General features: G+C 46.9%; 50 protein-coding genes and 3 pseudogenes (1 of these 53 cut by a window edge). 46 read left to right on the forward strand and 7 right to left on the reverse strand.

Annotated features, from left to right (window positions below):
* From TX85_RS27450 to TX85_RS08045, 25 genes and pseudogenes are all read left to right on the forward strand, one after another.
* Nucleotides 1–103 (forward strand): malonate decarboxylase subunit alpha (locus TX85_RS27450; RefSeq protein ID WP_044478565.1); only part of this gene is annotated, 103 nt, incomplete at its 5' end.
* A gap of 3 nt (nt 104–106) precedes the next feature.
* Nucleotides 107–967, forward strand: a complete 861-nt coding sequence (mdcB, locus tag TX85_RS07930) for a triphosphoribosyl-dephospho-CoA synthase MdcB (protein WP_233500648.1) — start codon at nt 107–109, stop codon at nt 965–967.
* A gap of 2 nt (nt 968–969) precedes the next feature.
* Nucleotides 970–1269, forward strand: a complete 300-nt coding sequence (locus tag TX85_RS07935) for a malonate decarboxylase subunit delta (RefSeq protein WP_044478566.1) — start codon at nt 970–972, stop codon at nt 1267–1269.
* Nucleotides 1259–2935, forward strand: coding sequence for a biotin-independent malonate decarboxylase subunit beta (gene mdcD, locus TX85_RS07940; RefSeq protein ID WP_044478567.1), 1677 nt, complete (start codon nt 1259–1261; stop codon nt 2933–2935). The genes TX85_RS07935 and mdcD overlap by 11 nt, the downstream gene beginning before the upstream one ends.
* A complete protein-coding gene (locus TX85_RS07945; RefSeq protein ID WP_044478568.1) occupies nt 2929–3585 on the forward strand; it encodes a malonate decarboxylase holo-ACP synthase in 657 nt (218 codons plus the stop codon). Before mdcD ends, TX85_RS07945 begins: the two co-directional genes overlap by 7 nt.
* 212 nt (nt 3586–3797) lie before the next feature.
* Nucleotides 3798–5039, forward strand: coding sequence for a sensor histidine kinase (locus TX85_RS25315; protein WP_148444347.1), 1242 nt, complete (start codon nt 3798–3800; stop codon nt 5037–5039).
* Nucleotides 5029–5682 carry a response regulator gene (locus tag TX85_RS07955; RefSeq protein WP_044478569.1) on the forward strand — a complete coding sequence of 218 codons (654 nt, stop codon included), beginning with the start codon at nt 5029–5031 and terminating at the stop codon, nt 5680–5682. Before TX85_RS25315 ends, TX85_RS07955 begins: the two co-directional genes overlap by 11 nt.
* Nucleotides 5675–6571, forward strand: a complete 897-nt coding sequence (locus TX85_RS07960; RefSeq protein ID WP_044478570.1) for a GAF domain-containing protein — start codon at nt 5675–5677, stop codon at nt 6569–6571. The genes TX85_RS07955 and TX85_RS07960 overlap by 8 nt, the downstream gene beginning before the upstream one ends.
* 179 nt (nt 6572–6750) lie before the next feature.
* Entirely contained in the window at nt 6751–8268 is a 1518-nt protein-coding gene (locus TX85_RS07965) for an MFS transporter (RefSeq protein WP_044478571.1), read from the forward strand.
* Between the two features lie 443 nt (nt 8269–8711).
* Entirely contained in the window at nt 8712–9299 is a 588-nt protein-coding gene (gene mobB / locus TX85_RS07970; protein WP_049894860.1) for a molybdopterin-guanine dinucleotide biosynthesis protein B, read from the forward strand.
* A 98-nt stretch (nt 9300–9397) separates the two neighbouring features.
* Nucleotides 9398–13078, forward strand: coding sequence for a nitrate reductase subunit alpha (locus TX85_RS07975; protein WP_044478572.1), 3681 nt, complete (start codon nt 9398–9400; stop codon nt 13076–13078).
* Nucleotides 13068–14537, forward strand: coding sequence for a nitrate reductase subunit beta (gene narH / locus TX85_RS07980; protein WP_044478573.1), 1470 nt, complete (start codon nt 13068–13070; stop codon nt 14535–14537). Before TX85_RS07975 ends, narH begins: the two co-directional genes overlap by 11 nt.
* A 40-nt stretch (nt 14538–14577) precedes the next feature.
* Nucleotides 14578–15240 (forward strand): nitrate reductase molybdenum cofactor assembly chaperone, encoded by a 663-nt coding sequence (narJ, locus tag TX85_RS07985; protein ID WP_044478574.1) that lies wholly within the window; start codon nt 14578–14580, stop codon nt 15238–15240.
* Nucleotides 15237–15917 (forward strand): respiratory nitrate reductase subunit gamma, encoded by a 681-nt coding sequence (gene narI, locus TX85_RS07990; RefSeq protein ID WP_044478575.1) that lies wholly within the window; start codon nt 15237–15239, stop codon nt 15915–15917. Before narJ ends, narI begins: the two co-directional genes overlap by 4 nt.
* A gap of 26 nt (nt 15918–15943) precedes the next feature.
* The gene (mobA, locus tag TX85_RS07995; protein ID WP_044478576.1) at nt 15944–16576 is read left to right on the forward strand and encodes a molybdenum cofactor guanylyltransferase; all 633 of its coding nucleotides are present in this window, start codon (nt 15944–15946) and stop codon (nt 16574–16576) included.
* Nucleotides 16557–17588 carry a ThiF family adenylyltransferase gene (locus TX85_RS08000; protein ID WP_044478577.1) on the forward strand — a complete coding sequence of 344 codons (1032 nt, stop codon included), beginning with the start codon at nt 16557–16559 and terminating at the stop codon, nt 17586–17588. The genes mobA and TX85_RS08000 overlap by 20 nt, the downstream gene beginning before the upstream one ends.
* 31 nt (nt 17589–17619) lie before the next feature.
* The gene (gene moaD / locus TX85_RS08005) at nt 17620–17850 is read left to right on the forward strand and encodes a molybdopterin converting factor subunit 1 (RefSeq protein ID WP_044478578.1); all 231 of its coding nucleotides are present in this window, start codon (nt 17620–17622) and stop codon (nt 17848–17850) included.
* Between the two features lie 40 nt (nt 17851–17890).
* Entirely contained in the window at nt 17891–18376 is a 486-nt protein-coding gene (moaC, locus tag TX85_RS08010; protein WP_044479898.1) for a cyclic pyranopterin monophosphate synthase MoaC, read from the forward strand.
* Between the two features lie 41 nt (nt 18377–18417).
* The gene (locus TX85_RS08015) at nt 18418–18915 is read left to right on the forward strand and encodes a molybdenum cofactor biosynthesis protein MoaE (RefSeq protein WP_044478579.1); all 498 of its coding nucleotides are present in this window, start codon (nt 18418–18420) and stop codon (nt 18913–18915) included.
* Nucleotides 18916–18957: 42 nt separating this feature from the next.
* Complete coding sequence (gene moaA, locus TX85_RS08020) at nt 18958–19968, forward strand: GTP 3',8-cyclase MoaA (RefSeq protein WP_044478580.1); 1011 nt, start codon at nt 18958–18960, stop codon at nt 19966–19968.
* 12 nt (nt 19969–19980) lie between these two features.
* Complete coding sequence (locus TX85_RS08025; RefSeq protein ID WP_044478581.1) at nt 19981–20187, forward strand: hypothetical protein; 207 nt, start codon at nt 19981–19983, stop codon at nt 20185–20187.
* A pseudogene (locus tag TX85_RS08030) lies at nt 20172–20549 on the forward strand (molybdate ABC transporter permease subunit); the annotation flags it as partial. The gene TX85_RS08025 and the pseudogene TX85_RS08030, both read left to right, overlap by 16 nt.
* Before the next feature lie 38 nt (nt 20550–20587).
* Nucleotides 20588–21331, forward strand: coding sequence for a YwiC-like family protein (locus TX85_RS08035; RefSeq protein ID WP_044478582.1), 744 nt, complete (start codon nt 20588–20590; stop codon nt 21329–21331).
* 141 nt (nt 21332–21472) lie between these two features.
* Nucleotides 21473–22255, forward strand: coding sequence for a ZIP family metal transporter (locus TX85_RS08040; RefSeq protein WP_262362648.1), 783 nt, complete (start codon nt 21473–21475; stop codon nt 22253–22255).
* 211 nt (nt 22256–22466) lie between these two features.
* Entirely contained in the window at nt 22467–23567 is a 1101-nt protein-coding gene (locus TX85_RS08045) for a metallophosphoesterase (protein ID WP_044478584.1), read from the forward strand.
* Between the two features lie 1211 nt (nt 23568–24778).
* Here TX85_RS08045 and TX85_RS08050 read toward each other — a convergent pair.
* Nucleotides 24779–24994: a hypothetical protein gene (locus TX85_RS08050; protein WP_044478585.1), complete on the reverse strand. Its 216-nt coding sequence runs from the start codon at nt 24992–24994 to the stop codon at nt 24779–24781.
* A gap of 392 nt (nt 24995–25386) precedes the next feature.
* On the opposite strand from TX85_RS08050, the gene TX85_RS08055 reads away from it, so the two are divergent.
* The 5 genes from TX85_RS08055 to TX85_RS08080 all read left to right on the forward strand — a co-directional run bounded on the left by TX85_RS08055 (nt 25387) and on the right by TX85_RS08080 (nt 31918).
* Nucleotides 25387–26235 carry an rRNA adenine N(6)-methyltransferase family protein gene (locus TX85_RS08055; RefSeq protein WP_044478586.1) on the forward strand — a complete coding sequence of 283 codons (849 nt, stop codon included), beginning with the start codon at nt 25387–25389 and terminating at the stop codon, nt 26233–26235.
* Between the two features lie 194 nt (nt 26236–26429).
* The gene (locus TX85_RS08060; RefSeq protein ID WP_233500650.1) at nt 26430–27506 is read left to right on the forward strand and encodes an AI-2E family transporter; all 1077 of its coding nucleotides are present in this window, start codon (nt 26430–26432) and stop codon (nt 27504–27506) included.
* Between the two features lie 285 nt (nt 27507–27791).
* Nucleotides 27792–28208 carry an NAD(+)--rifampin ADP-ribosyltransferase gene (gene arr, locus TX85_RS08065; protein ID WP_044478588.1) on the forward strand — a complete coding sequence of 139 codons (417 nt, stop codon included), beginning with the start codon at nt 27792–27794 and terminating at the stop codon, nt 28206–28208.
* Between the two features lie 909 nt (nt 28209–29117).
* Entirely contained in the window at nt 29118–30296 is a 1179-nt protein-coding gene (locus TX85_RS08075; RefSeq protein WP_044478590.1) for an MFS transporter, read from the forward strand.
* 386 nt (nt 30297–30682) lie between these two features.
* On the forward strand, nt 30683–31918 hold the full coding sequence (locus TX85_RS08080) for an MFS transporter (protein WP_044478591.1): 1236 nt from the start codon (nt 30683–30685) through the stop codon (nt 31916–31918).
* A gap of 532 nt (nt 31919–32450) precedes the next feature.
* Here the strand turns inward: TX85_RS08080 and TX85_RS28165 are convergent.
* A pseudogene (locus tag TX85_RS28165) lies at nt 32451–32573 on the reverse strand (carbohydrate ABC transporter permease); the annotation flags it as partial.
* A gap of 153 nt (nt 32574–32726) precedes the next feature.
* On the opposite strand from TX85_RS28165, the gene TX85_RS08090 reads away from it, so the two are divergent.
* Nucleotides 32727–33077, forward strand: coding sequence for an ABC transporter permease family protein (locus tag TX85_RS08090; RefSeq protein ID WP_233500651.1), 351 nt, complete (start codon nt 32727–32729; stop codon nt 33075–33077).
* Between the two features lie 807 nt (nt 33078–33884).
* On the opposite strand, the gene TX85_RS08095 is transcribed toward TX85_RS08090, so the two are convergent.
* Entirely contained in the window at nt 33885–34247 is a 363-nt protein-coding gene (locus tag TX85_RS08095; RefSeq protein WP_044478593.1) for a winged helix-turn-helix transcriptional regulator, read from the reverse strand.
* 126 nt (nt 34248–34373) lie between these two features.
* Here TX85_RS08095 and TX85_RS08100 point away from each other — a divergent pair, with 126 nt between their 5' ends.
* The 6 genes from TX85_RS08100 to TX85_RS08120 all read left to right on the forward strand — a co-directional run bounded on the left by TX85_RS08100 (nt 34374) and on the right by TX85_RS08120 (nt 41299).
* Entirely contained in the window at nt 34374–35489 is a 1116-nt protein-coding gene (locus tag TX85_RS08100) for an S-(hydroxymethyl)glutathione dehydrogenase/class III alcohol dehydrogenase (RefSeq protein ID WP_044478594.1), read from the forward strand.
* A gap of 4 nt (nt 35490–35493) precedes the next feature.
* A complete protein-coding gene (fghA, locus tag TX85_RS08105; RefSeq protein ID WP_044479900.1) occupies nt 35494–36327 on the forward strand; it encodes an S-formylglutathione hydrolase in 834 nt (277 codons plus the stop codon).
* A gap of 109 nt (nt 36328–36436) precedes the next feature.
* Nucleotides 36437–38716 carry a bifunctional glutamate--cysteine ligase GshA/glutathione synthetase GshB gene (gshAB, locus tag TX85_RS08110; protein WP_044478595.1) on the forward strand — a complete coding sequence of 760 codons (2280 nt, stop codon included), beginning with the start codon at nt 36437–36439 and terminating at the stop codon, nt 38714–38716.
* 258 nt (nt 38717–38974) lie between these two features.
* The gene (locus TX85_RS28170; RefSeq protein ID WP_392391834.1) at nt 38975–39136 is read left to right on the forward strand and encodes a PTS transporter subunit EIIB; all 162 of its coding nucleotides are present in this window, start codon (nt 38975–38977) and stop codon (nt 39134–39136) included.
* A gap of 207 nt (nt 39137–39343) precedes the next feature.
* Entirely contained in the window at nt 39344–40522 is a 1179-nt protein-coding gene (locus TX85_RS08115; RefSeq protein WP_044478597.1) for an MFS transporter, read from the forward strand.
* Between the two features lie 171 nt (nt 40523–40693).
* Nucleotides 40694–41299 carry a DUF1349 domain-containing protein gene (locus tag TX85_RS08120; protein WP_044478598.1) on the forward strand — a complete coding sequence of 202 codons (606 nt, stop codon included), beginning with the start codon at nt 40694–40696 and terminating at the stop codon, nt 41297–41299.
* A gap of 316 nt (nt 41300–41615) precedes the next feature.
* Here TX85_RS08120 and TX85_RS08125 read toward each other — a convergent pair whose 3' ends face one another.
* Nucleotides 41616–42578 (reverse strand): AraC family transcriptional regulator, encoded by a 963-nt coding sequence (locus tag TX85_RS08125; protein WP_044478599.1) that lies wholly within the window; start codon nt 42576–42578, stop codon nt 41616–41618.
* A gap of 142 nt (nt 42579–42720) precedes the next feature.
* Here TX85_RS08125 and TX85_RS08130 point away from each other — a divergent pair, with 142 nt between their 5' ends.
* From TX85_RS08130 to TX85_RS08170, 9 genes are all read left to right on the forward strand, one after another.
* Nucleotides 42721–43326 carry a DUF1349 domain-containing protein gene (locus tag TX85_RS08130; RefSeq protein WP_044478601.1) on the forward strand — a complete coding sequence of 202 codons (606 nt, stop codon included), beginning with the start codon at nt 42721–42723 and terminating at the stop codon, nt 43324–43326.
* Between the two features lie 25 nt (nt 43327–43351).
* Nucleotides 43352–44086, forward strand: a complete 735-nt coding sequence (locus tag TX85_RS08135) for a sugar O-acetyltransferase (protein WP_233500652.1) — start codon at nt 43352–43354, stop codon at nt 44084–44086.
* A gap of 281 nt (nt 44087–44367) precedes the next feature.
* Complete coding sequence (locus tag TX85_RS08140; protein ID WP_081671675.1) at nt 44368–45282, forward strand: tyrosine-type recombinase/integrase; 915 nt, start codon at nt 44368–44370, stop codon at nt 45280–45282.
* 45 nt (nt 45283–45327) lie between these two features.
* Nucleotides 45328–46029: a response regulator transcription factor gene (locus tag TX85_RS08145; protein ID WP_044478602.1), complete on the forward strand. Its 702-nt coding sequence runs from the start codon at nt 45328–45330 to the stop codon at nt 46027–46029.
* The gene (locus tag TX85_RS08150; RefSeq protein ID WP_044478603.1) at nt 46026–47012 is read left to right on the forward strand and encodes a sensor histidine kinase; all 987 of its coding nucleotides are present in this window, start codon (nt 46026–46028) and stop codon (nt 47010–47012) included. The genes TX85_RS08145 and TX85_RS08150 overlap by 4 nt, the downstream gene beginning before the upstream one ends.
* 226 nt (nt 47013–47238) lie before the next feature.
* Nucleotides 47239–48009, forward strand: coding sequence for an ABC transporter ATP-binding protein (locus tag TX85_RS08155; protein WP_044478604.1), 771 nt, complete (start codon nt 47239–47241; stop codon nt 48007–48009).
* Nucleotides 47984–49933: an FtsX-like permease family protein gene (locus tag TX85_RS08160; protein WP_044478605.1), complete on the forward strand. Its 1950-nt coding sequence runs from the start codon at nt 47984–47986 to the stop codon at nt 49931–49933. Before TX85_RS08155 ends, TX85_RS08160 begins: the two co-directional genes overlap by 26 nt.
* An 80-nt stretch (nt 49934–50013) precedes the next feature.
* Nucleotides 50014–51465 carry an ABC transporter substrate-binding protein gene (locus TX85_RS08165; protein WP_148444349.1) on the forward strand — a complete coding sequence of 484 codons (1452 nt, stop codon included), beginning with the start codon at nt 50014–50016 and terminating at the stop codon, nt 51463–51465.
* 35 nt (nt 51466–51500) lie between these two features.
* A complete protein-coding gene (locus tag TX85_RS08170) occupies nt 51501–52931 on the forward strand; it encodes an ABC transporter substrate-binding protein (RefSeq protein ID WP_049894863.1) in 1431 nt (476 codons plus the stop codon).
* Nucleotides 52932–53066: 135 nt separating this feature from the next.
* On the opposite strand, the gene TX85_RS08175 is transcribed toward TX85_RS08170, so the two are convergent.
* The 3 genes and pseudogenes from TX85_RS08175 to TX85_RS08185 form a co-directional block, all read right to left on the reverse strand.
* Nucleotides 53067–54836 carry an ABC transporter ATP-binding protein gene (locus TX85_RS08175; protein ID WP_044478606.1) on the reverse strand — a complete coding sequence of 590 codons (1770 nt, stop codon included), beginning with the start codon at nt 54834–54836 and terminating at the stop codon, nt 53067–53069.
* A pseudogene (locus TX85_RS08180) lies at nt 54836–56586 on the reverse strand (ABC transporter ATP-binding protein). The gene TX85_RS08175 and the pseudogene TX85_RS08180 overlap by 1 nt, the downstream one beginning before the upstream one ends.
* A gap of 123 nt (nt 56587–56709) precedes the next feature.
* Nucleotides 56710–57671, reverse strand: partial view of a sensor histidine kinase gene (locus TX85_RS08185; protein ID WP_049894864.1) — the 3' portion only. The gene runs 94 nt beyond the window's last position; only the last 962 of its 1056 coding nucleotides appear in the window; the start codon falls outside the window, past its right edge — the gene reads right to left on this strand; the stop codon is at nt 56710–56712.

Genomic DNA, 57671 nt, shown 5'->3' on the forward strand with positions numbered 1-57671 from the left:
GCAGGCCAAGCGTTCTCTGCTGGCCGCGCAATCGATCAGCGATCTGGTGACCTGGTCGGATGGCTTATATGATCCGCCGGCGAAATTCAGGAGCTGGTCGTAGGCTATGGCGATGCTGCGACACGATATCGAAGGCTTTGCGAAGTCACTTGCTTCCAGAGCGGTGTGGGCATTGACTGAAGAAGCAAGGCTTACCCCAAAGCCAGGCCTGGTGGATGCGAGAAGCAGCGGGGCACATAGCGATATGTCTCTGAAGCTGATGATGAATTCGGCAGAGGCTTTGCGAGGAACGTTTGAGGAAATCGCCAGCGTCTCTTACCTCCATTCCCCCAATCAAGAGCTGCGCGAGAAGATTGCCCGCATCGGCAGAGAAGGGGAAAGGCGGATGTACACAGTCACAAAAGGGGTCAACACGCACAAAGGCGCGATCTGGGCGCTCGGCCTTCTGACCAGCGCCCGTGCCGTCTGCGCCGATGAAACTGACAGTGAGCGGGTGCTGCGGCTTGCCGGTGTGATTGCTTCCTTTGAGGACCGTTATTGTCCTGCGGAAGAGAAAGAGACTAATGGACAAATTGTAAAGCGCAAATTTAACATTAGCGGCGCTTACGAGGAGGCGCAGCAGGGATTTCCGCATATTCGCAATGAAGCTTTGCCTGCGCTGCTGAGCGCAAGGAGAGCGGGTAAGAATGAGCAGGAGGCGCGTTTGGAAGCTCTGCTAGCCTTGATGGCTGCGGTGGATGATACCTGTATTTTGCATCGCGGGGGGAATGCCGCTTTAACAACAGTTAAGGAGCTAGCGGCTTCCTGTCTCCGAGCAGCTAGAGGAAATATGGAGGAATTCACAGAGAAATTCACCAGGCTGAGCGATTATTGCAGCTCAAGACGTCTGTCACCGGGCGGAAGCGCTGATTTGCTGGCTGCTGCTTTGTTTCTTGGTGTGGAAGATGAAAGGGGAAGGGAGCTATAACGATGGAGCAATTACATTTTCAATATGCCGCTTCAAGACCGATTACTCAATCGGCCCATATCGGTGTGGTTGGGTCGGGCGATCTGGAGATCCTTGTGGAGCCGGGAGAGGGCGGCACGGCACAGGTAAAGGTGCTGACCGGGAGCGAGGGATTCGGACAGACCTGGGACCATGTGCTGACTCGATTTTTCACCCGTTATCCGATTATGGCTCAAATGACCATCCATGATTACGGGGCTACGCCCGGGGTCGTGATGCTTCGATTAACGCAAGTGCTGGAGGTGCTGGGCTATGCAGAATAGCTATGTGGAGCTGAACGGGCGTGAACGCGCACAGGCACTGCTTGACCGGGATACCTTCCGCGAGCTGGTCGGGCCCTTTGACAGGCTCTATTCTCCACACCTGGAGCCGCAAGGAATTGTACCGCAAAGCGATGATGGTGTGATCGTGGCGAGAGGCATGCTTCAAGGAGAACAGGTGCTGGTTATTTCCATTGAAGGCGCATTTCAGGGAGGCGGGATTGGAGAGGTTGGCGGGGCCAAGATATCCGGTGCGCTGGAGCTTGCTTTGGAGGCAAATATCCAGGGAGATCGCATCGTTCCCATTCTGCTTTTAGATACCGGCGGAGTTCGGCTCCAGGAAGCGAATTATGGCCTGCTGTCCATCTCCGAAATTAGCTCGCAGGTAATTGCCCTGCGGGAGCATGTGCCCGTCATCGGGGTCATCCCCGGGCGCATCGGTGCATTTGGCGGCATGTCTATCGTCGCGGAGCTGGCAAGCACCTTGATCGCTACCCGAATGGCCCGGCTCGGCTTGAATGGCCCTGAAGTAATTGAACAGGAGGCAGGGGTCATGGAGTTTGATTCCCGGGACAAGGAGCTGATCTGGAATACAATCGGAGCCCGTCAGCGTCAGGCTACCGGATTAATCGACGAGCTTGTGGAGGATGACGCCACGGCCTTGACTGCTGCGATCTATCAGGCGATGAAGCGTCCTGCCAAAGCGCCGAAAACGTTGCAGACTGATTTCTACCTTAGCTTGCTCAGTCAATTCGACCCGGCACAGAAGTGGACTCCTGAAAACTATGTTGAGTTGTATGAGAAGGTTAATCCTATTAATCAATTTTCATCGTTTGCAAAAGAAGGTCCTAGCGATCAAGCAAATAGCCGAGGTTATCGGTGGTTTGCTGCATTAACTGGCATGGCCCATCCGGTGAGCGATACTCCGTCTGTGCTGGCGGCAGATATCGTTAAGGATGGACAAATATGCCGGTATATCTCCGTTGTCCCTGATGCTGCAAGCCGCTATCCACGTGCAAAAGACGGAGAGGTCGGACTGTTGGAGGGATGGACGGTCGCCCAGCTGGTTCGCGATGCCATTCGGCTGGATCAGGACTCGGCGAATAAACGCCCGATCATTGCTATCGTTGATGTGCCGAGTCAAGCCTACGGCTACAGCGAGGAGCTGATCGGGATCAGCCTGGCGTTGGCGGCAAGCACGGATGCGTATGCTTGTGCCAGAATGCAGGGGCATCCGGTGGTCGCTCTCATCGTTGGCAACGCAATTTCCGGCGCCTTCCTGGCCCATGGCCTTCAGGCCAACCGCCTTATCGCTTTGGATGATCCCGGAGTTCATATTCAGGCCATGTCCAAGACTTCGGCGGCGCGGATTACACGCAGAAGCATCTCAGAGCTGGAGGAGGCGACAAGCAAAGTACCGGCGATGGCTTATGATATAACCAGCTATAGCACGCTGGGCTCGTTATTCCGCTTATTGCAGGACATTCAAGCAGATGCTCCTCGAACCGAGGATCTGCGGGCAGTTGAATTCGCCATTGCCGAAGCCATTGCCTCGATTGAGACTGCTCCTCTTGACCTCATCAGCTCCCGCCTGCAAAGCGAGGCAGCGCAGAATGGAGGACGGGCAGCGACGCTGCGGGTGCGTGAGGCGTTAAGACAGCAATGGTAATCCGGCCGCATGATTTGATTGAGCTATCGGATATTGCTGCCTTATCTTTCACGGAAGTTGAGGATGAGGGGCTTGGGTGGGTGAAGGATTCCTTGCGGCATGCTCCGTTCGTCGTCGTTCGGCGCGCTCCATTTTCCGGATCCGGCCATATCCCTGTCGGTATTCGCGGTGACCAACGAAGTCAGCGAATGGGTGCTTATTTATCCCCAGCCGGAGCCGCCAGAATCATTACACCTTATGATATCGCCCGGCAGCAGCTGTGGAACAATGTCTCTGAGCATCGCCGTCCGTTGCCGGTCATTCGGGTGATGCAAGAGATTGCCAAGGTTCTGTCCGGCTGCAGATGGGGACCTGCCGGAAGCGGAGGATTCGAGATGGCGACGGGGGCGCCTGTCTTGAAGGAATCCAGCGACCTGGACCTCGTCATCGACATGTCGTCCGTACAAGAGGGAAGGGCGCAAGCTGAATGGGCATCGCGATTGCTGAGACTGCTTGATCGTTTACCGGTCAGAACCGATATCCAACTAGAGACCCCGGAAGGAGCCTACTTGCTGCATGAGCTGGTGAAGAGCAGAACCGGCAAGGTGCTGCTTCGTACAGCTAGAGGTCCTGAGCTTGTTCCTCACCCATGGAAGCTTGAAGAGGCTTGAGGGTATCCATTAGTCAATGACTTTTGGGTGCCCTCTTTTTTTGCCGTAAAGTGCTTAAGAATCGTCACAGTTCAAGTGGAAAACCTGCTTTTCATAGTTCGTGATATATGTCACAATTGTATTATTAGCTGAAAGATCATGTGATCGAAAGACGAGAGGAGTGAAAAGCATTGATATCAACAGCCCAGAGAACAAGAACTTTCGTCAAATTCATGGTACATAACGGTATCCTCACCATCACGACTACTTTGATCATCGTGTTGGCGATTCGCGCCATATTACAAGAGGAAAATCGTAGCTGGCAGGACGATACGCCCATTTTTCTGTTCGTATTGATGATTACCACGTTATTTTTCTTTATTATCTATTGGCAGAGCCGCAAGCTCCGCTCAGAGCAGGAGCTGTTCTCGAATGTGTTCATTCACAGCCCCGATGGCGTTCTGGTAACGGACAATACCTTGAATATCATCCGCATGAATCCCACTGCCAAGCATCTGCTGCATTGGGCGGAGGAGCCGGCGAGCGTCAGCTTTTGCAATCATTGCTCCAACTATCCCGGGTTGAACAAGCGCTGCAGTTATCAAAATTGCTTTATTACCGAGCCAGCTTCGCAGCATACTGAAGTGTTGATTACAACCTCAGACGGGATAACCAAGTCTATGAATGCAAGTGTGTCGCATTATACAGATCCGGTGCTTGGTCCGTTGAACATCATTCGGCTGCAGGCGGTCGAGAAGAACCGGCAGGAAGAGCAGCACCGGATTGCGCAAATGATTACGCACTCGATTCTGTCCGCCCAGGAAAATGAACGCAAACGCATCTCGCGCGAGCTGCATGACGGGATTGGCCAGTCGCTATACAGCATTTTGATTCAGACCGAAGTGCTGAAGGGCCAATTGGAGGAGCCCGTAAACACACCAGCCGATGAATCCATTGATTCCTTACAGGAGTCCATTCGTCACACCATTGAAGACATCCGGGATTTATCTGTGGAGCTGCGGCCATCCGCACTTGACGATATCGGGCTTGTGGCAGCACTCCGGAATTACGTAAAATTATATGGACAGAAGTTCGGTATTCAAGTGCTGTTCTCGATTGACGGCGACAGCGGCCGACTGCCGGCAGGACATGAGATCGCCCTGTACCGGATTGTGCAGGAAGCCTTGACGAATGCAGCCATGTATTCGCATACTGAAGTGGTGAACGTCGGGCTGAAGCTGCTCCCGGAGGCGGCTGAGCTCCTGATCCGCGACCATGGCGTCGGATTTGAACTGACGACGGAGCTGCGGCAGGGGGTCGGCCTATACAGCATGGAAGAGCGAGTTAAGATATTAGGCGGAGAATTTGAGATTGAATCGGTTCCCGGACAAGGAACAACCATTCAGGTCAGAGTGCCGATTGAAGCGGATGAGATCTCTGGCCGTAAGGAGGATTTGCGCAGCGATGGATATTAAAGTGCTAATCGTCGACGATCATGCCGTCGTTCGCAGCGGACTTCGCGCCGTACTGGATACGAAGCCGGGAATCAAGGTTATCGGAGAGGCCGCGGACGGTATTTCTTGCATCAAGAAGTCGCTGGAGCTTCATCCCGATCTGGTCTTGATGGATTTGAGCATGCCGAACGGCCGTGACGGCCTATATACAACCAGTGAATTGCTGCAATCCATGCCAGAGGTCAAGGTTATTATTTTGACGATGCATGATGATGAGCAATATTTGTTCCGGGCCCTTAAAGCCGGGGCTTCCGGTTACATTCTGAAATCAGCACCGATTACGGAGCTGGTGACAGCGATCAAGCAGGTTCATCAAGGATTGGTCTACCTGCATCCTACGGCGACGAAAAAGGTCATAGAGGGGTATTTGCACGGACACTCCAAAGAGCCGCAGGACACCTTCGAAACCTTATCGGAGCGTGAAAAAGAGGTGTTAACCTTAGTCGCCAAAGGCTATACGAACAAGGAAGCGGCCGAGCTGCTCTCGATCAGCGTAAAAACAGTAGAGAATCACAAAGCGAATATCATGGATAAGCTGCAGCTCAATAATCGGCGGGAATTAATGAAGTTCGCCTTCAGAAGGGGGCTGCTTGATTTTGACTAGGGAGGACGATCAATCGCTGACCATCCAGCAGCAGATTCAGCAAGAACTCCAGCAGTTGAAGTCGGACCTGGCCTTGGATTTTGTTGCCGTTGCTCTTGCGGATGCCAATTATCGGGATATTTATTGGAAAATAGCGCTTGGTGCTAAATCGGAGCGATATCGTAAAATAACGGTTCGCATGGGCAGAGGGATGGCCGGCAAAGTCATGCAAACCAAACGTCCGCATATCGTTACCTCTTATCCCGAGGAGGTGCGAGACGAGATGCTGGAGTATCCAATCTTCCTTGTGGAAGCGATCCGGTCCGCCGTTGGCGTCTCGGTGGATTCGAAGCGGCCTGAGCAGAAGCAATCTTACGGCGTGCTTCTTGTAGGACAGCGGCAGGAGCGGGTATTTCACGAGCAGGAGATTGCGCGGGTGGAGCAAAGCGCGGCTGTGCTGGCCGTGTTATATGACAGCACCGTGGTCCTTGAGCCTGCGAAAGAGCAGGAGCAGACGGAGCATACCGACGTGAAGAGTCCGCTTTTGCAGCGGCTGCGAGAGTTCCGGGCGGAAGGAATAACCTGTGAATTGCTCGATCAACGAATTACGAGATTGTCTCACACTCGGCAGCAGCAGATTGGGGAGATTATCGACCTGCTGGTTCATCACAGCATGCGTTCCATCCATCAGGCAGGCGTTACGATGGAGCAGGATGAGTTGGGTCATACACGGATTGAATTTCAGTGCGTTGGAGGCGAACCGCTGTCCCAGGATCTATTTAATCCCGTTAATGATCTTTTGATTTCCTTGAAATGCGACCTTGAAATCGCAGTGGAAGCCGAACGGCAGTCCGTGCGGTTTACGCTTCCTACTCGTCTATTACTGGATGAGCAGATCTGGAATCCATAAGAGATAGTTCAAAAAGTCGGTCTTCAGTGGTGAAAAGCTGACTTTTTGAACACGCATCATAAGCAAATATGAGATGGGGAATTTCCTAGAAAGCAAATGAGGGAATTCCCCAATTTTTTTCAGACCTGCCTCCCTGGATAATAGAGTCATTAGCTGTTGACTTTACAAGGAGGAAGCGCATGAAATCATCAACCAAAGCCATACTTCCCTTGCAGACGTTGAGTTTAATTCTCGGATTTGCAGTGTGGGGCATTCTATCATCGCTCATTGTATTTATTAAAGAAGGAATTCCGCTTACACCGGGCCAGTTGTCGCTAGTCACAGCCGTGCCTGTTGTACTGGGCTCCGTCTTGCGGATTCCCTTCGGGTATTGGACCAATAAATACGGGGCGCGCTTCATGTTTCTCATCAGCCTTCTGATTCTCCTGATTCCCGTATTCTACATCAGCCAGGCCAAGAGCTTCGTGGACCTGTTGATCGGCGGGCTGTTTCTGGGGATCTCGGGAGCAACCTTCTCGGTCGGGGTGACATCCTTGCCGAAGTATTATCCAAAGGAAAAGCATGGTCTGGTAAACGGAATTTATGGCCTGGGCAATCTGGGCTCGGCACTAAGCACCTTTTTCGCACCCGTCCTGGCGTCTCAGTTCGGCTGGCGCACCACGGTGCAGTGTTATCTGGTGTTGCTTGGAGTATTTATTCTGGCAAATTTCTTCATCGGCGACCGGAAGGAAGCCAAGCTCGAGACTTCCCTTTCCGAGCAAATCAAGGGTATTTACAAAAACGAAAAATTGTGGCTGGTCTGTTTCTTTTATTTTATTACCTTCGGAGCCTTCGTAGCTTTTACCGTGTTCCTTCCGAATCACCTCGTTAATAACTTTGGTATCGAGAAGGTGGATGCGGGGCTTCGGACAGCAGGCTTCGTCACCCTGGCGACCTTTATGCGTCCGGTAGGCGGATGGCTCGGCGACAAGTTTAATCCTTTCAAAATTCTGCTGTTTGTATTTACGGGACTTACAATCGGCGCCATTATTCTGGCATTTTCACCAACGATTCCGCTCTTTACTTTCGGCTGTCTGATGATCGGGCTGTGCGCAGGTCTTGGCAACGGTACGATCTTCAAGCTGGTCCCGCTTTATTTCTCGAAGCAGTCAGGGATTGCAAACGGGCTTATCTCCGCGGTAGGCGGATTGGGGGGCTTCTTCCCGCCATTGATGCTGACCCTGTTGCTCTCGATGACAGGTCATTATGCGATCGGGTTTATGTCATTGGCTATGGTTGCCCTCTGCAGTATCCTGCTGGTACTGTACATGTACTGGAATGACCGAATGAAGCTGGCAGTGCAAATTGTACATGGAACCTCGCAAGCGGTTCTGGTAACGAATCCGAAAGGGATCATTCAGACCGTCAACCCTGCGTTCACGGCAATTACGGGGTATACAGCGGAGGAGGCCATCGGTCAGAGGCCGGGGTTCCTGAAATCCGGCAAGCATGACAAAGCGTTTTATGATGCCATGTGGAAAGAGCTTAGAGAGAAGAAGGCCTTGTCCGGGAACATCTGGAACAGGAAGCAGACCGGGGAAATGTATTTGCAGCGTTTGACGATCAACGGCATCCAGAATGACATGGGGGAAATCAGCTATTATGTCGGCGTGTTCAACGAAATTGATCCGTCGGAGCTTTCCAAGAAGTTTGCATGAAGCGGGAGCTATCTAAGTTGAGCTAAGGATTGTGCGCGTAGCCCTATTTGAATGCGAGTTAAGTGGGGCAACGTGTGAAGAGTTGCTACGATCGCTGTTGTTCGCGGATTTCTTCAATTGGACTAAGTTCTAATAAGGGAGAAATCCGCTCACAAAGGCGAACGCTCCGCTTCTTCACAACCCTTCACACTTATGCCCATGCCACTTCGCCTGCTAGTTCGACAACTATACAAGATTGCACATAGCTACGCCATATAGGTGCCTCAATAAACATAAGCGTTCGCCTTTGTGAACGGATATCTACCTTGCTATGGTTTACTCAATCAAAGAAATCCGTGAACAACAGCGATCGTAAGCACACTTCACACGTTGCCTCTGATACGCAGAATCATTATCTGGGGGTATGGCTGGGGGAGTCTCTATGAGTAAAGGAGTAAAACACTATGCATTCAAAGCTTGCCTGGAGAGATAGAGGTGCAATGAATAACGTGGTTCCTGTACTGCAGATCATCGGCTATAAGAACAGCGGCAAAACAACCCTTGCCTGCAAGCTGATATCCGAGCTCACAGCCTGCGGTCTCCGGGTTGGCTCGGCCAAGCATGATGCGCATGAATTCCAGTTGGACGACGATGGGACAGACAGCCAAAGGCATCTGTCCCATGGTGCTTTAGAGACCGTACTCACGTCGAAGTCGGCAACAAGAGTGATGAGTCAGGCACCGATGACACTGGATGAAATCGCAAGCAGCATGTACGGCAGAGTAGATATTTTGATTGCGGAGGGCTTCAAGTCGGCCCGCTATCCGAAAATTGCTCTGCTTCGCGAATTGGATGAACAGCAGGAACTTCTCCGTGAAGCGTCCAACATCCAGCTATGGATTAGCTGGACAGAGACAGGGGGAGAGCGGGGGCCCGTTTCTCTTAGTAAATTCCCCTCAGTTTCCACAGCGCCCATTCTTATACTAAAAGAGGAAACAACCGTGATTAAATCAGCACTTCACCTCGCATTGTCACTCCTATCCTCAATATAACGGGGATTCCCTACCTCGGAATGAGGGAGTTCCCCCCTCTTCATGATCGATCCCAGCGCCTACAATTAAAGTATCAATAAGCGCAAGGAGCTGGAACGATGAACAAGACCAACCCGCTACTGCAGAAGTTAAAGTTTTTCCGAAAGCGCGAGAAGAACGCGGAAGGCTGGAGTGAAGTATCTCACGAGGATCGCTCTTGGGAACATATGTACCGCGACCGCTGGCAGCATGACAAAGTAGTGCGTTCAACACACGGTGTGAACTGTACAGGTTCATGCAGTTGGAAAATATTTGTGAAGGACGGCATTGTCACCTGGGAAACGCAACAGACGGATTATCCGACAACCGGACCCGACATGCCTGAATTTGAACCGCGCGGCTGTCCTCGTGGCGCAAGCTTCTCCTGGTATCTCTATAGCCCGCTCAGAGTGAAATATCCTTATATTCGCGGCAAGCTGCTCCAATTATGGCGTGAAGCCAAACGGACTCATCAGGACCCGGTCGCTGCCTGGAGCTCGATTGTTGAAAATGACGAACAAAAGCTGATCTACAAATCGGCTCGGGGCAAGGGCGGCATGGTACGTGCTTCCTGGGATGAGGTTACAGAGATTATCTCCGCATCCATGCTGCATACGATTAAGAAAAATGGTCCTGACCGAGTGATCGGTTTCTCTCCGATTCCGGCGATGTCCATGGTCAGCTATGCTGCGGGCTCACGTTTCCTGTCGCTCGTAGGCTCACCGTTACTTAGCTTCTATGATTGGTACGCGGATCTCCCGCCTGCATCACCACAGATTTGGGGCGATCAGACCGACGTACCGGAGAGCAGTGACTGGTATAATTCAAGCTATTTGCTTGTATGGGGTTCGAATCTGCCCATGACCCGGACACCGGATGCCCACTTCATGACTGAGGCAAGATACCGCGGCACCAAGGTTGTATCGATTAGCCCGGATTATGCGGAATTTGTAAGATTTGCGGATAAATGGCTCGCTGCCAAGCAAGGAACTGACGGAGCGCTTGCGATGGCAATGGGGCATGTCATTCTGAATGAATTCTATGTGAAAAACAGCACGCCATACTTTAATGAATATTCGAAGAAATATACGGACTTCCCATTCCTGGTGCTGCTTCAGGAGCAGGGGGATGCTTATACGGCAGACCGCTTCCTGACAGCCAAGGATCTTGGCATCGATACGAACAATGCCGAATGGAAAACCGTCCTGATCGATGAGCATACCGGCGAGCTTCGCATCCCTAACGGAACAATCGGATCCCGGTGGGGCGAGGAGGGCAAATGGAACCTTGAAATGGTGGACACCTTCACAGGTGAAGAAATCTCTCCGCAGCTCGGGCTCCGCGGAACCGCCGAAGGACAGGTTGAGCTCAAGCTGCCTTACTTCGCTGATGAAGGCAAATCGGCTATCTCAAGTTCGATCCCTTATCGTACGATTACGGGGGCAGACGGACAATCTTATCGCGTGACGAGTGTCTTCGATCTGATGCTTGCCCAATATGGAGTCGATTCCGTCAACGGCAGTAACTACGATGATGCGAGCACGGTCTACTCACCGGCATGGCAAGAGCAGATCACAGGCGTGGATCGTGAATCCGTCATTCAGATCGCCCGCGAATTTGCGCAAAATGCGGTAGACAGCCAGGGACGCTCGATGATTATCGTCGGCGCGGGCATCAACCACTGGTACAACTCGGATACGATTTATCGCAGTGTGCTTAACCTGGTATTGATGACGGGCTGCCAAGGTGTGAACGGCGGAGGCTGGGCGCATTATGTCGGTCAAGAGAAGCTTCGTCCGGCAGAAGGCTGGGCGAATGTCGCCTTTGCACGGGACTGGACGATGCCGCCGCGCCAACAGAACGGCACCTCCTTCTTCTATTTTGCAACGAACCAATGGCGCTTTGAATCCAACCCGGTTGATGGACACACATCAGCACTTGTAGATAAGGCGCGTTATGCACACTATGCGGATTATAACGTCATGGCTGCGCGTCTGGGCTGGCTGCCTTCCTACCCGCAATTCAACGAAAATTCGATTGATCTGGCGAATGAAGCGGCAGCCAAAGGACATGACACACCGGAAGCAATCGCTAATTATGTAGCAGGACGGCTGAAAGACCGTGATCTGGAGTTTGCAATTGAGGACCCGGATGCGGAGGGCAATCATCCGAAGGTGATGTTTGTCTGGCGCGCCAACTTGATCTCAAGCTCCGGCAAAGGGCATGAATACTTCCTGAAGTATTTGCTCGGCGCGCATAACGGTCTGCTCAACGACGACTCCGAGACGATGCGTCCGGAAGAGATCAGATGGCATGACCAAGCGGCAGAAGGCAAGCTCGATTTGATGGTGGATATCGACTTCCGGATGTCCGGGACCGCGGTCTATTCCGATATCGTGCTTCCGGCGGCAACCTGGTATGAGAAGAGCGATCTGTCCTCGACCGATATGCATCCATTCATCCATCCGTTCAACCCTGCGGTGCCGCCGCTCTGGGAGTCCAAGTCGGACTGGGAGACGTTCAAGGCGATTGCGAAGACCTTCTCTCAAATGGCAGAAAGCCAATTCGACGGACCGCAGCGCGATATCGTAGCGATGCCGCTACAGCATGATACACCGGATGAGCTGTCTCAGCCGTTCGGCCGGGTTCTGGATTGGAGCAAGGGTGAAATTGAGGCGATTCCGGGCAAGACCATGCCGAAATTTGTGGTGGTAGAGCGGGACTATGCTTCCGTCTACAAGAAGATGACCGCGCTTGGCCCGAACATCAAAGATAAGCCCTATGGCATTAAAGGAATCAACTGGTCTGCAGCCAATGAGTATGAGCTTATGAAGAAAGTGAACGGCGTCGTCGAGGAGCCGGGAATCAGCGAGGGCTGTCCGAAGCTGGTGACGGATCGTCATATGGCCGAAGCCATTCTCACATTGTCCACGACCAGTAACGGGAAAATGGCTGTAAAGGCCTGGGAGTCCCTGGAGCAGAAGACGGCGCTCAAGCTGAAGGATCTGGCGGAGGATCGGATCGAAGAACGCTTTACCTTCGACGAAATTACAACTCAGCCGAAGACGGTAATTACCTCCCCGGCGTTCAGCGGATCGGAGCAGCATGGAAGACGCTACTCGCCGTTCACTACAAATGTGGAGCGCTTGATCCCTTACCGTACCTTGACCGGACGCCAGCATTATTATCTGGATCACGAAATGCTGACGGAATTCGGTGAGAACCTGGCGATTTACAAGCCGACGATGAAGCATGCGCCTTTCCATACGAACAAGAATCGTCCGGCCAAGAAAGGCAAAGAAATTGTCTTGAACTTCATGACGCCGCACAGCAAATGGTCCATTCACAGTATGTATTTCGATTCGTTGCCGATGCTGACGCTGTTCCGCGGCGGCCCGACCATCTGGATCAACAAGGATGATGCAGCCGCGGCCGATGTGGTCGATAACGATTGGATTGAATGCTTCAATCAGAATGGCGCTGTAGTTGCCCGGGCAGTCGTTACCCACCGGATGCCTAGAGGAATGGCCTATATGCACCATGCCCAGGATCGGACGATCAACGTTCCGGCAACCGACGTCACCACAACGCGCGGCGGTACGCACAACAGTCCGACACGTATCCATGTGAAGCCAACTCATATGATTGGCGGGTATGCACAGCTTAGCTACGGATTCAATTACTACGGACCAACAGGCAATCAACGGGATCTGTACGTCGTGATCCGCAAACTTGAGGAGGTGAACTGGCTTGAAGATTAAAGCGCAAATCGGGATGGTCATGAACTTGGATAAATGTATCGGTTGTCACACTTGCTCGGTAACCTGCAAGAACACCTGGACGAACCGCAAGGGCGCAGAATATATGTGGTTCAACAACGTCGAGACGAAGCCAGGCATAGGGTATCCGAAGCAGTGGGAGAACCAGGACAAATATAAAGGCGGTTGGGTATTGAAGAACGGCAAGCTGGAGCTTCGCTCCGGCAGCCGTGCCAACCGGCTGATGAATATCTTCCACAATCCGGACCAACCGACGATTGACGATTACTATGAGCCATGGGATTACGATTACGAGAAGTTGCAGCAAAGCCCGGAACTGAAGCACCAGCCGGTAGCGCGTCCGAAATCGAAAATTACCGGCGAATATATGAATCTCGAATGGGGTCCGAACTGGGAAGACGATCTGGCGGGTGTGCATGAGTCGGGATATGAAGACCCGAACATGGCTGGCATCGAAGAAGCCGTTCGCATGGAATTCGAACAGGTATTCATGATGTATCTGCCGAGAATTTGCGAGCACTGCATTAATCCGTCCTGTGTATCGAGCTGCCCATCGGGTGCGATGTACAAGCGCGAGGAAGACGGAATTGTGCTTGTAGACCAGAATGCTTGCCGCTCGTGGCGGTTCTGCGTATCAAGCTGTCCTTACAAGAAGGTCTACTTCAACTGGCAGACGAACAAAGCGGAGAAATGCACGCTCTGCTTCCCGCGGATCGAGCAAGGCTTGCCAACGATCTGCTCGGAGACCTGCGTAGGCAGAATCCGTTATCTGGGGGTTATGTTCTATGACGCCGATCGTGTCGAGGAGGCAGCTTCGGTGGAGAATGAACAAGATCTGTACGAATCGCAATTGAGCATTTTCCTTGATCCGAACGATCCTGAAGTGATTGCTGCAGCCCGCGAAGCTAACATTCCGGAGGATTGGATTGAATATGCCCAGCGTTCGCCGATCTACAAAATGGCGGTCGATTGGAAAATCGCGCTTCCGCTGCACCCGGAATACCGGACCTTGCCGATGGTATGGTACGTACCGCCGCTTAGCCCGATTACAAACATGGTGGAAGGCAAAGGGGCGACTGCATCGCCGGATGATATTTTTCCTGCTATTGACGATATGAGAATTCCAGTCCAGTATTTGGCGAATCTGCTGTCGGCAGGCGATACCGACGTAATCAAGACAGTGTTGAAGAAAATGGCTGTCATGCGTTCTCATATGCGTGCGCGGAATTTGAACAAGGAGACCGACGCCGAATTGCTGGCGCAGTTCGGAATGACAGAGAAAGAGACCGAAGAGATGTACCGTTTATTGGCGATTGCCAAGTATGACGATCGCTTTGTGATCCCGGCAGCCCACCGCGAAGAATTCTCTGACCTCTATTCCGAGCAAGGAGCCTGCGGGTTTACGAACATGATGGGCGGACCAGGGCCTTGCGGCGGTTGACCTGGGAGCAGTGCGGCAAACTGGACAAGGAGTGAGGCAAATGAACGAGATGACATTACGCTCCAGCTGGATGCTATTCTCCCAGCTGCTGCAATACCCCGATGCCGAATGGCAGGATGAATCAGATGACATGTACGTGAATTGGTGCCAATGGATTGAAGGCGAACAAGCGGAGGAGGCCAAGGACCTCCAGACGCTTGCCGGAGACTGCTTGGCAGCCTTCGCCGGGATGGATGCTGAGACAATTACAGCGAACTATGTGAAGACTTTTGATTTTAGCAAGAAGAGCAATTTGTACCTAACCTACAGTCAGCTAGGGGAAGACCGGGAACGGGGCCCTGCATTGCTTCGGCTAAAGCAGCTGTATGAGGAAGAGGATATGGTCCTCTATACGGATGAGCTTCCGGACTATTTACCGCTTGTCCTGGAATATGTGGCTGTAGCCAAGGAGAATCGCGGCATTGAGCTGCTGGTGTCCTTCCGCAAGGCGCTGGAGCATACCAGAGTTGTGCTTCACCAGACAGATAGTCCTTATCGGCATGTCCTGGATGCGATTCTGTTGATCCTAGACCGATCCGGTGTGGCAGAAGGCAGCTTTGATGTTTCCGAGCTTGCCGGAAGCGGCAGTACGCCGCAGACTATGGGCTGCGGTCCGATGTGGGCTGCTGCCGGATATGGACAGGAAAGGAGAAATCCGCTATGACTTGGGGAAGTCAATTTTTGTGGGTCATTTACCCCTATCTGATTCTGGTCATCTTCCTTGTTGGGCTTTATTACCGCTACCAAACGGATCAGTTCGGTTGGACAGCCAAATCAAGCGAGATTCTGGAGAAGAAACAGCTAAGGGTCGGCAGCATTCTGTTTCATATCGGCATTATGCTTGTTCTTGTCGGACATATCGGCGGTATTTTGATTCCGAAGGCATGGGTATCGGCACTTGGAGTAGATGATCATATGTATCACTTAATGGCGATGTCCATCGGCAGCGTAGCTGGACTAATGACCCTTGTCGGCTGCATTATTCTCGTGTTCCGCAGATTAACGAATGCACGCGTGCGGAGAACCAGCAGCTTTGGCGATATGCTGTCGATCATTTTATTGACACTGATTGTCGTCGCGGGGATGTCAGCAACGCTGTTCAATATGCGCGGGAGTGTAGAATTCGATTACCGTGAGACAATCGGACCGTGGATGCGAGGGGTGCTTGCATTTCGGCCCGATCATACTTTGATGAAGGAAGTTCCCGTAATCTTTAAAATTCATGTTATTCTAGGATTATCTCTATTTGCGGTATTTCCATTTACGAGATTGGTTCATATGCTCAGCATGCCGATCACCTACTTGAAGCGCAGCTATGTGCTTTATCGCAAACGCCGGTAATCTGGATTGAAGCGGAGGGCTGTCCGATGTTAACCGGAGTGATTCTGGCGGGAGGGCAGAACTCCCGAATGCATGGGCTGAACAAGGCACTGCTTACCTATAAAGGAGAACATTTTATCGAACGGCAGATTCATGAAATGAGCTCGATTTGTGGTGAGATGATCGTGGTAACTAACGACGCCTCTGTCTATACAAGCTGGGCAAAGCCCGATATGATATATACTCCGGACATTTTTCAAGGTTCCGGTCCGCTCGGCGGATTTCATGCTGCCTTCTCAACATTAACGAATGACTATGCCTGGGTAGTTGGGTGTGATATTCCTAAGCTATCCGCCAAGGCTGCAACGAAAATGTTAACCATATTAACTAATAGTGATTATGACGCAGTTCTTCCTGTTGTTGGTGGCAAGCATCAAATGCTGCATGGCATGTACCGGCCCAAACGGCTGCTGCCGCTAATTACTGAAAGGCTTGAAGCCAAACGATATCGGCTATCCGGATTACTGGACTCGATTCATTGGCTGGGAATAAAGGAATTGGACTGGATGGAAGCAGGAATAAGCATGGATTTTACCGAAGATGTGGATACACCTTTGCAGTATCTAGGATTACTTCAGGAAGAGAGGAGGACAGACGGCGATGTCACAAGACCGGTATAGCAGACAACAGAATTTTGCGCCCATCGGCGTCTCCGGACAGCAGAAGCTAAAGGATTCACATGTCCTGATCGTCGGCGCAGGCGCGCTGGGCTCAGGGACAGCGGAGACCTTGGCACGTGCAGGGGTTGGAGCTATAACGATCATTGACCGTGATTATGTTGAGTGGAGCAATCTCCAGCGGCAGTCGCTGTACGCCGAACAGGACGCCTTCGAGCAATTGCCGAAGGCAGTGGCAGCCGCAAGCCGCCTGAAGCAGATTAACTCCGAAATGACCATAAATGCACATGTGATGGATTGCAATGCTGCTGACTTGGTCTCACTTCTGGAGCGTCATTCCATCGATCTGATTCTGGATGGGACGGACCATTTCGCGATTCGCTATCTGATCAATGATGCTGCATACCGCTTCCGGATTCCATGGATCTATGGGGCTTGCTCAGGCAGCTATGGAGCTGTATGCAGCTTCATTCCCGGACAGACCACTTGCCTGCACTGTCTGTTGAAAAAGATGCCTGCCGTATCTGCCTCATGTGATCTTGAAGGCATCATTGCCCCGGCCGTACAGATGGTTGCGGCTATGCAGTCGGCGGAGGCACTTAAGTGGTTATCCGGGAACCGGACGCAAATGAATGTGAATTATACGGTGTTTGATCTGTGGTCGAATATGCATCAATCGATTGGTCTGAATCGAAGGGCGCGGCAGGAGGCCTGTCCTACCTGTGGCGGGCAGCCGAGCTATCCTTACCTGAACAGCGAAAGTGCGGTCAAGGCCGAGACGCTCTGCGGCCGGACATCAGTCTGGCTGCGGTATCCGCGCCAAGAGGCGTTGAATCTGGAGGCGGTGGCAGATCATGCCAGGGAATTACAGGCAGAGGTGAAGTCCAACCCATACCTGGTCCAGATTCAGGAAGGGGATTTCCGCCTGGTTCTTTTCCAGGATGGCCGCGCACTTGTGCATGGAACCTCAGATCCTCTGGAGGCCAAGAAGTTCTATCAGCGCTATGTCTCCTAAAGTAAGAACAATATGCCAGGAAGGTGATTCTGTGAAAATACTATGCTTTGCTCATCTGAGTGAGCAGATCGGCTCGCCGAGTCTTGAGCTGGAGCTTGGCCCGATGACGGTAGCGTCCTTCGTCGAGGAATTCAAGTCCCGCTATCCCAACGCCAGGCTTGATCAGGTTATGATTGCAGTGAACGAGCAGTTCGTTGAAGAAGATCACTTGATCGGTGCGAATGATACAGTGGCCTTGCTGCCTCCGGTCAGCGGCGGGTAAGAAGGCGGCTGAGAAAGCGGCTGAGAAAGGAATGAATGCAATGAGCCAGGAGAACTTGACCCATTTCAATGAACAAGGAAGAGCTCATATGGTGGATGTGTCGGACAAAGCCGAAACAAAACGGATGGCTGTAGTCAAAAGCGAAATCCGGATGAAGCCCGAGACGCTCCGCCGAATTCAGGAGGGCTCGATTGGCAAGGGCGATGTGCTCGCCGTGGCACAGGTTGCAGGGATTATGGCTGCGAAGAAAACAGCGGATCTGATCCCGATGTGCCATCCGCTTCCGCTGACCGGCATCGATATTACCTTCGAAGCTCCTGATGAAGGAATATTGTCCTTCCGGGTAAAGGTGAAGACCACCGGCGTGACAGGGGTGGAGATGGAGGCGTTGACGGCTGCCCAGGTGGTTGGACTGACCATCTATGATATGTGCAAGGCCATCGATAAGGATATGGTACTGGGTCCAACGTATTTGGAGCAAAAACAGGGCGGCAAGAGCGGTGACTATGAGCGAAAGACGCTGTGACTGTGATTTCTTGATTTCAGAGGGAAGAGAGGGAAGGTCTTATGAGCAGCAACTTGTTTGTCATCACCGATCAACCGATCAAGCCCGAAGAAGTATCGGATAAGGTCAAGCGGCGCGAAGCCGGAGCAATTACCTTGTTTCTGGGCACCGTACGTGAGCTTACATATGGGAAGCGTACTCTATATCTTGAGTATGAGGCCTATCCATCCATGGCGGTAAAGCAGCTCGAAATGATCGGACAAGAGGTAAGAGAGCGCTGGCCGGACACGCTAGTGGCGGTGACCCATCGGATAGGCAGGCTTGAGATTTCCGATATTGCCGTTGTCATTGCCGTCTCATCGCCGCATCGCAAAGCAGCTTATGAAGCGAACGAGTATGTGATTGAACGGATCAAGCAAATTGTGCCGATCTGGAAGAAGGAATATGGGGAAGACGGCTCCGAGTGGATTGGAGATCAATTGAACCAGAAGACTTACCCGGAGGGCCGTCCTCTCTTGGAGGACATTCCGAAGGATGATTTGAACCATGAAGAAGAGTGACGGGTATCAAGGTATTCGGCCCTCTGAAAGGAGCGTAACACCATGACCATTCCCAGCTTAATCGATCCTTTTGGCCGTGAGCATCATTATCTGCGGATATCTGTAACGGATCGCTGTAATCTGCGCTGTGTTTATTGCATGCCTGAGGAAGGCATGGAATTCGAACCTGCGGATCACATTCTGACCTATGAAGAAATTGCCGATGTAGTGCGTGTTATAGCAGAAATGGGGATCCGAAAGGTCCGTCTGACAGGCGGGGAGCCGCTTGTTCGCAAGGAGCTCGAGAAGCTAGTCGCCATGATTGCTGCGATCCCGGGGATCGAAGACATTGCATTGACGACAAACGGCATCTTTCTGGCGCCTCGTGCCGCGCTTTTAAAGGAAGCCGGACTTACCCGCGTTAATATTAGTCTGGATTCCCTTAAGCCGGAACGCTTCAAAATGATTACCCGCGGCGGGGACGTGCAAAAGGTGCTGAGCAGCATCGATGCCTGCGCCAAAGCAGGCTTAAGTCCGATCAAGCTGAATGTGGTGCTGATGAATGGTCTGAATGATGATGAGATCGCGGATTTTATCGAGATGACGAGGGAGCGGGACATTCATGTGCGGTTCATCGAATACATGCCGATCGGCCACAATGATGCCCAGTGGAAGAAGCTGTATTTGCCGCTCACGCGGGTTAAAGAAGTATGCGAAGAGCAGCAGTGGAAATTCAGCGCAGTTAGCTCCGTACAAGGAAGCGGGCCGTCGGAAAATTACCGGCTTGAGGGGGCGGCAGGCAGCTTTGGCCTGATCCATCCGGTCAGCGAGCACTTCTGCCAAACCTGCAACCGGCTTCGTCTTACGGCAGACGGCTATATCAAGCCTTGTCTTGCCTGGACAGAGCAATTTCAGGTCCGCAGTGTCATTGGTGATGATGAAGCTATTCGCCAGATGTTTCTGGAAGCCCTGGGCACAAAGCCTGAGAATCATGAAATGTCCAAGTTTTTGAAAGGTGACCCAGGCATCTCGCACACTCCAACGTCTCGGAGGATGTCGCAAATTGGCGGTTAGGAGAGGATTGAAGTGACAAGGTTATTCGATAGAAAAGCTATGCGCTTCCTTGCTCCATTTTTCACAATAGCCTTGGTATTGTCGCTAACAGCTTGCGGTGGATCAAAAGAGGCTGAGAACACGGAGCTTCCTGCGGTTGAATTGACCGTGTCCGCGGCAGCGAGCCTTACTGATGCCTTGCAGGAAATTCAAGAGTTGTATGCCTGCAGGTTGCCTTGATATCGAGCATCTTAAGTACGATTATGGGAATTACTTTAGCCTGGTTTATGTACAGCAGAAGAACGAAGGGAAGAGTATTCTTCGAGACAGCGTTTATGCTGCCGCTCGTGTTACCGCCAACAGTGGTAGGCTTCCTGCTGCTTATGCTGCTTGGGCGGAGAAGCTGGATCGGGCAGTTTGCAGAATGGCTGTTCTCGGCGCCCATCATTTTCTCTTGGGGAGCTGCAGTCATCGCGTCCGTGGTCGTCGCTTTTCCGCTCGTCTATCAGACAATGAAGACCGGCATCAATGCGATTGATAACCAGTTAAAGGAAGCGGCAAGATCGAGCGGGGCGAAGGAGTGGCAGGTATTCGTATATATAGAAGAACTAAAATTGATGAGTTCAGGGGGAGCTAGGCGATGAGCAGGAAAAAGAAGAAAAGTATCGTTATACCGCATGAGCACGGTGGGTGGGCGATGATTAGCGTACCGTTTCTCTTCGGGGTGATGGCAGGTACGGCGCAGTGGAGTCATATTCTCCTGTTCATCGCCTGGCTGTGCTTGTACCTTGCATCTTATCCTTTCTTGCAGGCCTTGAAACGGAGAAATCAGCGTCAGCATTTATTGAAATGGTCTGGCATTTACGGAGTGGTTGCTCTTGCTGCACTCGTTTATCCATTGATCAGGACACCCGAGCTGTTTTATTTCGGAATCCCGTTCCTGCTGCTGCTTATCGTCAACATTTGGCATGTGAAGCAGAAGGATGAACGAGCTATTGTAAATGATTTATGTGCAATTATCATCTTCTCCCTGGGTGGTGCCGCTTCATTCTTATACGGAGGAGGAAGCTTTGGGCAGGAGATGCTTGCTATTGTAGTATTGAACTTCGCTTACTTTATGGGCACCGCCTTTTTCGTCAAAACGATCTTCCGTGAGCGGGGCAATCGTCGCTGGGAGTCCACGGCCCGTATTTATCATGTGCTGATCCTGTTCATTCCTTGGCTGCTTGGCATGCCCTGGATGACGATTCCTTATGTCTTCCCTTTGATCCGCACATTCCTCTTTACCGGAAAAGCCATGAAGCCGATGAAAGCCGGAATTTTGGAGATTGTTGGCTCGGTGCAGTTTCTCGTAATCTCGTGGATCATCTATAATTTCATATAATTAATTAGTAGCAGTCAAAAGCAATTGACGATTCACAGGAATGGGATAAAATATGTACAGAGAAATCACCATTCAGACTTGTCATCATCCTGAGAAGGAGTTGTTGTTTTGATTGCTTTTTTTCAAAGTTTAAATCCGATCATGCAGGCTTTGCTGGCCACTTTGTTTACTTGGGGCATGACCGCATTGGGCGCAGCGCTTGTCTTCGCTACCAAAACCCTTAACCAGAGGCTGCTCGACAGTATGCTGGGGTTCGCAGGCGGTGTTATGATCGCAGCCAGCTACTGGTCGCTTCTTGCGCCGGCAATTGAAATGTCGGAAGGCAATCCCGTCGGCAACTGGTTCCCGGCCGCTTTCGGTTTTTTGCTTGGCGGCGTCTTCTTATGGGGAATCGATAAGATTCTTCCCCATCTTCATCCGAACACTGCGATCGGAGAGGCGGAGGGAGTTTCTCCGAATAAAAGAAAAAGAAGCACGCTCCTTGTGCTTGCCATCACGCTTCACAATATCCCGGAGGGCTTGGCCGTCGGGATTGCCTTCGGCGCGCTGGCTAACGGCGGAACCGAGGCGGCTTTGGTTGGCGCGCTGACACTTGCTCTAGGTATCGGGATTCAGAACTTCCCTGAGGGGGTTGCGGTGTCGATGCCATTGCGCGGTGAAGGGATGTCCCGCCGCAAGAGCTTTTTCTACGGGCAATTTTCCGGGATGGTTGAGCCGATTGCTGCAGTGCTGGGGGCGTTCGCCGTTGCCTTCGTTGAGCCGCTTCTCCCGTATGCGCTAAGCTTTGCAGCAGGTGCTATGATCTTCGTTGTTGTCGAGGAGGTCATTCCCAGCTCTCAGGAGAAGGGAAATAAGGATCTGGCTTCGATGAGCTTGATGTTCGGTTTTGTTTTAATGATGATACTTGATGTGGCATTGGGATAAGTTCATTTGGAATAGAATAGGCCGGCATAACCGTATGGAATATATTCCGTGCGGTTTTTACTTTTATAAGGAGCAATTTGTGAAGAGGAGGGGAGTTAGCTTACAATGAAAGTATATCGGTTCGCTGACCAAAGCCTTTACCGAGATTTTCCGCATAAGAACGTAACGATCTATCATTAGCATTTTTTAAGTCAGACGAGGTGTAGTAATTATGTTTGTCATTATTGGAGTCATTAGCTTGCTGCTTTATGGCGGGTTGGTCTATTATATTGGCTGGCGTGGATACCGCTGGCTCCGTCCGCAGACTTCCTCGCGCAGATTCAAGATATTGTATACGGTTGTCCTTATTATAGTAGCAACTTCATTCATTACCGGGCGATTTGTGAACATTAAGCTTCTCGGTATCATCGGTGCTTATTGGATGGCCGTGTTGTATTTATCCATATTGCTGGTGCCGTTGGCGCATTTGACTGTTATACTGCTGCGGAAATCCAGGTTCAGGAGAGAGAGAACCTCTTTCTGGGCAGGGGCAATTACACTGGGATTGATGGTCGTTTTGCTTGGATATGGAAGCTACAATGCCTACATGCCTGTTGTTCGTACTTATACCATTCAGATGGATAAAGGCTCGTCATCCATTGATTCTCTGCGTATTGCCATGGCAGCGGATATGCATTTTGGGCTGCTGTCCGGGAAGGATCATGCGAAACGGCTGGTTCAGGAAATGAACAAGCTTGAGCCGGATATTATTTTGCTGCCGGGAGATTTGTTCGATGATGATATCCAGCCATTTGTGGATCAGAAGCTAGATTCGATTCTGTCGGAGCTTAAGGCGCCCCTCGGCGTATATGCCACCCTTGGCAATCATGATAAGCATAGGGGGACGATGCAGGAGCTGATCGATACGTTCGAACGGAGCGGAATTAATATTCTATATGATGAGACGACAACGGTAAATGATCTGTTCACACTGGTGGGGCGTAAGGACCTCAGTGATCCTGAGCGAATGAACCTTGACACAATCATGACAGGGGTGGATCTGGACAAGCCGGTTATCCTGCTGGAGCACCAGCCGGAAGAGCTGGACCTTGCAGAGCAGGCGGGCATTGATCTGATGTTATCTGGTCATACTCACCATGGGCAAGTATTCCCTGGGAGCCTGATTACTAACGCACTATTTGAAAATGATTGGGGCTATCTCCATAAAGGAAACCTGCATTCGATTGTTACCTCGGGCTATGGCTTCTGGGGGCCGCCGATCCGGATCGGGACGAGATCCGAAATCGTAGAGCTTCATATCGAGTTTGAATAAAGGGGATGCCTCAATAGAAATGCCAAGATGGGTTTGCCGCAGTTTCGTGTAAGAGCGCAGCAAATATTAAACAGGCTAACGTTTCTGCGTGCAGGGGGCAACGTGTGAAGTGTGCATACGATCGCTGTTGTTCGCGGATTTCTTTGATTGAATAAACATAGCAAGGAAGAAATCCGCTCACAAAGGCGAACGCTTACGCTTCTTCAGCACACTTCACACTTATGCCCTTATTACGCAGGCTCTTCAATCCGGCTTTATAGCTGCCGGATGCATGGATAGTAGCTCTCACACGGCTCTTTCATGCAGTGGCAAAGTACTTTGTAGTATCATTTCATAGGGCTGCCCTCCCTGCGTGCTAACTGCTATTGCACAGTAAACAGTAAATGTGCAACACCGCATCATCATTGGAGATGCCCCAATATCAATAATCTCGCAGAGCAAGGGGTATTCCTGTAGATTCTGAATATCCCTCCCAAGTAAGCATGCGTACACCTCGCACAGAGCGCACGGCTCCCAGGGCGTGGAATTTCACAGCATGAACGTGGTCGGTCGACCGTATGAAAATAGGGTCTTACGCACGCAGTGAAAAAAGTTACCTTAAATACAGTGGAAATGATAGAAATGTGGATGCAGTGAAATTTTTGTACTTAAAGTTGACTAAAACGTGGGTTTGGCTAGTTACTGGCGATCTAAGGTAAGTTTTTTCACTAAAAGTGGGTTCGTGCGTCGAATGAAGATTTTAAGGGAAGTAATTTCATTAAATCGCGACCGGAAGAGCATGAGTAGAATAAGGTTGGTCAAGAAGAGCGGATAAGGTTTGGAGCAAGGTGGAATGCTGGTGGGTTAAGTTAAGTTCGGAGAAAAATCTTCGGTACTGGCAGGACAGGCGGAGTTTCAGCGCAAGGCTTGGAGCATCATTAGGGCGGGGGCGCAACTCTAGCGCGCGAGTGGTACCCTGCTTGCATGATGCCGCAGGCCGCAAGCTCATTGCAGTTCTGCTTATGGCTCAGCCATGTGCAAACTGCATTGCAGTCAAACTGCAAAGGCGAAGTTGTTAGGCATAAGTGTAAAGGGTTGTGAAGAAGCGTTAGCGTTCGCCTTTGTGAGCGGATTTCTCCCTAGTTAGAACTTAGTCCAATCATAGAAATCCGCGAACAACAGCGATCGTAGCAACCCTTCGCACGTTGCCCCTCTAACTCGCCCTCCGGTTTTTAACGGGTTCTTGTGAAGATGAACACGATGAATGCTATCATTCCCAGAACTACAGGGATCGCATAATAGAGGGTTAAGCCGGTAACATTTCTTTTTGTTCTTTTATCATAGCTCGGATTGCCTTCTCTATTCTTCTCGGAAAAACCGATCAGCATCGTTGCAATCCCGCCGCCAACCAGCAGCAATACAGCAAATATAGCCACAAGCGTATACATCCATCATCCGCTCCTTAGGTTTTATTTAGCTTTTGTTTTAACCATAACCTGACATCGTCAGTTAGTCTACGCTTTAGCAGGATTTTGGAGAGAAAAGTTATGAGTGCAGGTTCTTATCGACAATCGAGCAATACCATGGGTCAGGGCAGGGCCGCGCATTTGTTTCTTTGACTGTACTAACCCGGGTGTGCTAGAATCGGTTAAGTTAGGCCGATTTTTTATTAAAGGAGAGAAGCCTCTCATGTGTTGCATCGCATTCATACGTATTCGTTAATGACAGGTACAGAACAAATTTAACCCAACATCCTGCGATTTTTAATCAGGCAAGCCCGGGTTTATTTGTGATGTGCCTTTTTCATTTTCTAATACGAATGAATGAGGTGCTTTTTGCTATGTCTAAAAATAAACGTCGATGTGCTTCCAATTTTTCTGGAAGGCATTTATTAATCAATAAATCCTTGATCAAAGAATTAGTTTCGCTTGCCAAGCTTCAAGAGGGTGATACTGTTCTCGATCTCGGCGCGGGAACGGGCGCGCTTGCGATTCCGTTGGCGGAGAAGGCCGGGAAGGTTATTGCCATCGAGAACGATCCTGTCAGTGTTGAAAAATTGAAATTCAGAGCAGGGGAGAAAGCTAATGTCATTGTGAAGCAACTGGATCTTCTTCAATACCAGCTTCTAAGCAGCCCATTTTGCATTGTCGCCAATATCCCATTCTCTATTACAACGCCTATCTTCGAAAAATTTCTAGGGCATTCATCCTTCCTGGAACGGGCTGTCTTGATATTGGAAAAAGGAGCCGCAAAACGCTTTACTTCGTTCCCCGTGACCAATCCGCAAATTTTGGCATGGAGGATGTGGTATGACATCCGGATTACGCGAACGGTCATGCCGGAGTGCTTCTCGCCGCCTCCCAGTGTGGAAGCAGCCGTTGTGACCGTTAATAGAAGAAACAATTCGGCGATTCCCAATGGGCATCGAGGAAAATTTAAGGTCTTTGTCTCACATGTCCTTCACGATCCCCAGCAACCTTTTTTCGAAGCGGTCGGTGCTATATTCACCTCCCCGCAAATTGCCAAGCTGGCAAAGGCTTTGCGCATGGATCGTGTCCAGCCGATTTGTTCTTTGAACGTACAGCAATGGGAGGAGCTGTATCTTGCCATGCTTCAACATGCGGCTCCTTATCGATGGCCCAAAGCCCGCAAGGAGGCAAGCAAGTCGTATCCGAGGCGTAAAAGATAATTCCGTTGCGGAAGTTAATGTTGAGTTAATTCTCTTCTATTATTATAGAAACGGTAGAATAACTTGCGGCAGGCGAGGCCAAATGCAATTCCCGGCTTGCATTCGCTTGCCAATATAAGTAACATCACTTTATGGGGTATCTAGAGAGAAGATTTTTGAGGCCCGAAATATGCGGATTCGGAGGAAACCAGTTGTTGATTAAAAACAAATCCATTCTATTTAGTTTATTTGTCGCTCTGCTGCTGCTCATCATTTATTTAGGCTCCAAAGTAAGCTTCATTTTTCAACCCTTCCTGTTATTATTTCAAGCCGTTGCCATTCCATTACTATTGTCGATGTTCTTGTATTATCTGTTAAGACCGGTCGTCAAGTATATGGAGCAGCACAAAATCAGACGAACACCTGCGATTCTGATCATTTATGTCGTGTTTACTATCATATTACTTTGGTTCATCTTGAGTCAGTGGCCAAAGCTAACAGATCAAATGGTCAGCTTGGTGAACGGGTTCCCTGATATTCTGGCAGATGTTAAATTCCAGCTTAGCCAGCTGGAGAATAACGAATGGGTGGCCTCTGTGTTCCCGTCGGATAACAATATCGTCGCTACCATTACTGAGTTTTTGAATAAAGGATTCTCGTCGATTACGAATTATGTGGGGAAATTTTTCTCCTTTGTCTCCAACTTTGCGATTATCCTGTTCACGACGCCGATTCTTCTGTTTTATATGCTGAAGGAAGGAGAAAAGCTGGGGCGCAAAGCGGTTCGCGCAACCCCTGTACGCTTCAAACGCGACATGCTCAGTATAATTACGGATATCGACAAGATGCTGAGCGGATTTATCGTAGGCAGAGTGCTCGTTAACCTCGCCTTGGGCGTGTTGATGTACATTGGATTTCTCATCATCGGACTGCCATATGCCTTCCTATTAACTGTGGTAGCTGTCATTGCTAACTTTATTCCCGTGATCGGAGCGATCCTGTCCTCCGTTCCGATCATTATCGTGGGCCTAACCCAATCACCTGCTACAGCGGTGTGGGCGCTTATCATCATTCTTGCAGCTCAACAGGTTCAGGATAATCTAATTGCTCCGTATGTATTTGGCAAGAGCATGGACATCCATCCGTTAACTACCATCATCCTGGTGCTTGGAGCGGGGAACATTAGCGGGATCGTGGGCATGATTATTATCATTCCCGTGTACATGATCCTAAAAATTATTGTTGTTCGTGTATTTCAGATCTTCTTCAAGCGGAAATGGCAGCGTTTGTAAACTTTTTAATTGATGAATTTCGAATACATGTATCGGAAAATGTCACACCTTATATAGAGCAAACGAAAAGGATAGGTGAACAGGAGGAGAGTACCTGTTACATCTATCCTTTTTTGTGCTACAGATGACATCATTATTTCAGTACAACGATACAAAACCAAATGTCAGTATTATTCTCTCTACTTAGAGTATACTATAATTTGTAAATTAATTATAGACTATTCATTTGTAGAATTCCCATACTATACTGTTAGATACAAATCAGAAAAAGAGAGGTGTATCATTATGAATGACAATAAAGAAGTCTTGGATCGGGGTCCTTTTTTTCATGGTACTAAAGTAGAATTGAAAATTGGAGATTTATTAGAACCACAACACTTATCCAATTACCAAGATAAAAAATCCAACCATATATATTTTACTGCAACCTTAGATGCTGCTAAATGGGGGGCTGAATTAGCAAGATCTGAATCAGAAGAAAGAATTTATATTGTTGAACCATTAGGTGATTTTGAAAATGATCCGAACTTAACTGACAAAAGATTTCCTGGCAATCCAACACGTTCTTACAGGTCTAAATCTCCCTTGAAAATAATAGCTGAATTAAGTTCATGGGAAAGACATTCCGAAGAAGAAATAAATCATATGCTTACATCTTTAAAAAAGTTAAGTGAAGAAGGAAAAAATGTAATCTACGACTAATCACTATCGAGCGTTGGCGGAGAGCGATGCGTTAACATTCCCAATTACGTATACGTTGATGGAAAGCCTGGAACTTGATTAGCCGTAATTATGGAAACGAAATTATTTATTACTGTCGGGGGACAAGATCAAGGTCCCATTGAAAGTCGCTAATTTAGCGGCTTTTTTGTTTTATCGGTACAAATTCTTGTCCCAAGTCGAGGACAAGAACTTGTACCGATTGCCGAAAAGAACAAGAACATGAGCTGATTACCGATAGATATGCCAAGTCTCTTAAGGATTTAAAACGGTATAGGGCTGTGTGGAGCGATCAACCAGCAGGAAATACGATGGTAGGGCATTCACAAACATCATTTCTTTTGCTCAAAGCGGTGCAATGTAGTACTACTGATGAAGATGCCATTATTGGCTTCTTAGTATTCTCAAAGAATGTTTTATCTAACAGCATGGTATCAATCCTCATCAAAATTATACTCCCTGGGAAGTTAGTGATACTTTACGGGAATAAAATGCCTTGAACGACGTTTGTTCGATGATATAATACTACCTAATGCTGTTTCTACAAGGAATTTATTTAACGGGGATTTTGTAATGCGTGTAAAGGGTGTAACTTGATTTCAAAGATGTGTGTGGCTACAAATTTCACGGACTGGACAGTCATGAAGGGAGAAGGATTACAAAATAAACATCCATTAATGGCCAGCATTTTTTTTACTTATAAGAGGCTTATTCTTAATTGGCGGAGAGATCATATCCGTTATTTACGGTACCATTGATGCAAATTGGAGAGGCGAATGGAAAGCCAGCCTTATTTTCAAGTTACTTTGAGTCATGAATATAAATTCGATTTATAGATGTGAGGATCAAGTACAGCAGAGAAGAAAACATTATTCTGGAAGGTGAAGTTTTATGAACACCATTAGTGTTAAGGACAGAGCAAAAAGCGCAAACCTATCGATTTTCATCCTATCGCTGGCTGCATTTGTAATCTTTACAACCGAGTTTATTGTCATTGGTCTTATGCCGAATATGGCAAGAGACCTCAATATCTCGATACCGGTCGCTGGTCAGCTGGTGACTTCGTTTGCACTCATTATTATTTTCGCCGGCCCCATTATGACCGCATTATTCGCCCGGGTGGAGCGGCGTGCGTTATTTGCATGGATATTGGTGGTATTTGCTATCAGTAATGTAGCCGTCGCGTTAGCTCCGGGCTTCTGGACGATTATGATTGTAAGAATTATCCCTGCGACTCTACTTCCAGTCTTCTGGGGAGTCGGTAGTGAAGCTGCTGCTATGCTTGTACCAAAAAAGGATGCCGGCAAGGCGATTTCCAAACTCTATTTGGGTTTAACGGGTGGATTGCTGTTTGGCATTCCTTTGGGCACCGTACTTGGTGACGCCGTAGGTTGGCGAGGAGCTTTCTGGTTTCTGGCTGTGATTTCGATTGTGGTGGCCGTGCTTTTGGCAAAAGGGATGCCAAAACTCCCTGCTGTCGAGCAGACAAGCCTGAAAAGCCAGATCAAATCTCTTTCGAATCGCTACTTTATTGCCAACCTCGTCCTTACAGTTGCAATACTCACAGCGATGTACGGTGCTTACACCTACCTCGCCGACATGCTGGAAGGATCTGCTGGTATCGCGCCAGCGCATGTAGGCTGGTGGCTGATGGGTTTTGGTACAGTCGGTCTATACGGCAACTATCTGGCTGGCCGGCTTGTTGACCGTTACGCCGTCATGGCTAACGTCTTGTTCTGCCTACTGATGGCTGTTGGCGCGGCAGGTGCAATTCTGTTCGTCGGACAACCTGCGATGTTCATAGCTGCTCTGGCGGTATGGGGCATTGCACATACGGCGCTATTCCCGCTTAGCCAGGCCCGGGTTATGAAGGCTGCAAACGAAGGAAAAGCACTGGCGGGTACATTAAATGTTTCCGCATGCAACTGCGGAATCGCAGCAGGTGCTTCGTTAGGAGGTTGGGCTATCAATGTAAGTGGGATCAGCGCGGCGATTTTTGGCGCTAGCATTCTGATTGCGCTATGTGCAGTTGCCTCTCCTGCAATTGAACGATTGAGACCGAAAGGATAAGCACCTGTCTATCTAATCTATCTACGGCTGAGGCGGACCTCCACTGCACTGAGCGGCGAGTTGCCCTAGCGCGTCAAGTTCGTCACGGATTTTCAGCTCTTGCAATGTGGCGATACGCTCTACTTGCTGGGGCCTCAATAGCCCCAAAGTTTCAAGGTACAGGTGCGATAGCTCAAGTATGGAATGAATGTAATGACTGCAAACTCCCAACTGCTAAAAATCCAGCGCGCATTGTTCGGGTGTTCTCCTGTCCTTGGCTTCGTCATGGCCTTTAGATCGTACGTACGCCAACCATACGCGATGTAATTGGGGCATCGACAGAAGAAATGGGACTCATACTCTTTGGATTTTCGATAGGCGCGCGTGATGGGAGGTATTCAGAATTAATGCAGAAATCAAAGTATTTTAATAAAGTTTATGCCCTGCAGCTTGTCACCATCTTTTTAGGTTTTATTATTTTTGGTATCTCAGAGAATATAAAAGGTCCGGCGATTCCAAGGATTCAGTTTGATTTCAATCTAAATGAAGAACAATTGGGTAGTTTGTTATCCTTGAATGCCTTAGGATATTTAATTGCTTGCTCGTTTACTGCTGTTCTAGTGCGTAAATGGGGGATCAAAGCTACAAGTATTTTATCCTTTGCCTCCATGTTGATTTCCGGTGTTTTTATTTTTATTTCGCATACTTACCCACTATTTGCTGCTTCTTATTTTCTGATGTATATAGGAAATGGGATGCTGGAGATTGCACTGGCGATTTTGGGAGCAAGGATCTTTGTTAAGAATACGGGAGCAATGATGAATTTATCCCATGCTTTTTACGGGTTAAGTTCAACGGTCGCACCTCTAATAGCAACTGGAGTTATGTCTGTTCAGATGTTTGGTCAAACGTTGGATTGGCGTGGCATGTATCTGGTAATGCTTTCTTTAACTTTATTACCGATTTTGACTGCCTTGCCCAGCTCATTTCCTGGGGATGATCTTCCGAATGAAAGTCGGACCCCTTTTAAAGAATTGCTGCGAGATCCTGTATTGTGGTATATGGTGCTGATTCTCTCTTTCGGAGTTGTGTCTGAATTGGCTGTAGGTGGTTGGCTAGTTAACTTTTTGGAAAAAGCTTACCATTGGAATACAGTTAAGGCTTCCGGTATGTTGTCACTATTTTTTCTTTCTTTTGTCATTTCTCGACTCATATTAGGTCCTGTGACAGATAGAATTGGATTTACCGTTTCTTTCATTATTTTTTCCGGTTTTTCTGCAATATGTACGTTTGCTGCTATCGCTGGGGGGGAACAGTGGTCTTTTCTTTTTGCAGCATCAGGTATTGGGATTGCAATGATTTATCCTACGGTTATGGCCTTTATTGCAAAACGGTATCCGCGTGGAAGTGATACCGCAATTACTTTTACTGTTACACTAATGGGGCTTGGCAGCGTTATTGGTAACTATGTTATCGGTTTTGTCACAGAAATGGTCAAAAAGATCTATGGTGAAGGAGACTCCATTGGCTTGCTGCGCGGACTACAAGCAGGCTATGGATTTATCGGGTTGTGCGCTCTTTTATGTACCGTTTGTAGCTGCATTTTGTATAGGTATTTAAAAAAGCATGGGGAACTAATCTAAACATAGCCAGCATTTTATCTCACTAAGGTGGACAAAAAAATGACATTGGGAAAAGGATACAGCAGGGAAGTATCCTTTTCAGCGGATTGTATGATCATGCAGGGACTTGGTTCTATCATGGCCCGGGCATAAAAAATCGTCTTATAAGTCTTTAAACAACCGTCTTCATGAAGACAGACGGTTTCTTTTAATAATTTGATTGTAATCGATTTTAAGATAATAGGAGGTTATATAATGACTATGACTGGAGCTAAAGTAAAAGAACAGGTCAAAAGTGGACGCTTATCGCCGCCGTTATCGGCATAGTAGGTCCGACCATCAGCCTGTCCCTTATTCAAGAAGGAAAAGTGGAAATTATCCGCGAGAATAACACGGTCGTGCCGCTCGGCGAAAAGCTGGACAAAATTTACCCCAGCCCGCGGCGGTACCCGGCGTTTTCCTGTGCGGTCGCACGGGATGCTCGTCAACCGGATGGGTTATACGGAAGCCCAGGCTCCGTGCGGCCCAAAACATCGGCAACGCGGCTGATGCTATAGGTCGGAATCAAGCCGCCGGAGGAAAACATCGTGAACGTGAACAGGATTGTAATGACGTTCCGCCCCCGAAAATCCCTTCGGGATAACGGATAGGCTGCCAAGGTGGTCATGATCACGTTGTTTGGTAAACCAACATTTAGGGATTATCAATACGATGTGGGTCATGATCCTGCCGGGTGCGGTTAGCGTATACAACACGATCATCATGCGTACGTACTTCCAACATTCCGCTTGAACTGGAAGAGAGTGCGTTTATCGACGGTGCTACCGACATGCAACTGCTGCTGAAGGTGGTACTCCCGTTGTCGACGCCGATCATCGCCGTTTTGATGATGTTTTACGGCGTTGGTCGGTGGAACGGCTACTTCGCTGCCATGATTTATTTGTCCGATCGCGAATTGTTTCCGCTCCAGCTGATCTTGAGAGAAATCCTTGTGCAGAACCAGATGGGGGATGCGGCCAACCAGGCGATGATGAACAGCAACCAAAGTGAGATTAACATGATCAAGCAGTCCATTAAATATGCTGTCGTTGTCGTTTCAAGTGTTCCGGTGCTGATCTTCTATCCGATAGTGTCCAAGTATTTTGAAAAAGGGATCATGGTTGGTGCGATCAAAGGCTAAACCAATACAATAAGATTTCATGCGTTAACCTTGTCGTTAGTCACCGGAATCGCACGGTGGATGAAAAGAATCCTCCTCTGGTCCGGCGAAGACGCGTCTAGGTTCCTCCTGAAGAATGGCTAGCTCCAGGGTCTTGACCCTGGAGCTTTTAGCTGTTATTTTCCATGAGCTCTACTTTGACAGTGTACGATAGAAGAGGTCAATGGAGTAATCCCTACCGAACTGGGAATCAGGCAGGCCCCAATTACCAGTCCAGCACAGATTCGGAAAGAGTTCGCGTCGTTACTGAATATTTCCGGACTTGCAGTTTCGCCAACATCGCCAGCATAGACGCCGGAATTGGAGAAAAAAAGAAACGGTATTATTCCGCCGCTCATTTGTGCCTAATGGCCGTCCGCCTCTGTCAGCAACGCCTTTGTGATTTCATCGAGGCGGAAGTCGAAATGTAGGGGGACAAGAGCATAGTTCCATTACCGATTGCACTTCTCTAAGCAATAAGCTAACCAAGCCAAAGGAACAAAGAACGAGACAATTTCTAAGTAGAGTTATGAAAAATCAGGATCATACCTTTAGTCGTTCAGCATTTCTCTGCATTAGTTCAGTACAACATAGGTTTTTTTTGGTTAGGAACACCAGGTAGATACTAATCAGTCATCTGAAAATGCAATTGAGGTGCTGGGCTCCCACCCGATAACAATGGTTTTATAGCCACCGGCTTACAGCCTTTGTATATCCACATTGCATATTTGCGTAAAGTTATTAGCAAATATGCAATGTGGATATTTATTAGTTAATCAATTAAAAATTTTAGTCAACAGTTGCTTCATCAGCCTTTTCCTCCAAAAATGATCTGAAATTATCTCCCCAATCACAAATGGAAGTTACCACGGGTTCTAGAAGTAAACCAATTTCACTTAGTTCATATTCCACTTTAGGAGGTACAACCGGGTATACACATCTAGTTATTATTTTATCGTCTTCTAATTCCCTTAATTGTCTGATTAACATACGTTGATTGACATCTGGAAGGTATTTTTGTATATCGCTTAACCTTAATGGGGATTGTTGGAGAAGACACCATATGATCGCTATTTTCCATCGTCCACCTATAACTGATAAAGCTAAATCTTTGCTAGTAAAAAAAGTTTTTTCTTTATATTCGATTTCCATACATTCTGTTTCCTTCCTTGTTATTATTTTGTTTATAGTGACAAAAACGTCAGTATTGTTCGTTTAATTATAATATGTAATTATGGAAAATGTAAATTAGAAAATACAAAGAAAGAAGGGATTCATCTGAAAAGCAGAGCTGCTGTTGCATTTAAACCAGGAGAACCACTTCAAATCGTTGAAATCGATGTAGAAGAACCAAAAGCAAAAGAGGTATTAGTAAAAATTCTATATACTTCAGTCTGTCATACAGATGCTTTTACATTATCAGGCGACGATCCAGAGGGCATATTTCCTGCTGTACTAGGTCATGAAGGTGCTGGTGTTGTCGTCGCTGTTGGAAATGAAGTGACTTCAGTAAAACCAGGAGACCATGTTATTCCGTTATACACGGCTGAATGTGGAGAGTGTAAGTTCTGTCGTTCTGGTAAAACAAACTTATGTAGTGCCGTACGAGAAACGCAAGGTAAAGGTTTAATGCCCGATGGAACAACTCGATTCTCTTATAATGGAGAACCTATTTATCATTACATGGGAACAAGTACATTTAGTGAATATACAGTCGTTCCTGAAGTTTCCTTAGCAAAAATTGACCCAGAAGCGCCACTAGATAAAGTTTGTCTATTTGGATGCGGGGTTACTACAGGTATAGGCGCTGTACACAATACAGCAAAAGTGGAAGAAGGAGCTGTAACAGCCGTATTTGGTCTTGGAGCGATTGGATTAGCTGCTATTCAAGGATTGGTCCAAGCAAAAGCAAGTAGAATTATTGCTGTAGACTTAAATGAGGATAAGTTTGAATTAGCTAAAAAAATGGGCGCAACCGATTTTATTAATCCTTCTAAATTCGATAAACCTGTCCAAGAAGTCATCGTTGAAATGACGGATGGAGGGGTAGATTATAGCTTCGAATGTATTGGAAATGTAGAAGTCATGAGGTCTGCTCTTGAATGTTGCCATAAAGGTTGGGGTGAAAGTACGATCATCGGAGTAGCTGGTGCAGGAAAAGAGATTCATACGCGTCCATTCCAGTTGGTAACAGGCCGAGTATGGCGTGGGTCGGCCTTTGGTGGAGTGAAAGGAAGAACTCAACTACCAGGCATGGTTGAAGAATTTATGAATGGTGAAATTGATTTAGATCCTTATATCACACACCACTTAAACTTTACAGACATCAATGAAGCATTTGAATTGCTTCATAAAGGAGAGTCCATTCGTACGATTTTAACATATGGAGAGTGAGAAAGTGAGTCTTAAACTTATTGAAAAACATCGCTCTTTTGGCGGAGAACAATGCAAGTACAGCCATTACTCGGAAGTCTTGCAATGTGATATGACATTTAGTATCTACTTGCCATCAAATAAAGAAATGAAAAAGATCCCCCTCATTTGGTGGTTATCGGGTCTAACTTGTACAGATGACAATTTTAGTCAAAAAAGCGGATTTCAAAGATTGGCTGAAAAATATCAAGTGGCAGTCGTTATTCCAGATACTTCACCACGTGGAGAAAATATTGCGGATGATGAAGCATGGGACCTTGGTCAAGGTGCAGGTTTTTATGTAGATGCTATTCAAGATCCATGGGCAAAGCAGTACAAGATGTATACGTATATAGTAGATGAATTGACAACAATTACGGCAGCATTGGTAACCAATTTTTCAGGAGAAGAAAGCATAATGGGCCACTCAATGGGTGGCCACGGTGCTTTAGTGATTGGCATGAAAAATCCGACGAGATTCAAAACAATCTCCGCTTTTTCTCCTATCTTAAGCCCTAGTCAAGTTCCGTGGGGGATAAAGGCTTTCTCTTCTTATTTAGGTGAAGACCAAACTTACTGGAATGAATGGGATGCTTCGGAACTGGTCAAAAAAACTAACGTTCAACCTATCCTCATTACGCAAGGAACTCAAGATGAGTTTTATCCCAAACAATTAGAAGAAACAATTTTTTTAAATAATGCTAACAAAAATAATCAAGTGATTAATTATCAAAAAGTTGAAGGTTATGATCATAGCTATTTCTTTATTGCTTCTTTCTTAGATGAGCATTTCGATTTCCATATGAAATACTTAGGTTAATTCATTTAGGAATTGAAATAAATATATCCGATATCCACATTGCAATTGCAAGTGAATGTGAATATTTTCATCTAAAAAGATGAGAAATTCTTCAATGGGGGGGCTACCTATGGATTTTAAGAAAATGTTAGTCGATGACCGAGTTAAGCCATATGTATTAAAAGCGCGTTTTGGAGTTGAAAAAGAGAGTAAACGAGTTGACTTATCTGGAAATTTAGTTAAAACAGATCACCCTAAAAGTATTTCGCTGCGAGATGAGCATCCGTATATTCAGCGGGATTTTTCAGAATTACAGATGGAAATAATCACACCTGTTACTGACACATTAGAGGAACTTTTTAATTACTTAGCAGCAATCCATGACGTTGCTTATCGTTCTATGGGTAAAAATGAGATGCTTTGGCCATTAAGCATGCCGCCACAGTTACCAGAAAAAGAAGAAAATATAGTGATTGCAAAATTGAAAAATATTGAAAATATTCGTTATCGCCAATCATTAACCAATTCGTACGGCCGTCGTAAGCAAATGATTTGTGGTGTTCATTTTAACTTTGAATTTGGCGATGAGTTCATTCAAGCATTATTTAATGCACAATCGGAGATTAATGATTATAGACATTTTAAAACAGAGATTTACCTAAAAGCGTCAAGAAACTATTTACATTATCGATGGATAGTCACTTATTTTTATGGAGCTTCTCCTATTAGTGAAAAGAATTTTTTTGAAGAGGATTTGTTGAATGAAGCTGTAAGAAGCATTCGAAGTAGTAAGTATGGTTACACTAATTCCGATGATGTTCAAGTATCATATAGCAGTATACAGAACTATCTAACAGATCTTTCTTCGATGGTTAAAAAAGGACTACTATCTGCAGAAAAAGAATTTTATTCACCTGTCCGTTTAAGAGGTGGGCGTAATGCGTCTGAATTAGAAACACGTGGTATTCGTTATATCGAATTGCGTAATATCGATTTAAATCCTTTTGAAACGTATGGAATTAGCTACGAACAAGCAGAATTTCTCCATCTTTTCTTAATCTATTTGCTATGGAAAGATGAAGGGGGAAATTGTGATGAATGGGTAAAAATGGGTGGTGTTAACAATGATAAAGTGGCTCTTGAGCATCCATTGGAGCCTACCCAATTTGAAGCAGAAGCTAAAAATATAATTGATGAGATGGAACATTTAGTAGAAATCTTAAATTTGACAATATCGGATACGTTATTTGTTCATCTCAGAGAAATGTTAATGGACCCAAGTAAGACTTTGGCTGGAAAGATATATAAAGAGAGTGAAAAAAGCAGCCAAAGCGAAGTGGCTACTTATATAGCTAAAGAAAATTATAAAAAATCATGGGAGAAGCCATATCAATTATCAGGATTTACCGACATGGAGTTGTCCACTCAGATTTTAATGTTTGATGCGATCCAACAAGGAATCGAAGTAGAAGTTTTGGATCGACAGGATCAATTTTTGAAACTCCAATTAAAAGATCATGTTGAATATGTGAAAAATGGGAATATGACAAGTAAAGATAGCTATGTATCAGCATTAATTATGGAAAATAAAACAGTAACAAAGAAGATACTTCAACAACATGGATTCCACGTGCCGAAAGGTGAAGAATTCCAGACAATCGAACAGGCTTTACGTTCCTATGATTTATTTACTTCCAAATCTTTTGTAGTGAAGCCGAAAACAACAAACTATGGATTAGGGATATCGATCTTCAAAGAAGGCGCAAATTATGAAGATTATCAAAAAGCCATTACACTGGCATTTAAAGAGGACTCCTCTATACTAATAGAAGAATTTATTAAAGGAACAGAATATCGATTTTTTGTTTTAGAGGATAAAGTGTATGCTGTTTTATTACGAATTCCGGCGAATATTAAAGGTGATGGCAACCATACAATTCAAGAGTTAGTCATTCAAAAGAATCGTGACCCTCTTAGGGGAAGAGATCATAGGACGCCTTTAGAAAGTTTACAATTAGGTGAATTGGAGAGCCTGATGCTTAAAGGACAAGGATATCGAATGGATTCAATCCCCTCAAATGGTGAAATGATCTATTTACGTGAAAACTCTAACATAAGTACAGGTGGAGACTCGATTGATGTGACCGATCAAATACCTGAGGATTATAAAAAAATTGCAGTGGATGCGGTATCCGCACTTGGTGTCAAGATCTGCGGAATTGATTTGATTATTGAAAATACAGAAGTTCCTGCAACTAATAAAAATGCTTATGGAATAATTGAAGCAAACTTTAATCCATCAATGTATATGCATGTTTTTCCACACAAAGGAAAGCCCCGACGTTTAACCATGCATGTTATACATTTTTTATTCCCTGAACTATTACAAAGTCAGGAATCAACAAATTAGGAGTCCTAGAAAACTGTGAAGGATTGGAAAGTTAAACATTACAAAGATGGGTTAAAGAAGTCCGTAATTACTTTCACTGTTTCTAGCAGTCTCTTTTGCACGGGACTTCCGGAATGAAGTCGTCTTTTCATGGGTTCAGAACGAAAATGAAATAGTTCATTAATTCTTTGCTTTAATTGAACTCACGGAGCTTTTTAGATGAACAGTTCTTTTATTGAGAGGAAGAGAAATGAAGTTTAGACAATTGATTTAGGATATATTGAAGGTGTTGGAGGTAAAAGCAATACGAGGCATGTAACTCATTGCTTTACCCGTCTTCGTTTTATTTATTTGATGAGCGTGGAGGTTGATCGTGCTTTATATGGATTTATCTTCATGCTCTTTTTAATGATCATTTTTTTTCAAGCTAGCTTTGTATAGTTGTTAGTACATCATATTACGTGGATACTTGCTATGGGCAACTTCCATAAATCCAGTTGAAACAATGGAAGTCGCATAATCAAATGTAAAGCTACAACGAAAACATATATATCTATATTACTTTGAGTCATGAATATAAATTCGATTTATAGATGTGAGGATCAAGTACAGCAGAGAAGAAAACATTATTCTGGAAGGTGAAGTTTTATGAACACCATTAGTGCTAAGGACAGAGCAAAAAGCGCAAACCTATCGATTTTCATCCTATCGCTGGCTGCATTTGTAATCTTTACAACCGAGTTTATTGTCATTGGTCTTATGCCGAATATGGCAAGAGACCTCAATATCTCGATACCGGTCGCTGGTCAGCTGGTGACTTCGTTTGCACTCATTATTATTTTCGCCGGCCCCATTATGACCGCATTATTCGCCCGGGTGGAGCGGCGTGCGTTATTTGCATGGATATTGGTGGTATTTGCTATCAGTAATGTAGCCGTCGCGTTAGCTCCGGGCTTCTGGACGATTATGATTGTAAGAATTATCCCTGCGACTCTACTTCCAGTCTTCTGGGGAGTCGGTAGTGAAGCTGCTGCTATGCTTGTACCAAAAAAGGATGCCGGCAAGGCGATTTCCAAACTCTATTTGGGTTTAACGGGTGGATTGCTGTTTGGCATTCCTTTGGGCACCGTACTTGGTGACGCCGTAGGTTGGCGAGGAGCTTTCTGGTTTCTGGCTGTGATTTCGATTGTGGTGGCCGTGCTTTTGGCAAAAGGGATGCCAAAACTCCCTGCTGTCGAGCAGACAAGCCTGAAAAGCCAGATCAAATCTCTTTCGAATCGCTACTTTATTGCCAACCTCGTCCTTACAGTTGCAATACTCACAGCGATGTACGGTGCTTACACCTACCTCGCCGACATGCTGGAAGGATCTGCTGGTATCGCGCCAGCGCATGTAGGCTGGTGGCTGATGGGTTTTGGTACAGTCGGTCTATACGGCAACTATCTGGCTGGCCGGCTTGTTGACCGTTACGCCGTCATGGCTAACGTCTTGTTCTGCCTACTGATGGCTGTTGGCGCGGCAGGTGCAATTCTGTTCGTCGGACAACCTGCGATGTTCATAGCTGCTCTGGCGGTATGGGGCATTGCACATACGGCGCTATTCCCGCTTAGCCAGGCCCGGGTTATGAAGGCTGCAAACGAAGGAAAAGCACTGGCGGGTACGTTGAATGTTTCCGCATGCAACTGCGGAATCGCAGCAGGTGCTTCGTTAGGAGGTTGGGCTATCAACTTAAGTGGGATCAGCGCGGCGATTTTTGGCGCTAGCATTCTGATTGCGCTATGTGCAGTTGCCTCTCCTGCAATTGAACGATTGAGACCGAAAGGATAAGCCTGGGGCTATCTACGGCTGGGGCAGCCCGCTACTGAACTGAGCGGTGAGTTGCCCTTATGCGCTCTTTTATGTTCCGTTTGTAGCTGCATTTTGTATCGGTATTTAAAAAAGCGTGGGGAATTAATCTAAGCATAATCAGCATTTTATTTCACTAAGGAGGACAAAAAAATGATCATTAAGAAAATGGACTGGAGTGCAGGGAAATGGCTGAATAAGCCGCAATCCGCCCAAAAAGAAGGGGATTTCTATAAGGTTATGCCTGAGAAGGGAAGAGACTTCTGGAAAAAAACCTTATATGGCTTCGAATATGAAGATGGCTCCGCTTTGTTGGCGAATTGGGATAACAATACAGCCGTGGAAGTATCCTTTCTACTCTCGTCATTCACAGAATTGTATGATCAGGCAGGGATTTTGTTATATCATGGCCCCGGGCAATGGATTAAAACCGGGGTTGAAGTCAATGACGGTATTCCTCAGCTTTCCGCAGTTGTAACCGATGGTTACTCTGACTGGTCGCTTGCTGCCGTACCGGAGTGGTTTGGAGAAGAAGTTACTCTTCGCGCTTCAATTATTAAGGATGCCGTGATTATCCGCGCACGGACACAGCACCATGCTTGGCGTACCATACGTGTAGCACGTTTTCCCTACCCAATAGGGAATCAGGCAGGCCCTTATACCACCTCTCCAACTCGAGAGGGATTTGAGGTTACCTTTACTCGCTGGGACTTTACGAGTCCCGACCAAGATCTTCATACCGATCCTACTGGGGAATAAATAAACAGGCATCAGAGTATGATATGTCTCTATCTGCTATATAGTTGCTCTCTTCGCGGATCAGTTCCAGCGAGACACGTTTATGTATCAATTAATTAATGACGACGTGGCCAGGGGAATAGAGAAGCAAAAGGAGCGGCATTATTCCGCCGCTCCTTTGTGCCTAATGACCGTTCGCCTCCATCAGCAACGCCTTCAAAATTCGGTGAACCTGCCACTGACGTTCGCCCTGCTGTAAAAGCATATGATTTCATCGACTACTAGGAGTACAAAGATGTAATGAGTATCTCCATTGGATACACAGTGGAGCGATAAACTAAATTGAATTTTCCTTCCTGTACTCTCCAGGTGTTACTCCGACTTTTTTTCTAAACATTCTAATAAAATAACTCGGGGAATTAAAACCACACTCCGAACAGATTTCTTGGATAGAACGAGTAGTACCATGTAAAAGACGTTGGGCAGCTTCAATCCGGTATCGCAATAAATATTCTACTGGTGAACATTTCATATAAGATTGAAAGCATCGGGACGCCTCACTCTTACTAATATTAGACGAGTTCGAAATGTCTTCGAGTGTCACAGGGTTCATGTAGTTTTTTTGAATGAATGAAATCATGTTCTGAAGTCTCACTTGATATTGTAATTCTTGTTTATCAGTAGTAACGGAGGGAAGTTGATTTCGATGTTGAACAAATGACAACCATATCTGATTGAGAAGGCATTGTACCTGCATTTCGAAGCCAACATCTGAGAATGCATCTATATTAAAATCTAGAACAGGAAATGAACCGTAGCTACTCTCAGCGCCATATCGCTGAAGCAGAGCAAAGATATTTTCTAGCTTTCTCAGAATTTCATTATGCCAAGTTTCTTGAGCACGTAAAACCACATAGGGCAGATTCTTATCGCCAAGAATTGGCATGACATATTTTTTATATAGGACGCTGCTATGTGGAGCAATCAACTCAGCAGAAAATACGATGGTAGGGCATTCACAAACATCATATTCATTTTTTTGTTCAAAGGAGTGCAATGTATTACTACTGATGAAGATGCCATCGTTGGCTTCTAATTCAATACGGTGGTGCCCCACTTGAACCAGTACTGTCCCTCCGCGCGCAACAAAGAATTCCAGCTCAAAGTGCCAGTGTAGAGGCACTCTATAATTAAGGAATTTATGTAACTCATCTACATAGTATTGAATCGGGAAATCAAGCTGACCATGTTGAATCTTTTCAAAGAATGTATTATCTAATGGCATAGTATCAATTCTCATTGGAATCATCCTTATTGGGAAAATAGTGTTATTTCATGGGAATAAAGTAACTTGAACGACATTTTAATGATGATATAATACTATCTGAAGTATAGAACAGTTGCAAGATGACTTACTTTTAAATTACAGGGGGAACGCTACGATGAGAAATCAAGATTTTGAAAATTTTTGCTGGTTAAACGAATCTCATATAACATTTGAAGATGACAAAATGATTATGTTCGCTCCAGAGAAAACAGATATTTTTTGTAATAATGGAGCCGTTTCAGAGGAAGGTATTACACCAGAAAGTCTCTCAAATGCTCCGTTTTTCTATAAGGAAGTTAACGGGGATTTTGTAATGCGAGCAAAAGTGCAACTTGATTTCAAGGATGTTTATGATGCCGCTTGCCTAATGGTGATGAAAGACCTAGAAGTTTGGGGGAAACTATGTTTTGAACTTACAGATTTCAATACACACGCTGTTGTCAGTGTGGTCACAAATCAAACTTCCGATGATGCTAACGGTAACAATATTGAGGGTGATTCCGTGTGGCTACAAATTTCACGGTCAGGACAGTCATTCGCTTTTCACTACTCTTTAGATGGTAAACAGTTTTTTATGACTAGATTCTTTAATCTTCCTGTCGAGGATAAAGTCAAGGTAGGTTTTCTTTCTCAATCTCCGACCGGCAGAGGCGGAAATAGAATCTATTCACATTTTTCACTAGAACAGAGAACAGTTAAAAATATCAGAGTCGGCCAGTAATATTGTAATTAGGTGTATATTAAGTATGGTTTTTGTATTTATCAAAATGGAAAATCTTATGTACGTTATAATAGATTTGATCATTGATATCAGGGCTGCTAAAAGAGAGGATTTGACAAATATGAAAGAGGAAGAACGTATTTTCCAAGGTAAGTTATTTGCTCCATCAAACCCTGATTTAAAAGTGATAAAACGAAATGCTCACAATCTAAGTCAAAATTATAGCAATACGTACGAGGGTCAGGAGGAAGAACGTAATCGTATACTCGAGCAATTGCTAGGACGTGTGGGGAAGAGTTGTTATATGCAAGGACCTATATTTTTTCATTATGGAACACACACCGAAATCGGTGATCATTTTTTCGCTAACTATAACTTAACTGTTCAGGATGACGCTAAAGTCAGCATTGGAAATAATACCCTTTTTGGTCCCAATGTAACCATTGCTACACCAATCCATCCATTTATCGCTTCGGAGCGAAAACAGATGATCAACCAAAAAGGAGAGACAAAGCCTTTGTGTTACGCAAAGCCAGTAACCATTGGTAACAATGTCTGGCTAGCCACCAATGTAACGGTTTGTGGCGGGGTTACTATTGGTGACGGTTGTGTGATTGGTGCTGGTAGCGTGGTAACTCGTGATATTCCAGCGAATTCCTTTGCCGCTGGAGTTCCGTGTAAGGTCATTCGCCCTATAACTGATGACGATAGCATGCGCTTTAAACCAGAAATATTAGCTGATTGCCGAATCGATGAATAAAAGTGTTTACTGGAGAGTAACGGACTTTAAATTGAATTTTTTAAAACCCGTCGATGATTATTTTAACGGGTTTTTATTTTTTGTTAAAACGATGACGGAGGAAATCTAAGAGGGAAAAGGACAAATTACGGCAAAGGGTGCAAGTTCTTGTGATGTTAATTAACCATCCTACTAAGAGGTCTGATGAAGTTCTTATCTGGAAGGACCATACGACTGTGCTATAATAAATACGCCAAACACGTATTTTGCGCACTTTTGATTTTAAAGCGAGGGATAGCATTGTGAACACCAAGTATGACATCGAAGACATGTATGCCGAGCCGATCCAGGCCTTCCAGGTATGGATGAAGCAATCCGGTTACACGGAGGCCACACGGAAAGAGTATTTGAGAGAGGTCTATGATTATTTGAGTTCATTAGATGAAGCGCCTGTACAGCAAGCGGGCAAGCTGAATGTGGTCAGCTTTCTCGTGTCGAAGCAAGAGAAGGCGGGGGATCGGACACGCAACCGGACGTTGTCTGCAATCCGTTCGTTCTATGCTTCCTTGATTGATTTTGAGCTGGCCACACGGAACCCGGCTATGGAGGTAAAGAAATCGAAGACAGAGAGGAATAAGAATCCGGTCTATCTCGAGGAGCAGGATCTGCAAAAGGTGCTGCACTATGTGGGCGGGCGGTTTCTTGAACGGAATCTGGCCATTTTTCTGCTTATGGGCTATTGCGGGCTGCGGGTGGGAGAGGTTCATCGGATGAATATCTCTCATTTCAAAAAGGAGAGGGGAGCTCTTGAGGTGCTTGGCAAGGGAAGAAAGTGGAATGAGATTCCGCTGCCGGCGATGGTAACGGAGGTGCTGATGCGAGCCGCTGAGGAGCGAATTTCTCCTTTTAGCGCCAAAGAAGAAGCCTTTTTCGTATCCCAAAAGGGGAGAAGACTGTCCATCCGCCAGATTCAGAAGATTGCGGCACAGGTGTTTGAGGCCTATAAGCTGGATCACCCGCATTTGACGGACATGAAGCTGTCCTGCCATAAATTACGTCATTCCTTCGCTACACTGCTACTGAATAACAATGTAGATATCCGTGTCGTCAAGGAACTGATGGGCCATGCATCCATTGAGACGACGATGATCTACACGCATATCAATGATGAGCAGAAGCGAAATGCTATGTCCGCGATTAAAGTGCCGAAAATCTAAAGAAGGGCGAAGCTCTTTCTACTTGAATCAAAAGGAGCTGGACTGATGCACAAAATATTTATCGTCGAGGATGATAGCAAAATCTCCAACCTGCTGCACTCGTACATGTCCAAATATGGATTTGAAGCAAGGGAGGCGGTCGATTTCAATGATGTACTGGAGGAGTTTCAGGACTGCAGAGCGGATCTGGTGCTGCTCGATATAAACCTGCCCAAGTATGACGGCTTCTACTGGTGCCGGCAAATCCGCACACATTCGAATTGCCCGATTCTTTTTATATCTGCTCGGGACAGTCAGATGGATCAAGTCATGGCGCTTGAGAACGGAGCGGATGATTACATAACCAAGCCGTTCCATTATGAGGTTATCATGGCCAAAATAAAAAGTCAGTTGCGCAGAGCGTACGGAGCCTACGCTTCAAGCCAGGAAGAGAGGAAGCTGGAGTCCGGCGAGCTGATTCTGTATCCCGAGCGCTACATCGTAAGCTATGCGGGCCACGTAACCGAGCTGACTGTGAAAGAAAGCCAGTTACTGGAGGCGCTTATGCTGAAGGAGGGCAGAGCAGTGAGCAGGGAGAAGCTGCTCGATCTGATGTGGGAGGATCATCATTTTATCGATGACAATACCTTAAATGTGTACATTACAAGGCTGCGCAAAAAATTGAAGGAGCTTGGCTCGGAGGATCGGGTTGAAACGGTCCGAGGAGTAGGCTACAAGCTTGCATTAAGGCGGGAAGACCTGCAATGAAGCTGTTTTGGAAGGAACATGTGCCCCTGATGCTGTTCTATTCGGTTCAAGTTGCATTGGTCCCTGCCCTTTATTGGCTTACCGGGGAGGGACGGCCGTTTGCGATCGTCTTATACGGTGTCCTTTTAAGTACAGTTGTGCTTGTATTATACATGATTTTTCGCTATTGCCAGCACCGGAAGCTGTATCTACGCTTGGAAGAACCGCTTGCCGCGGAGGAAGAGCTGCTCCAGCCGATGGATGAGGCGCCGCTGTCCAATGCGGTTCATGAGCTGCTTCGCAGCTATGACAGGCATTTCAGGGACCAGCTCCGACAACAACAAAGCGGAAACGAGCAGCACCTCGCATTCATGAACCGTTGGGTGCATCAGATGAAAACGCCGATTTCCGTTATCCAACTGCTTCTGCAGGAACTGGAGGAGCCGGCAGCCGACAGCATTCAGGAGGAACTGGATCGGTTGAGCAAAGGGCTGGAGATGGTTTTGTATACCGCCAGGCTCGACCGGTTCGAGCATGATTTCTCAGTTCAACCTGTGGAACTGCTTCAGATCGTCAATCAGGTTGTAGCCGGCAACCGCAGACTGTTTATCAGCAAGGGAATTACTCCATCACTCCAAATCAGAAAGGGTTTGAAGGTATACACTGATGCGAAATGGCTGCGATTTTCGTTGGATCAAATTGTGGTTAATGCTTTGAAATACACCGTCGGGACAGATAAGCAGATTTCAATTTCAGCGGAGGAGCAGGGCGATTGCTGTAAACTGACCGTACAGGATCAAGGTATCGGGATTGAAAGAGAGGATTTGAACCGCGTGTTTCATCCTTACTATACAGGGGAACATGGGAGACAATATCAGGAATCTACCGGAATGGGCTTGTATTTGGTTAAAGAGGTGTGCGGGCTGCTCGGACACGAGGTTATGCTGCAATCAGAGCCGGGATCCGGTACAAGGGTAACTCTGCTGTTTAAGCATCGTACATAGTTTAGGCAGGTAAAGAAGTGCGGAAGCCTTGATTGCTCCTGCACTTCTTTTCTGTCTGATGAGTGGAATACAAATGATTTTTCGGCTAATCACCGAACGTAAGGCGAACATAAGCTTAACGGTGATGTAAGCTGTAGTTAAGGTAAATCGATAGTTCCTATTCCTCCGATAAGGTAGATTAATAGAGTAGGGACCAATGAACCTTTTCTTGAAAGGAATGAGAAGTATGAGTATTTTGCAAGTGAAGGCACTTAATAAAGTATACCCGGGAAAAGTTGTGACACATGCTTTAACGGATATCCATCTAACTATCGAGCAAGGGGAGTTTGTAGGTATTATGGGGCCGTCAGGCAGCGGAAAAACAACACTGCTTCACATGGTTTCCACGATTGATGAGCCTAGCTCCGGGGAGGTGCTCATTAACGGCAGCAATCCTTTTCAGCTGAGAACAAAGGAGCTGGCATTATTTCGTCGCCGGCAGCTTGGCTTTGTATTTCAGGATTTTAACCTGATGGACACCCTTACTGTTGCAGAGAATATTGTTCTTCCGCTGACACTGGACAATTATCGACTGTCGGAGATGGAAGAGAGGCTGGGGCAAATCGCCGAGCGTTTGAACATTACATCGATATTAAACAAACGGACGTATGAAATATCCGGAGGGCAGCGCCAGCGGACTGCCATAGCCAGGGCGGCGATCGCGGCCCCATCGCTGCTGCTCGCGGACGAGCCCACAGGAGCGTTGGATTCAACCTCTTCGAAGGTTGTCATGGAATCGCTGGCCGACATCAATGAACAGCAGGGCACTACGCTGATGTTGGTCACTCATGATCCGGTCGCAGCCAGCTACTGCCGTCGGATTATTTTTATTAAAGACGGGCGTTTGGCTGCGGAAATTCACCGAGGCAACAACCGGCAAGCCTTTTTTCAGAAAATCATCGATACTTTGTCTTTCTGGGGAGGGAATATGAATGACTTTTCCTCAGTTCGCGTTTAATAATGTCAGACGCAACGGCCGTGCTTACACGGCATATTTATTAAGCAGCGCATTTATGGTGATGATTTTTTTTACGTATGCCGTTTTCATCTATCATCCTGAAATTCAGCGGGCGCCGATGGGCAAAATGACGTTAATCTGCATGCAGGTTGCCGCGTACGCGGTGTTTATATTTGCGATCTTTTTTGTGCTCTATTCAATCAGCGCTTTTTTGAAGTCCCGCAATAAGGAGTTTGGGATTTTAATGATGCTGGGCGCACGGCCGGGACAAATTAATGGCCTGATTTTTTTGGAAAATATGATCATCGGCACAGTATCCATTGTCACCGGAATCGCCGGCGGGCTGCTGTTGTCCAAGCTGTTCTTGCTGTTCAGTACAAAAATGATCGATTTGAATGAGCTGGCCTTTTATTGGCCGGTGAAGGCAATGGTGCTGACAGCGGGCTGCTTTGTTGCTTTATTTATGGCGATATCACTATTTACGCTGCTGTTTATTCGCAAAAACCGGGTGCTGGAGCTTTTGAAGGGCAGCAGCAGGCCGAAGCGGGAGCCGAAAGCTTCGATTTGGCTTTCCGTATTGGGCGTGGTTTTGCTGAGTATTGGTTTTGTGGTCCTTAGCAAGGACACTCTATCTCCGAAAGTCCTGATGATCGCCGCTTTTTCCGGCATTTTCGGCACGCACCTCTTTTACTCCCAGCTGTCAGTTCTCCTCATTCGTTTGCTCAAACGAAATCGAAAACGTGTATGGCGCGGCACTAATTTGCTGTGGATTTCCGAGATCAGCTATAAGCTGAAGGATCATGCCAGAATGCTGTTTCTGGTGACGGTTGTTACTTCAATCGCTAGCATAAGCGCAGGTTTTGTACTGGCCGTTGATCAAGACAACAAGCAGCAGTTTATGAATAATAAATTTGCTCTCACGTATAACGTATTTCAGCCAAAGCATATCGATGAAGAACTGGCGACTATTGAGAAATTAATGCAGGAATCAGGCATCGCTTTTGAGCGATTTCGGATAGACTCTATTCTCGCGGGGCTGCAGAATTACGCTCACGACCCAACAACTGGCAGCGATGTAGAGTTTGTTCGGGTAAGTCAGTTTAATGAGCTGGCGATTTTGCTGGAGTTACCGCCGCTGGAGAATCTGCCGAAGCAAGCGGCTGTGGCGGTTTATCCGGACGCAAAACGTTTGCCCAGGCCATTAAAGTTTGAGGGAACCGAGTCCAGCATTACGATTGTACAGGAAATCAGTATGCCCCAGCTGGGAGGCGTTAGTGATGCAGGGGTTATGCTCATTGTTGAGGATGCTTTTTTTAACCAATTATCGGCTGATTTACATAGCAGACCAACGTATTTCTATTCTGTACCTTCCTGGGCACAGCTTCCCTCGCGGCAAGATGAGCAATCCGAGATCGGTACAAAGCTGTACACATGGAATCAGAAGCAAATGGACAAGACCCGGGGCAGTGTCGAAGGTTGTCCCAATTGTGCAAACTTTTTGACGGTTCGTTCCTCCAAGTATTGGAGCACGAAAGATACGACCTCGGTGCTCAGCTTTATTGGGGTTTTTATCACATTAATATTCTCGATTTCGACGGCAAGCTTTTTGTATTTTAAGCTTTATACGGAGCTATCCGCCGACAGCCGAACGTACCATGCACTTTCCAAGATCGGACTGAGCAGCAGTGAGATGAGCGCGGCGGCTACGAAGCAAATTGCTTGTATCTTTTTTATACCGATTCCGGTATCCACGATACAAGCGCTTGTGGTTTTGAAGTCTGTAATGGGCTATATGAGGATCTCACATGTCTATGTCTATAAGGCTACTTTTACAGTGGCGCTGGCTTATTTGGCCGCCCAGACCGTCTACTTTGTCATTGCGAGATCGCGTTATGTGAAAGCTTTACAGAAAATGATGGTCTAAACAACTGCCAGGCTTTATGGGAAAATTGAATCATTTTTTCAAATGGGGGAATTAGTTTGGGCAAGTTCAAGTTAACATCTATGCTGCTTATAGGTTTACTAATGATTGGGTTGGCAGGTTGTACAAGCTTGCCGGCGGCAAACACTGTAAAGTTGAAGGTGATGACTTACGAGAAAGAAAACAGATACTTTAATCATCAATACGGTGATATGTTCCATGCCGAGAACGGTTCGATTAAGATTCAGCTTGTTAGGCCCAAAAGTGTGGAACTTGAGAAGACGGCTTCGAACTATGTGGAGACTCTTAAGCAGTCTATCGAACAAGAACAACTGGATGTTCTTTACCTAAGTATTGATGATTATAAGCGGTTATCAGCTGCAGGGTTCCTGTTAGATCTTGAACCGCTAGTGGCGCGGGATCACTACAATATCGACACGATTTATCCTTCGATCATCAACTTTCTTAGGGAACAAGGCGGCGGGAAGTTGTATGGGTTTGCGCCCACATTCCAGCGACAAGTCATCTTTTACAATATGGACCTGTTTGAGCAATATGGAATTGAGCCGCCACACGACGGGATGACTTGGCAAGAGCTGATCGACTTAGCAGGACGATTTCCAACCGATGGGGATGAGCAGTCCAGGATATACGGGGGATTCACGAGTTTCGGGTTAGACAAAGAAAGCCCTCTAAGAGAGTTAGGTACGCGGATAGGTTTATCTATGGGATTAAAGGCAGTTAACCTTGATACAATGCAAGTTACAGTGGATACAGAAGGCTGGAAGCAAGCGTACGAACAAGCTCAAAAAGCATTATCTACAAATGCCCTCTACAAGGGGGAATTTAACACGGATGAAGATTTCGATGAACAGCAACTTTTTGCTAAGGGGCGGCAAGCGATGTTGATCGCTGAAGAACCTAGCTGGGCTTATAGTGTACTTGACTATATAAAAAGTGGTAAATCAGGGGTTAAGCCATTTAGAGTAGGTATTGCGGTTGGTCCAGTGGATCCGTCCAACCGAGAAATAACAAGAGATCTCAATTTGGGTAATGACTATGTATATGCGATTCGTGCCAGTTCCTCCAATATAGATGCTGCATGGGAATTGTTGAAGTTTATGCAGGGGAATGAGATTGCCAGCAAATTGGCGAGAAGACCTGATCATGGCATCCCTTCACGCATGGGTCAAACAAGCGATTATTATGGGATTAACCTGGATGGATTCTATCACTTAACCTCTTTGCCACTGAGTAATTACTATGATGATCCTGATAGTGGTATGATTACGGATGAATTCAAAGAAAAATATGAGGAGATTATGTATCGTGAATGGACCCAAGTAGAGAGGTCTCAAAAATCCCTTGATGAAGCGCTACAGACGATTCAGCGAGATGCACAAGTCGCCCTTGATGAAGCGAACCTTGCCAGGAAGGTTAATGAAAAAAATGGAGGGAAAGAGCCGGACAAAAGCATGGCAAAGGAAAAGATGACCATCAATTGGGATGATTTCAAGACAGTGCCTTTTAAATGACTATGCTGCATGTTGAGCGGAGATAGGAGACGATGATGAACAGATCATGGTTGCAAGTAGTTACGATGTTTGTTGTTAGTTGCCTGTTAGTAGTAGGTTGTACAAGTGAATCTAAGGGTCCAATTGAACCAACGATGGAATCAAAGAAGAATCAAGAGACGACTACGCTTAAGGTCATCTATCCGGATTCAGAATTATTCTACAAGCAATATGGGGATGGGTTCACCACACTTCATAATCATATCCAATTTGAAGTCATCAGCGATGCAGACATTTATAAGGATATGGGGGACAAGACGAAGGAAGAGGTGTATGCCCAGTTTATTGAGGAAGAACAGCCGGATATCTTGATTCTGGATGCTCATCAGTTTAAAAATCAAATTAACGATGGAAACCTGACTGAACTTGATTCGCTTAGTACTAGAGATAACTATAATCTGGATGGGTTTGTTCCCGGTCTCGTTGATCAACTTAGAGAAATAGGCGGTGGTGAATTGTATGGGCTTACTCCGTCGTTCTCGAACAAGGCGATATTTTATAACAAGGACCTGTTTAAGAAAAATGGCATAGAGTTGCCAGCTGATGGAATGAGTTGGTACGACATCATTGATCTGGCCCGCCATTTTCCTACTGGAGGGGATAAACAATCTCGAATTTATGGATATAGCGGTGGAGAAGTGTATGAAGCCCCTATGGATCTAGTTACACTGATTGATAAGATGAGCCGGGCTGAAGGGTTGTCGATCGTGAATACAAATACGATGCAGGTGACCATTGATACAGATGCGTGGAAGAAAGTGATTCAGACCGCTATCAAGGCAGACCAATCGGGAGCTATTTTTAATTCCATGGATGAATTATTCACCAGTGGAACAATTGAGGAGTTTTATGACAGCCAACAATTTCTCATGGGGCGTTCCGCTATGCATATTGGATCTGTAACGTCGCTAGCACTTATGGATCATTTCAAGAATGATTTGAACGATGATGTACCCTTTGAACTCGGGATTGCCGCTGGACCCGTCGATCCCCTTGATCCTACATCGACTTATGTAACTCCAGGTGATATATTCGCTATTAATATAGCATCAGTTCATCAAGATACAGCATGGGAATTTATGAAGTATGTGTGCGGTGAAGATTATGCTCGTGCCAGCTCCGAATCCAATGAATTGTTGTTAGGCCAGCAACTGTTATTAAGTCGATCCGGATATATGACTGACTATGAAGGAATCAGTTTAGAGCCGTTCTATCAGTTAAAATCAAAATTTCCAAGGCGTAGTGATGATTGGTACAAGCTGCCTGATCAATTCTTCAACGATTTTGCTGCGATCTTAAGTCGAGAACTAGAACTTGTGAAAAAAGGACAAAAATCCCTTGATGAAGCGGTAGCAACCGTAAAGTCCGAAGCGCAAGCGGTGCTTGATCAAGCTGCATATGAAATGAAATTAATGGAGTCAACTTAGTAGTAAGTATGAACATACTACTTTATCATTGCGAGATCACGTTATGTCAAAGCTTTACAGAGAACGATGGTGTAAACAAAGAACAGCACTTCGTCCAATGGACTAGGTGCTGTTCTTTTTCGAGGCAACAAGGCCTTAGGATGCCTGCTCGAACTGGCTGTTGTACAGTTCAGCATAGAAGCCGTTCCTAGCCAGCAGCTCGTCATGGCTGCCGCTCTCGAGAATATCGCCATCCTTCAGCACGAGTATTACGTCGGCATTCTTGATGGTAGAGAGGCGGTGAGCGATAACAAAGGAGGTTCTGCCCTCCATGAGCTTATCCATGGCTTGCTGGATCAGAAGCTCTGTGCGAGTATCCACCGAGCTGGTCGCTTCATCAAGGATGAGCATTGGCGCATCCTTGAGCATCGCACGGGCAATCGTGAGCTGCTGCTTCTGACCGGCTGACAGATTAACTCTGTCGTTCAGCACGGTATCGTATCCGGAGCTCAAGGTCTGGATGAAATGATGCAGGCCAACGGAGCGGCAAGCATCTTCAATTTGCTTATCGGTAACCCCTGTCTTGTTATAGACAAGATTCTCACGAATCGTGCCCTCAAACAGCCAGGTATCCTGAAGAACCATGCAGAACAGATCATGCACATTCTCTCTGGTCAGACTGCTGATCGGCTTGTCATCGATGTAGATTTCACCGCCGTTAATTTCATTAAAGCGTATGAGCAGGTTGACAAGGGTTGTTTTCCCTGCACCTGTCGGGCCGACGATGGCGATCTTTTGACCAGGCATAACCTCGGTTGAGAAGTCCTTGATCACCGGTTTGTCCGTGTTTTCGTAAGTAAACTGTACATGGTCAAATTTCACTTTACCTACTGCGGTATCGAGACGCTCGCTCTTATGCGCTTCATTGTCCATTTCTTCCGCTTCCAGAAATTCAAAGACGCGCTTGCTGGCGGCTGAAGCCGACTGTAAGCTCTGCGCTGCCTGAGCAATCTGGGAGAGGGGTTGAGTAAAGTACCGTACATACATGATAAAGGCAACGATAACACCGAAGGATATTTTTCCGTTCATGGCCATAACCGCACCGACGACGCAGACAGCTACGAAGCCAAGGTTCCCGATAAACATCATAATCGGCATCATCAGACCGGAGAGGAACTGCGCCTTGAATGCACTGTCTTTCAGGTTGTCATTCAGGCTCTCGAATTCAGTACGCATACGATCTTCGCCATTATAAGCCTTCACGACGGTATGCCCAGTGTATACTTCTTCGACGTGACCGTTGATTTTACCTAAATACTCTTGTTGACTTAAAAAAAACTGTTGGGATTTCTTCATAATGACCGACATCAGGCCGAAACCAATCAGGGTAGCTATAATTGCAGTAACCGTCATAATTACGTTTGTCTTCAGCATCATAACAAGGGATCCGACCAGCATGGCGACGGCTGTGACCAGTGTCCCGATGCTTTGGTTCATTGCTTGCCCAATCGTATCAACGTCGTTGGTTACCCGGGACAGAATATCGCCGGTAGTCGACTTGTTATAGTAAGAGATCGGAAGCCGATTGATCTTGTGCGAGATATCGGCTCTTAATTTCTTGGAGACGCGTTGGGTGACGATCGACATGATAATCCCTTGCATCATCGACAACAGGGTGCCAAGCGCATAAATAAATACAAGGAAGAGCCCGATTGAAGTAACTTCCTTCATATCAATGCCATTAACTAGGCCGGCGGTAATTAAATCCGTCATTTCGGAGAGCTTATCCGGCCCGAGCAGGGTCAATACGGTACCGATTGCCGCACTTAGAATGGCGATCACAATGACAGGGATATGACTTTTACAATAACGGAGAAGCTTGCCCCAGGTGTTGGATTGATTTGACTTCTCTTTGTTCTTGCTCATTATGCCAGCTCCTCCTTCGAAAGTTGTGAATAAGCAATCTCTTGGTACACATCACAGGATTCCATCAATTGTTCATGGGTTCCATGCCTGCGATTCGTCCATCCTCCAGGACAATAATTTTGTCCGCATCCTTAATCGTACCGATCCGCTGAGCCACGATAAGCATCGTTGTTCCGCTGGATTCCTTCTTCAGCTCACTGCGCAGCTTGCGGTCTGTCTTGTAATCGAGGGCAGAGAAGGAGTCATCAAAGATCAATATTTCCGGACGACGGGCAATAGCTCTGGCAATGGATAAGCGCTGCTTTTGCCCGCCGGAGAGATTGGAACCGCCTTGGGCCACATGGGCCTCATAGCCGTCCTCCATTTTCTCAACGAATTCAGAAGCCTGCGAAGTGTATACGGCATCTACCACATCATAGACAGCATCCCGGCCGTTGTCGCCAAACGCCACATTGGAGGTTACGGTCCCGCCGAACAGAATTGCTTTTTGGGAGACATACCCCAGCTTGTTCCGGAGAGCGGCTTGTTCATATTCGTTCACATTTACGCCGTCCACAAGGACCTCGCCCTCTGTAGCATCATAAAAGCGAGGAATCAGATTCACTACCGTACTCTTGCCGCAGCCGGTTGAGCCGATAAATGCGACAGTTTCACCCTTTTTAGCCGTAAAGCTGATGTCCTTAATCACATAATCCTCGGCATCCGGATATTTAAAGCTGACATTTCTGAACTCAACTTCACCAACTCGTCCGACTGGGGAGGAGGTAAGTGGTCCATCAAGAAGGCTTGGCTTGGTATCGAGCACTTCATTGATTCTCTTTGCGGATACATGTGCGCGAGGCATCAGGATAAAGATCATAATCAACAGCATAAAAGCCATCACGACCTGCATTGCATAGGAGGAGAAGACGATCATATCCGAGAACAGTCCAATCTTCGCCGGAGCTGCGGCATTCTGAATCAGAATCGCACCAATCCAGTAGATGGCAAGACTTAGACCGCTCATAATCATTGAAATACTTGGCATCATCAGGGACAGGACATTGTTGGCAAACAGGTTCGTCCGGGTCAGCTCATGGTTTGCTTCACCGAATTTTTCTTCCTGGTATTCATCCGCGTTATAAGCTCGAATGACCCGAATTCCGTTCAAGTTCTCCCGCGCTACCCGGTTCAGGTTATCAGTGAGCTTCTGGAGCCTCTGGAACTTCGGCAGGACCAGAGTAATAGCTATTCCGACGATCACGATCAGAACAGCAACAGCGGTTCCTGTGGCGAAGGACCACTGCCAGCTCTTGCCCGTAATTTTAAGAATCGCCCATATGGCAAGAATCGGTGCCTTGATCAGCACCTGCAAGCCAATAACAATCAGCATTTGAACTTGCGTAATGTCATTTGTGGAACGGGTGATCAAGCTTGCAGTTGAGAAGTTGTTGATTTCCTCCATAGAGAAGGATTGCACCTTATCGAACAATCTTGAACGAAGACGGGCGGAAAAATTGGCCGCAATCCTGGCTGCAATTCCAGCCGCGATAATCGAGGTTGCCAGACTGCCCAAGGCACACAGCAGCATCCAGCCGCCAGCCGTCCAGATTTCGCTCATTTCACTGTTCGGCGTTTGTACGAGCCGGGTAATATCGCTCATATAGCCGGGCATTTCGAGATCCAGCCAGACCTGTGTCGCAATGAACAGAAGGCTGATACAGATGAGCATCCATTCTTTTGGGTTTAAGTACTTAAGTATTTTTAGCATTGCTGTGACTCCTTTGCAGGTTGTTGATATGTATATTACTAGATAAAGATAAACTCAAAGTTAACTTTTCTGAAAAAAGAAAAAGGACCTGAAAGTTACCATACGGCACTTTCAGGTCCTGGATTACATCGAGAGGGGGAGCGTTACGGTGAAGGTTGTTCCCTGGTTCAGACTGCTGTCACAAGTAATTGTCCCTCCGTGCAGCTCAACAATTTGATGAGCAATGGAAAGCCCAAGCCCATTGCCCGCGGTGGAGTGGGAGGCATCCTGTTGATAGAACTTATCGAAGATTCTGGGAAGAGCGTCTGGACCGATGCCGGGTCCGCTGTCCTGAATCAGGATAGCAAGGCGGTCTTCTTTTTTCTTCATCTCAATCTGAATAGAGCCGCCCTCGGGTGTGAATTTGATCGCATTATCCAGCAGGTTCAGCCAGACCTGATTCATCAGCTCCTTGTTGCCGGATATTTCCCGATCCTGTACATGGACATCCAGAGACAATTGCTTTTTGTCGATCTTGGCCGCCAGCAGCAGGACACATTGCCGGAGCTGTTCTCCGATATTGAAGCGATCCTTATCTGTGAGAATGTTTTGCGCTTCAATCTTCGAAAGCACCAACACATTGGAGGCGAGGGAAGCCAGCCTGGCGGATTCCTCGATCACAATGTCGAGATACTCGTCGCGCTCCTCCTTGGACAGGTCATCATGCTTCAACACCTCGGCAAAGCCCTTGATCGACACAATTGGAGTCTTGAATTCATGAGAGAAATTATTGATGAAGTCTTTACGCAGGATCTCGATGCCGCCAAGCTCCTCGGCCATTTTATTGAAGTTTTCCGAGAGTACCTTAAACTCAGGAGGCCCCTCCAGCTCAAGGCGAATCGAAAAGTCGCCTTTGGCAAGTCTTGCGGTTCCTTCGATGAAGGTTCGAATCGTCTTGACCATTTTGCGGCTGGTCATCGCCGAGATCGTCGTGCCGATAATCGCGCAGGAGATCAGCAAAACAATCGGAAGATAGACGCCGTCCTGGCCAATCTCATTATTTATTAACCCGAAGAAATGGGCTATGAAGAACAAGGTTCCGGTAA

This window comes from Paenibacillus antibioticophila, from assembly GCF_000455265.1.
GTDB lineage: Bacteria > Bacillota > Bacilli > Paenibacillales > Paenibacillaceae > Fontibacillus > Fontibacillus antibioticophila.

What these genes read in the sequence shown, in the direction of transcription:
- TX85_RS07955 (WP_044478569.1), top strand. Translation starts at nt 5,029, where the DNA reads ATGGATATTAAAGTGCTAATCGTCGACGATCATGCCGTCGTTCGCAGC.
- TX85_RS08155 (WP_044478604.1), top strand. Translation starts at nt 47,239, where the DNA reads ATGAGTATTTTGCAAGTGAAGGCACTTAATAAAGTATACCCGGGAAAA.
- TX85_RS08135 (WP_233500652.1), top strand. Translation starts at nt 43,352, where the DNA reads ATGGTTTTTGTATTTATCAAAATGGAAAATCTTATGTACGTTATAATA.
- moaC (WP_044479898.1), top strand. Translation starts at nt 17,891, where the DNA reads ATGAGCCAGGAGAACTTGACCCATTTCAATGAACAAGGAAGAGCTCAT.
- TX85_RS07945 (WP_044478568.1), top strand. Translation starts at nt 2,929, where the DNA reads ATGGTAATCCGGCCGCATGATTTGATTGAGCTATCGGATATTGCTGCC.
- TX85_RS08090 (WP_233500651.1), top strand. Translation starts at nt 32,727, where the DNA reads ATGCAACTGCTGCTGAAGGTGGTACTCCCGTTGTCGACGCCGATCATC.
- mobB (WP_049894860.1), top strand. Translation starts at nt 8,712, where the DNA reads ATGCATTCAAAGCTTGCCTGGAGAGATAGAGGTGCAATGAATAACGTG.
- TX85_RS08045 (WP_044478584.1), top strand. Translation starts at nt 22,467, where the DNA reads ATGTTTGTCATTATTGGAGTCATTAGCTTGCTGCTTTATGGCGGGTTG.
- narJ (WP_044478574.1), top strand. Translation starts at nt 14,578, where the DNA reads ATGAACGAGATGACATTACGCTCCAGCTGGATGCTATTCTCCCAGCTG.
- TX85_RS08170 (WP_049894863.1), top strand. Translation starts at nt 51,501, where the DNA reads ATGAACAGATCATGGTTGCAAGTAGTTACGATGTTTGTTGTTAGTTGC.
- TX85_RS08120 (WP_044478598.1), top strand. Translation starts at nt 40,694, where the DNA reads ATGATCATTAAGAAAATGGACTGGAGTGCAGGGAAATGGCTGAATAAG.
- TX85_RS08165 (WP_148444349.1), top strand. Translation starts at nt 50,014, where the DNA reads ATGCTGCTTATAGGTTTACTAATGATTGGGTTGGCAGGTTGTACAAGC.
- TX85_RS08175 (WP_044478606.1), bottom strand. Translation starts at nt 54,836, where the DNA reads ATGAGCAAGAACAAAGAGAAGTCAAATCAATCCAACACCTGGGGCAAG.
- moaA (WP_044478580.1), top strand. Translation starts at nt 18,958, where the DNA reads ATGACCATTCCCAGCTTAATCGATCCTTTTGGCCGTGAGCATCATTAT.
- TX85_RS08130 (WP_044478601.1), top strand. Translation starts at nt 42,721, where the DNA reads ATGAGAAATCAAGATTTTGAAAATTTTTGCTGGTTAAACGAATCTCAT.
- TX85_RS08125 (WP_044478599.1), bottom strand. Translation starts at nt 42,578, where the DNA reads ATGAGAATTGATACTATGCCATTAGATAATACATTCTTTGAAAAGATT.
- TX85_RS08035 (WP_044478582.1), top strand. Translation starts at nt 20,588, where the DNA reads ATGAGCAGGAAAAAGAAGAAAAGTATCGTTATACCGCATGAGCACGGT.
- TX85_RS08115 (WP_044478597.1), top strand. Translation starts at nt 39,344, where the DNA reads ATGAACACCATTAGTGCTAAGGACAGAGCAAAAAGCGCAAACCTATCG.
- TX85_RS08050 (WP_044478585.1), bottom strand. Translation starts at nt 24,994, where the DNA reads ATGTATACGCTTGTGGCTATATTTGCTGTATTGCTGCTGGTTGGCGGC.
- TX85_RS25315 (WP_148444347.1), top strand. Translation starts at nt 3,798, where the DNA reads ATGGTACATAACGGTATCCTCACCATCACGACTACTTTGATCATCGTG.
- TX85_RS08080 (WP_044478591.1), top strand. Translation starts at nt 30,683, where the DNA reads ATGCAGAAATCAAAGTATTTTAATAAAGTTTATGCCCTGCAGCTTGTC.
- TX85_RS08150 (WP_044478603.1), top strand. Translation starts at nt 46,026, where the DNA reads ATGAAGCTGTTTTGGAAGGAACATGTGCCCCTGATGCTGTTCTATTCG.
- TX85_RS08015 (WP_044478579.1), top strand. Translation starts at nt 18,418, where the DNA reads ATGAGCAGCAACTTGTTTGTCATCACCGATCAACCGATCAAGCCCGAA.
- TX85_RS08040 (WP_262362648.1), top strand. Translation starts at nt 21,473, where the DNA reads ATGCAGGCTTTGCTGGCCACTTTGTTTACTTGGGGCATGACCGCATTG.
- mdcD (WP_044478567.1), top strand. Translation starts at nt 1,259, where the DNA reads ATGCAGAATAGCTATGTGGAGCTGAACGGGCGTGAACGCGCACAGGCA.
- TX85_RS07975 (WP_044478572.1), top strand. Translation starts at nt 9,398, where the DNA reads ATGAACAAGACCAACCCGCTACTGCAGAAGTTAAAGTTTTTCCGAAAG.
- mdcB (WP_233500648.1), top strand. Translation starts at nt 107, where the DNA reads ATGGCGATGCTGCGACACGATATCGAAGGCTTTGCGAAGTCACTTGCT.
- TX85_RS08160 (WP_044478605.1), top strand. Translation starts at nt 47,984, where the DNA reads ATGACTTTTCCTCAGTTCGCGTTTAATAATGTCAGACGCAACGGCCGT.
- TX85_RS08000 (WP_044478577.1), top strand. Translation starts at nt 16,557, where the DNA reads ATGTCACAAGACCGGTATAGCAGACAACAGAATTTTGCGCCCATCGGC.
- narI (WP_044478575.1), top strand. Translation starts at nt 15,237, where the DNA reads ATGACTTGGGGAAGTCAATTTTTGTGGGTCATTTACCCCTATCTGATT.
- TX85_RS08055 (WP_044478586.1), top strand. Translation starts at nt 25,387, where the DNA reads ATGTCTAAAAATAAACGTCGATGTGCTTCCAATTTTTCTGGAAGGCAT.
- TX85_RS08145 (WP_044478602.1), top strand. Translation starts at nt 45,328, where the DNA reads ATGCACAAAATATTTATCGTCGAGGATGATAGCAAAATCTCCAACCTG.
- TX85_RS07935 (WP_044478566.1), top strand. Translation starts at nt 970, where the DNA reads ATGGAGCAATTACATTTTCAATATGCCGCTTCAAGACCGATTACTCAA.
- TX85_RS08075 (WP_044478590.1), top strand. Translation starts at nt 29,118, where the DNA reads ATGAACACCATTAGTGTTAAGGACAGAGCAAAAAGCGCAAACCTATCG.
- gshAB (WP_044478595.1), top strand. Translation starts at nt 36,437, where the DNA reads ATGGATTTTAAGAAAATGTTAGTCGATGACCGAGTTAAGCCATATGTA.
- arr (WP_044478588.1), top strand. Translation starts at nt 27,792, where the DNA reads ATGAATGACAATAAAGAAGTCTTGGATCGGGGTCCTTTTTTTCATGGT.
- TX85_RS08095 (WP_044478593.1), bottom strand. Translation starts at nt 34,247, where the DNA reads ATGGAAATCGAATATAAAGAAAAAACTTTTTTTACTAGCAAAGATTTA.
- mobA (WP_044478576.1), top strand. Translation starts at nt 15,944, where the DNA reads ATGTTAACCGGAGTGATTCTGGCGGGAGGGCAGAACTCCCGAATGCAT.
- TX85_RS07965 (WP_044478571.1), top strand. Translation starts at nt 6,751, where the DNA reads ATGAAATCATCAACCAAAGCCATACTTCCCTTGCAGACGTTGAGTTTA.